This window comes from Sorangium sp. So ce321, assembly GCF_051530195.1.
GTDB lineage: Bacteria > Myxococcota_A > Polyangia > Polyangiales > Polyangiaceae > Sorangium.
The window spans coordinates 12,044,861-12,092,500 of the sequence record NZ_CP150329.1 but is presented as its reverse complement, the minus strand read 5'-3'; the positions used below and the strand labels follow the sequence as shown (position 1 = coordinate 12,092,500).

Sequence of the window (47,640 nt, the reverse complement as noted above, 5' to 3'; positions counted from 1 at the left end):
ACGGCGGCTGTGCTCGTCGCGGCAGCGGCCTGTCCCGCCATCCTCCTGCTGATCGTGGCCGCCGGCTCGGCGCCGTAGCGCTCGGGGGCGCGCAGTGCCGGCTCGGACATCGAGGGCCCGCGCGGCAGGGATGCGCGGCTTCCGGAGCAAGGGCTTCAGCGATTCAGTGCGGGCGCTCGACGGCGCGCCGGGGGCCGTAGCTGCGAAGAAGAATGAGCCCGACAAGGACGACCAGGGCTGCAATCCGGAGCTCAGCCGGGATCTGCTGTACCCACTCCTCCTCGTCGATCCCAACCATGGCGAGCACCAGGCCGAGCAGGCCACCCACGGCCTCGCCCGCTCGGCTGACGGACGTCGCCGGGCCGCTCGCGACAGCCTCGTGCGAGAGCGCGTGCAAGAGGAGGCCCGCCACCGCGGAGAGAACCCACGGCTCGATGGCCTCGAAGCGCTCCGCATCGACGAGGCGCGTCGCGAAGGCGCCGGTCACCGTGGCGAGCGCGATCCCCGCGAGCGCAGCGCTCATGGCGCGCTTGTCGTTCGCCCCCGCCCTCACCTCGAGGACCTGGATCGCCACCACCATCGCCAGCGGGACCGTGTGCGCCGCGAGCGCGAGCACGATGGGTAGCGTGAGCTGCCCGACCCGCGAGAGCGACGCGACCGCCGCGCCCTCGCCGAACTGGTGCGCGAGCACCGCGGCATACCCCATCGCGAGCGCCGTCGTGGGCGTCCGGTGAGCGCCCGCCTCCCCAAGCACGAGGCGCTCCAGCGCCGCCGGCGCCAGGAAGCCAGTCGCCGCAGCGAGCAACCCTAGCCAGCCAATCTCGCCGAGCGCCTCCGGCAGCAGATGGAGCAGCGCGATCGACGCCGCACCGACGAGGGCGAACGTCCGTATCGCGGACATCGCGCCCTCGCTCCGACGACGGAACAACGCCGCAAGGCCGCCCAGCATGACGGCCAGCGCGAGGAGCGAGACGCCGAACGCCAGCGACACAGGCGCCCTCCTAGCACGGATTCACAAGAATCGGCGCTGTGCCGAACGGCTTGTGTGGAACACTACGAATGGGGGAGGTCTCCCCGCCCCGCGCGGAGGATCAGGTCGCTCACGAGGGCGGTCCAGCCGGTCTGGTGGGAGGCGCCGAGCCCAGCGCCGGTGTCGCCGTGGAAGTACTCGAAGAAGAACAGGCGATCGCGGAAGCGGGGATCGCGCTGGAAGAGGGCGTGCTCGCCGTACACAGGGCGGCGCCCCTCGCGGTCACGCTCGAAAATCGCGATCAGCCGGCGCGCGAGCTCGTGCGCCCCGTCGCGGAGCGTGCGCGGGCCATGGGCGCCGAGCGCAGGGATCGCGAGCTCGTCGCCGAAGCCGTGGTCGAGCCGGAGCAGCGAGCGGTAGAGGAGATACCCGAGCGGGAACCAGATCGGACCGCGCCAGTTGGAGTTGCCGCCCTTCATGCGCGTGATCGACTCGCCTGGCTCGTAGCCGACGTTGTAGTGCGCAGGGCAGGGATCCAGCCCGAGCGAGACGGGCGCGGCCGCGTGCTCCTTGGAGAGCGAGCGCGGGCCGAAGGGCGAGAGGAACTTTTCCTCGTCGAAGAGGTGCGCGAGCACCCGCTCGAGGCGGCCAGGCGTCACCGCCGAGAGCACCTGCCGCCCGTCCGGACGCACCGTGATGGCCTCGGCCAGCGCCGGGTTCTTGCCGAGGAACCACTCGGTCCGACGACGGAAGTTCGCGAGCTTGCCGTAGATCTCCGGCGTGATCACGTGCACGGCGCAGAGCGGGATGAGGCCCACGGCCGACCGGATCTTCACGTGCCGCGGCCTGCCGCCGGCGGTGAGGATGTCGAAGTAGAAGCCGTCCTCCTCCGACCAGAGCGGCAGCCGTCCGTCGGTCGTGTGGTGGAGCGCGTGCGCGATCCGCAGGAAGTGCTCGAAGAACTTGCTGGCGAGATCCTCGTACGCGGAGTTGTCGAGCGCGAGCTCCAGCGCGATGCGCATGAGGTCCAGGCAGTACATCGCCATCCACGCGGTGGCGTCCGCCTGCTCCAGGCGCATCCCGGGCGCGAGCCGCTCGCTGCGATCGAAGAGGGAGATGTTGTCGAGGCCGAGGAACCCGCCCTCGAAGACGTTGTACCCCTCGGCGTCGCGCTTGTTGACCCACCAGGCGAAGTTGATGAGCAGCTTGTGGAACACCCGCTCCAGGAAGACCCGGTCGCCCTGGCCCCGTTGCTTCCGCTCGATCTTGTAGATCTGGTACGTCGCCCACGCATGCACCGGAGGGTTCAGGTCCGAGAACTCCCACTCGTAGGCCGGCAGCTGCCCGTTCGGGTGCTGGTACCACTCCTTGACCATCATCTTGAGCTGGGCCTTCGCGAGATCGATGTCGAGCGAGGCGAGCGCGAGCGCGTGGAACGCGAGATCCCACGCCGCAAACCAGGGGTACTCCCACTTGTCTGGCATCGAGATGACGTCAGCGACCGAGACGTGCCGCCAGTGGTTGTTGCGGCCCTGGAGCCGCTCGGGCGGCGGCGCCTGCTCGTCGCCGCGGAGCCAGATGTCCACGTCGTAGTGGTAGAACTGCATCGTCCAGAACAACCCCGCCGCCGCCTGCCGCTGGATGGCGCGTCGATCGTCGGAGAGCCGTGGGCCCTGGACGGCGAGGTAGTACTCGTCCGCTTCCTTGCGCCGCGCCTCGAGGAGCTCGCCCGCACGTTCAAAGGGCCGCTCCACCGGCTCCGGAGCGAGCCGGAGCAGGATCCGCCTGCTCTCGCCGGCTGGCACGTCGAGGCGATGCCAGCTCGCGGCCTTGGTGCCGCGCAGCTCGGCGTTCACCCGCTCCCTGTCGCCATGGATGACCCGGTGATGGAACGCGTCCTTGACGTACGGCGTCCGCGAGGGGGCGCCATAGAGCCGCTCGCGGTTCGTCTCGTTGTTGGTGAAGAGCAGCTCCGGACTGCCCTCGATATACAGGTGATGCGCGCCGTCCTCGGGGTGCGCGGCGCGCAGCATCACGTGGCCGGGGCCGGCCTCCATCGCGCGGATCTCCGGGATCGGACCGGGCGGCTCGCTCCACGACCAGGTGTTGCGGAACCAGAGGTGCGGCAGGACATGGATCGGCGCAGCCTCCGGGCCGCGGTTCACCACGGTGATGACCATCAGGATGTCGTTCGGGCTCCGCTTCGCGTACTCGACGACGACATCGAAGTAACGATCCTCATCGAAGGCGCCGAGATCAGGGAGATCTACCTCGCTCTCGGAGAGGCCGCGCCCGCGCCCGGCGGCGACGAGCGCATCGTAAGGGAACGGACGCTGCGGGTACCGGTAGAGGTAACGCAGGTAGCTGGAGGTCGGCGTCGCGTCCTCGTAGTAGTAGATCTCCTTGACGTCCTCGCCGTGGTTGCCCTCTGGCCCGGTCAGACCGAAGGCGCGCTCCTTCAGGATCGGGTCCCGCTCGTTCCAGACGGCGACGGCGAGACACAGGATCTGGTGACGGTCGCAGATGCCGCCGAGGCCGTCCTCGTTCCATCGATAGGCGCGGCTCCGGGCGTGGTCGTGCGGGAAATGCGCCCAGGCATCCCCGTTCGCGCTGTAGTCCTCGCGCACCGTCCCCCAGGCCCGCTCCGAGAGGTAAGGGCCCCAGTGCTTCCAGCGGAGGACACGCTCGCGCTCCTCTTCGAGGCGGCGGTGCTCGGCGGTCAGCGCGGCGCGGGCGGTCCTCGTCATGGGCGCACGCTAGGCGACTCCCGCCGACGCGTCGAGCCCGCGGCCTGCGCGCGGCCGGACGCGGCGGGGCGCGGGCTCGACGCGTCGGCGCTACTCGGTGCGCTTGATGATGTGGAACCCGAACGGCGTCTCGACGATCTCGCTGACCTCGCCGACCTTCAGGGCAAAGGCGACGTCGGAGAAGCCCTTGACCATCACGCCGCGCTCGAACACGCCGAGGTCCCCGCCGCGCTCGCCCGCGCCCGGCTCGTCGCTGTACTCGGTGACCGCCTGCTCGAAGCTCTGACCACCGCGGATCTTGAGGAGCGCCTCCTGGGCCCGCGCGCGCGCCTCGTCGCGCGTGCGGCGGACGCCCTCGGGCTTGCTCTTCGAGCCCTCGTGCATGACGAGGATGTGTCGCGCGCCGATCTGCTTCGGCTGGCTTGCCACGAGCGCTTGCTCCCGCTGGAGCGCCGCGTCCTCCTCGGCCGCGCGGATGGGCGCGGCGACGGCGAGGCCGCCGCCGACCCAGGACGGCGAGGTGGCCAGCGTCCCGCAGGCGGTCACGCAGAGGAGCGCGAGGGGAGAGCACGCCGAGAGCGCGTGGACCAGCACGGCGCGGACGTCAGGGCTTCGCATCGGCGCGGAGACTGCCGCGGGAGGACAGCGCCCGCAACCCTTCCCGTCCGCCTCGGCGACGCTCAGCGGAGCACCATCATCGGGACGAAGGCCCACCCGCCGGCGGCCACGCTCACCCGCGCGCGCCGCACCTCGCCCCGGGCGCCCACGACGACGTCGTGCGTGCCCGCGCGGACGCGGGTGCGCGCGATGGCGATGCGCGCGGGGAGCGTCGACCAGCCGCGCGTGTCCGGCGTGTCGAGCACGGTCAGCGTCGCGCTCGTGAGCAGGCCGACGAGCAAGCCCAGCGGCCCCGAGTCCTCCGCGGCGGCCTCCGTCGCGCCCTGCGCGGCCTCGCCTGCCGCGATGCGGGCCACGGTCCTCGTGATGGCCGACAGGATGATGGTCCCCTCGCTCTTCTTCCAGGCCGCGCGCACCTGCGCCTCGACGTCGAGGGCCTGTTCCATCGGCCGGGAGCGCCCGTCGATGCGGAGGGTCGGGATCGTGTAGCCGCCCTTGCCGCGGCCGAGCGTCGGGTAGTTGACCCACGTCACGAGCCCCTTCGCCGCCAGCTCGTCGGCCCGCGCGCGATCCGTCGGGCTGATGTCGTCGGCCACGAGGGTGAGCGCGAGCCCGATCGGCAGGCGCTGCGGCACCTTCTGCGGCACGCGCCCGAACCCGACGACGACGACGAGCTCCGCCTCGCCGGCCTCGGCGAGCGGCGGCGGTGGCTCCACGCCCTCGATCTGGGCGGCGATGCGGGGCGACCTCGGCTCGCCGCGCGTGAGCGCGCGGAGCGGGCCGCGGAGCGACGGATACGGCCCGTGGCGGAGCGCGTCGTCGTAGTGGAGGAGCGCCTCGTCGGGCTGGCCGCTCTTCTCGAAGGCGAAGCCGGCGAGGTAGCTCCCGAGGCCGAGGAGCGCCGTCTCGCCCTCGTGATCGCGCAGGTACTTCTGCATGACCACGAGGCGGCGGGCCTCGACCCTGGCCCCGCTGAGGTCGCGCTGGGCCAGGTAGTTCATCATGTTGAGGGTGTTGATGAGCAGCTTCTCGTGGGCAGGAGCCCTGTACGGGCCAGCGTCGTCCGAGAAGATGTATTTCCCGAGCTCGTCGGCGGCCCCGCGGGACATGTCGAGCAGGTCGATCGACTTGTCCGCGGTCCCGAGATCGCGGGCGGACTGCTTGTAGCGGTCCATGCTGAGCAGGACGTTGCCGCGGTCGAGCAGGAGGAGCGCGTTGTCGCCCTGGAGCGCCGGGAGATCGTCCGCGGTGTCGACCTCCATCTCCTCGTTCAGCGCGGCGACCGCCTCGGCCCGGGCCCCGCGGTCGAGCGCGTCGAGCGCGGTGCGCACGCGATCCTCATGGCCGCTGCAGGCCGCCTGTCCGAGGCCGAGGAGCAGCGCGAGCGGAGCCAGGACCGCGCGCCTGAGTCCCCGGAGGCTCGCGCGCCGCGAGAGCATCACTCCTGGATGAGCGCCTTGGTGAAGGCTGCCCGGTTCTGCCAGGCAACCGCGCTCGTGGCGACCTCGATGAGCTGCATGAACATGAAGTACTGCACGCGGCGCTCATCCTCGGTGCGCTCGTCGGAGGTGAAGACCTTGCCGGTGATGTAGTACTTCGCGCCGAGCTGGCGGTTGTACTCGGCGATGTGGTCCGGGTCGAACCCGCCGCCGTGCTGCTTCTCGACCTCCGCGATCATCTGCTGCTGGCGCTCGACGCTCACCACGGTGACGAGCTCCGTCTTGACCATGTACGTCTCGATGTCGGACAGGAGCGCCTGCAGCTGGCTGTCGATGTGCTCGCTCGTCTGGTTTGACAGCGGGTAGATGGCGAGCGTGGGACGCGAGCCGTCGTTCGCCCACGCCTTAGCCACGGAGGAGGCCATCAGCGACTTCAGGTTCTCGTGGAGAAGCTGCTCGATGTCGCGCTTGTCGATTCCCGTGCTCATCGCCGCGTCGTCGAGCCCCTCGACCTGATTGCCACGGACGTAAGTCGGTCCGCAGCCGATGGGCATCGACGCGAGCGCGAGCGCCGCGAGCAGCGCGGCCGGACAGAGGCTGGACGAACTGGGCATGGACACTCCGCAGGGCAGGACGGGCGCATCCTAGCAGGCGAGGTGTGCGCTGGAGCGGTGATCAGGCGGAAATCGTGCTCCGCCGCGCGGTGCGCACCGGCGGAGCGGCCCTTCTGGCCCGCTGCAATGCGAGCAGCGCGAGCAGCGCGAGCAGCGCGGACGCGGGCCCGCCGCCGCCGGCGCCGACGTCCACGGCGCCTTGCGCGCACGAGAGCCAGCGCTCATCGAGAGGTCGACGCGACGGCAGCCGCTCTGCCGCGCCGGACGCCGTGACCCACCAGGGCGCGGCGTAATCGCCTGCTTCAGCGGCGCGCCTCGCCTCCGTGGCGAGCCAGCTGCGATGGGCGATCAGCCCGCCGTAGATGGGGTCGGAGCAGCCGGCCGGCCCGCGCGAGGTCACGCCGATGATCCGCCCCGCGACGTCGAGCGCCGGCCCGCCCGAGTCGCCGCTGCAGATGCCGCTCTCCCCGCGCCACTCGCTCCCCGTGACGCGCTCCTGCGTTCCACACCCGTACCCGACGCACTCGACCCGGAGCCCATCGCGGCGCCTGCGGTCTCCGCCGTCGCGCGCTCTGCCCTCCGTGTCGCCGAAGCCCACCGCCGAGTAGACCTCGCCGTCCTCCGGCGGCCGGTCGAGGCGGGGGGCGAGGGGCGTGACCTCGCTGGCCCGGATCGGCGAGGAGAGCACGACGAGCGCGAGATCGCGCCCGCACACCGCGTTCCCGTCAGGCGGGCTGAGCACCGCGCGCGCGGCGATCCACGGGTCGTCAGCCGCCCACAGGGCGCTGCCGAGGGTGGCAAAGACCTGCGAGGCATCGACCGGCTCACCGAACGTCGCCGTCTTGCAGGCGATGAGCTTCGGGGCCTCCGCGATGCAGTGCTGCGCCGTGAGCACAAGGTTCGGCGCGATCAGCGTGCTCGAGCAGGTCCGCGCGACTCGCCCTCTCCGATCCGTGATGAGGAGGCCGGCGACCGCGCGGTCTCCAGCGTCAGGGTACCCTCCCTTGATTTCCAGCGCGCTCTCTGCCGTGTCCTCGTCGTCCAGGCCAGGCTCCTCCGCGTCACCCGCGCAGCCGGCCAGCGCGACGGCGGCGAGGAGGCCGCCTGCCCGGATGCGCCACGCGGCGGTGTTGTTCCGGCACACGGCCATCCGCCGTTGCACGGCACCTGCCAGCCTGGGCTGTGCGTGCCGTGTTCCGCGAGCGAGGAGAGGACTGCTTCCGCGGAAGCGCGCGCGCTCACGGAGCAACGCCGCCGCGCTGTGGTGGGGTATGCGGGCAGCGCGCCGATCGGGACAAGGGCACGGCGAGCGCCCGACCTCGGCGTCGATGCGGAGCGAGGCGCTCCTCGATGAGCAGGCGGTGCGAGGCGCGCGTTCGCCGTGCTCCTGGAGGAACGCCCTCCCGCCGCCCGCCCGAGCGTCCGCTCGGGACGTCGCCGCGGCGCGACCGCTGCGCGAGGGCTGGATGCTGGCCGGGCGGCGCCGGAGCGTCAGCCGACCACGATGTTCACGATCTTTCCCGCTACGTAGATGAACTTCTTGATCTGCTTGCCTGCGGCGAAGGTGGCCACGGACTCCAGGCCGAGCGCGGCGGCGCGGGCCTCTTCCTCGGGCGCCGCCTTCGCCAGCATCACCCGGCCGCGGACCTTCCCGTTCACCTGCACGGGGATCTCCAGGATGTCATCGACGCAGAGCGCCTCGTCGTACGTGGGCCATGGCTCGTAGCTGAGCGAGCGCTCGTGCCCCGTGAGCCGCCACAGCTCCTCCGCGAGGTGCGGCGCGAAGGGCGACACGAGGAGGATCAGCCGGAGGACCGCCTCGCGCGGCGGCGAGGGCAGCGAGCTCAGGTGGTTGACGAAGACCATCATCGCGGAGATCGCGGTGTTGAACGCCATCGCCTCGATGTCGCCGGTCACCTTCTTGATGGTCCTGTGGAGCTGCCGGCTCGTCGCGTCGTCCATCGCGTCCGAGAGCGGCCGCGTGCACGTCGCGAAGACGCGATCGCGGAACCGGACCACCCCCTGGATCTGCCCTGATTGCCAGGGCTTCACCGCCTCGAGCGGGCCCATGAACATCTCGTAGAGCCGCAGCACGTCGGCGCCGTAGGAGCGCACGATGTCGTCGGGGTTGATCACGTTGCCCCGCGATTTCGACATCTTCTCGTTGTCCTCGCCGAGGATCATCCCCTGGTGGACGAGCTTCATGAACGGCTCGGGGTGCTTCACGCGGCCGAGGTCGTAGAGCACCTTGTGCCAGAAGCGCGCGTAGAGGAGGTGCAGCACGCCGTGCTCCGCGCCGCCGACGTAGAGGTCGACGGGCATCCACGCGTCGTAGGAGGCCTCCGAGAACGGCTCGGCGTCGTTCTGCGGATCGAGGAAGCGCAGGTAGTACCAGCACGAGCCCGCCCACTGAGGCATCGTGTTCGTCTCGCGCGCGTACCACTTGCCGTCCCGCTGGAAGAAGCGCCAGTCCGCCGCGCGCGCCAGCGGGCCCGCCGGGTCGTCGCCAGGGCGGAAGTCGGCGAGCGGCGGCAGCTCGAGCGGCAGGCTGGCGTCGTCCACCGCGATCGGCTGGTCGTAGCGGATCGTGTGCGCGGCGCCCTTCCTTGGATCGCCGTGCGGATCGGCGAGATCGACGGGGAAGTAGATGGGGATCGGCTCGCCCCAGTAGCGCTGGCGCGAGAAGACCCAGTCGCGCAGCTTGTAGTTCACCTCGCGCCTGCCGCGGCCGAGCGCCTCGAGGCGGGCGATGACCGCGCGCTTGCACTCCTCGGTCTTGAGGCCGTCGAACTCGCCGCTCCGGACCGCGACGCCCGCGTCGACGTAGGCGGCCTCGAGCTGGTCGTGCAGGGCGCCGTCGGGGCTCACGACCTCGACGATCGGCAGCGCGTAGGCCCGGGCGAAGGAGAAATCGCGCTCGTCGTGCCCGGGCACCGCCATCACGGCGCCGGTGCCGTAGCTGCCGAGCACGTAGTCCGCGACCCAGATCGGCACCTCCGCGCCCGTGATCGGGTGGACGGCGACGAGGCCCGTGTCGACGCCGGTCTTCTCCTTCGCGGCCGCGGAGAGCCGCTCGCGATCGCTCTTGCTCGCCGCGGCGGTGACGTACGCGCGCACCGCCTCGCGGCGCTGCTCGGACGCGCCGCCCTCCGCGCTCATCAGCCAGGCCGTGAGCGGGTGCTCGGGCGCGAGCACGACGTAGGTGACGCCCATCAGCGTGTCGGGCCGGGTCGTGAACACGCTCAGCGAGCCCTCGCGCCACCCCTTGACCGCGAACGTGATGAGCGCCCCCTCCGAGCGGCCGATCCAGGCGCGCTGCATCGCCACGGTGCCGTCGGGCCAGTCGAGGAGGCGGAGATCATCGGCCAGGCGATCGGCGTAGGCGGTGATGCGGAGCATCCATTGCCTGAGCGGCGTCCTGTAGACCGGGTGCGAGCCGCGCTCGCTCTTGCCGTCGATCACCTCCTCGTTCGCGAGGACGGTGCCGAGCGCCGGGCACCAGTTGACGCTCACCTCGTCCTGGTACGCGAGGCCCTTCTTGAAGAGCTGGAGGAAGATCCACTGCGTCCAGCGCACGTAGCGCGCATCGGTCGTGGAGAGCTCGCGCGACCAGTCGTAGCTGAAGCCCAGCATCTTGAGCTGGCGCTTGAAGGTCGCGATGTTCCGCGCCGTCGTCTCGGCCGGGTGCGTGCCGGTCTCGATGGCGTGCTGCTCCGCCGGCAGGCCGAAGGCGTCCCAGCCCATGACGTGCAGCACGTCGATCCCGCGCATGCGGAAGTAGCGGGACATGATGTCGGTCGCCGTGTACCCCTCCGGGTGCCCGACGTGCAGCCCCGCCCCGGAGGGGTAGGGGAACATGTCGAGCACGTAACGCTTCTCGCGGGCGGCGTCGGCGCTGCGGACGGCGCGGAACGTCTCGCCCTCCTCCCACGCGCGCTGCCAGCGCGGCTCGACCTCGGCATGGTCGTAGCGCGCGGGCTCGCGCGGCTCGTTGGAGGAAGGTTCGTTGGAGGTGCGGGGGCCCATCGTCTCGGCGGCCATATCGCGACGAGCCATAGCACTGTGCTGCCGCGGTCGACAGCCGCCCGCGGCGACGGAGGCCCGCGTCCCCGGCGGGAGCGCCGTCGCCCGTCCGCGGCGCGCGCCCTCGTCAACGTCGAGAGTTCCGGGCAAGCGTGGACAGCGCCGCGGTGCGGGCTCTGCCGTCCGATGCTCCCGCGCTTGCGAGGTGCGACAGAGCGCGCGCGCCGTCTCGTGCTCTCGGGGCAGGCGCGTGCGTCGTCCGTGCTCCCCGCGCGCCGCCGGCGGCCGCGCGAGCGCGCCTCGGCGGCGGGGCGAGCTCGCCGTGCAGCGGCCGCGCCCGAGGCGTTGGCTTCGCTGCCGCTTCGTCCGCGACGGGCGGCGCTGGGCATGGCGCTGCGCGAGGCGTGTCCTGGTACTGCGGAGCCGCGCGCGCGGGGCGACGCGTCAGAAGGATGGCCGGACACCGAGAGTTGGGGGTAGATTGAAATCGCTGTTCCGCTTCAGTGTGAGGCGGAGGGGCCGCGTGGGCGGTTCCTCCGGGGCGCGCGGATGACCGACAAACACGTTCCATGGGGATCCCCGGAGAGTGAGATGGCGGCGCAGCCAGGCCGACCGATCCCGTCTGCGCATGGAGCGGGGATCCCTTTCCGGCCGCTGCCCGTGGCGCCGTTGATGGCCCCCGGAGCCCTGCGCCCGCTCTCCGCGCAGTACGCGCTGAGCCCTCACGTTCAGCAGCAAAGCTCGCCCGCGGTCGCCGGCCCGGCTCCCTCGGCGCCCGGCTTCGCTGGGCTGGCCCCGACCGGTACGCCGTATCCAGGGCCGACGCCGCCGGCGCCGGCGTACTCGGGAGCGCCGTCCGCGCCGGCGTACTCGGGAGCGCCGTCCGCGCCGGCGTTCCCCGGAGCGCCGTCGGCGCCTGCGTACTCGGGAGCGGCGCCGTCCGCGCCCGCATTCTCGGCCTCTGCTCCAGCTGGGCCAGCGTTCCCCGCGCAAACCCAGCCGCCCAGGGCGAACGTCTCGGCGCGCGGAGGGACCCTTCCGCCCGGCCTCGTCTCGCAGCAGGACGTGCTGTCGGCCAGCGGCGTCTTTTCTCCGAGCGCGCTGCCGTTCGTCCCGGCGGCGCCGCAGTCGGAGCCTGTGCCCCCGAGCCAGATGTCCTTCCTTCCGGCGCCGACAACGGAACGGATGGGAACGAACGCTGCGCAGCCGCCCCCTCCAGCCGCGCCGCCGGGGTTCGGCGCTCCGGGCTTCGGCCCCGCCGGCGGGCCCCCTGGCTTCGGCCCCGCCGGCGGGCCCCCTGGCTTCGGCCCCGCCGGCGGGCCCCCTGTGTCCGAGCCGGCGCGCTCGCCCATGCCGTCGTCGCTGCACGCCGGCGTGCCGGCGCAGGCCGGGCCGCCGTCCGCCGCGGCGCCTGCGTCCACCGTCGGCGCAGCTCCCAGCGCGGCGGCGCCCGGTGCGCCCCAGGGAGCCGGCGGATGGGACGGCGCAGCGGCGCCCGCCGCGCCCCAGGGAGCCGGCGGATGGGACGGCGCAGCGGCGCCCGCCGCGCCCCAGGGAGCCGGCGGATGGGACGGCGCAGCGGCGCCCGCCGCGCCGCCAGCGGCCGGCGGGTGGGACGGCGCAGCGGCGCCCGCCGAGAGCCCGTGGGCGACGACGTCGGCGCGGCTGGAGATGCCCGTGCTCCCGTCGACCTTCGTGCAGGAGCGCGCGGAGCCGCAGAAGCCCACCGCCGTCACCCCGCCGCGGCGGGAGGGCGGCAGGACCCTGATCATCGTGCTCAGCATCATCCTGGCGATCGCCCTCCTGGCGCTCGTCGGGATCACGCTCTGGCAGAGCATGCGCGGGGGAGGGCCCATCTCGATCGACTACACAGAGCCGCCTCGGACGACCGCCGAGACCGCATCAGCGCCTGCCGCGAGCGCGCCGGAGGCCCCCAGCGCGACCGCCGTGCCCCGCCCGGTCGCGCGCCCGCGGCCGAAGAGCGAGGACATCTACGACGAGGTCGAGAAGGAAAAGCCCCGGCGCTGAGGCGGCGCGGCGCCGCGCCGACGGCGCGCGCGGCAGGCGATTCGTTGGCCCTGCGCCCCGTTCCATGCTGGTGATCGGCCGCCATGGCGACGCCCATCCCACAGAACCTCGCCACCTTCTCCCTTGACGAGCTGGCGCGTGCGACCGGCGGACGCGTGCTGAGGACCGGGCCGGCCGCGCGGGGCATCTCGACCGACAGCCGCACGATCGCGCCCGGCGCGGCGTTCGTCGCGCTCACCGGCGAGAGCTTCGACGGCCACCGGTTCCTCGACGCGGCCGCGCAGCGCGGGGCGGCCGCGTTCGTCGTGTCCCGCGAGGTGGCCCTGCCGCCCGCAGGCGGCGTGGTGCTCGTGGAGGACGGTCTCGCGGCGCTCGGGGCGCTGGCGCGGGCGCACCGCGATCGATGGCGAAGGGGCGCCCACCCCAAGGGACCGCGCGCGCTCGTCGCGGTCGGAGGCTCCGCCGGCAAGACGACGACGACGCGGACCACCGCGGCGCTGCTCGCGGGCGCGGGCCGCGGCGACGTGCACGCGACCGCGGGCAACCTCAACAACGCCATCGGCCTGCCGATGACGCTGCTCGGGCTCGAGGAGCGCCATCGCTTCGCCGTCGTCGAGATCGGCACGAACCAGCGCGGCGAGGTCGCGGCCCTCGCGCGGATCGCCGGGCCCGACCTCGCCGTGCTGACCTCCATCGGCATCGAGCACACCGAGGGGCTCGGCACGCTGGACGACGTCGCCGCGGAGGAAGGCGACCTGCTCGCCGCCCTGCCGGCCGAGGGGGTCGCCCTCGGCAACGGGGACGACGCGAAGGTGGTCGAGCAGCTCGCCCGCGCCGGCTCCGCGCGGCGGATCACCTACGGCTTCGGCGAGCGCGCGCAGATCCGGATCGCGGGGCGCCGGCCGGTCGGGGTCCGCGGCACGTCGGTGCGGCTCGACCGGGGAGGCGAGGCGCTGGAGCTCGTCGTCCCGCTGCTCGGAGAGGCGGGCGCGCTGGCCGCGGCGGCCGCGGTCGCCGTGGTGGAAGAGGCGCTCGGCGAGCGGCTCTCGACGGAGCGGGCGGCCGAGGCCGCCGCGGGGCTCGCGCCGCCGGGGGACGGACGCCTGTCCGTCCGCGAGCTGTCGGACGGCACCGTGGTGATCGACGACAGCTACAACGCCAACCCGCTGTCCATGCGGTCGTCGATCAAGACGGCCGCCGAGCTGGCCGGCGCGCTCGGGAAGCGGCTGGTCCTGCTGCTCGGCGAGATGCGCGAGCTCGGCGCGCTCGCCGCGGCGGAGCACGACGCCCTCGGCGCGGAGGTCGGCAGCATGCGCCCCGCCGCGCTGATCGCCGTCGGCGGCGAGGCGTCGCGGATCGCGCGCGCCGCCGAGGCGGCCGGCGTGCGGGCGTGGTTCGCCGGCGACGCGAGCGCCGCCGCGGATCGCGCGCTGGAGACCGTCGAGCGCGGCGATCTGGTGCTCGTGAAGGGCTCGCGCGGGATCAGGATGGAGCGGATCGTGGAAGCGCTCGCCGGGCGCGGCGCGGGCGCCGGCAGCTCGCCCGCCCGGTGAGCGCGCGCCGGCGTCACGCGCCGAGCGCGGCCCGCACCTCCGCGACGGACTGGCTGAGCAGCAGCTTCGCCTCCTCGTTGCTGCACAAGGAGCGCGAGATCATGCGATCGACGTAGAGCGTGCCGCGGAGGTGATCGACCTCGTGCTGGAGGATCCGGGCGGGCCAGCCGGTCGCCTCCCAGCGGACCTCCCTGCCGTCCTCGTCCACGCCGCTCACCTCGACCGAGAGATCGCGCTCGACCAGCGCCATGTAGCCCGGGACACTGAGGCAGCCCTCGAAGAACGTCGCGCGCCCGGCCCCGGCCACGCTCGAGAGCGGCGGCGCGAGGACCTTCAGCGTCGGGTTGATGATCACCCTGAGCGGAAAGGGCACGCGACCGCGCTCGGCGCGCTGGCCCGGTGTGAGGCGGGACATCAGCTCCTCGCTGTCCTCGAGCACGATGACCTGCTGGCCGACGCCGATCTGCGGCGCCGCGAGCCCCACGCCGGGCGCCTTGCGCATCACGGAGACCATCGTCGAGACGAGCTGCTTGAGCTGCTTGGTCCCGATCTCCTCGGGCGGGACGGGCGCGGCGGGCTTCCGCAGGACGGCTCGGCCTGCGAGGACGATCGGGGGGAGATCCATGCCGCCGGGATGAATCGGCGCGGTGGCGGGCGCAAGGGCTGTCGGCCCTGGATCGCGGTCCGCGTGGATGTCCTCGCGGCGAGGCGGGGGTGAGGGTAGAGGAGCGGCGCCGAGCTCCGTCCGGCCCCGCCATGGCAGCGCCCCCTCCGTCATCGCCGGCTCGCGCGCGCCCCCCGCGCCGGCCGCTCCGCCTCGCCGTCGCGATCGCCCTCGCGGCGCTGACGCTCGCCGCCTTCGCCGCCGTGACGCTGCGGCTGCAGCTCGAGCCGAACGTCGCCTCGCTCCTGCCCGAGCGCGGGGACGCCGCGGCGCTGCGCCGGTACGTGCGCGGGTTCGGCGGCGGCGACCTCGGCGTCGTGATGGTCAAGGGGGACGACCCCGACGAGAACGCCGCCGTCGCCGCGGAGATCGCGCGGGCCCTGTCGGCGCGCCCGACCGTGCAGCGCGCCGCCGACCGCATCGAGGTCGCGCGCGCGCTCGACCCGTGGCTCGCCTTCCGGCACGCGGACGCGCGTGTACGAGAGCGGCTCGCCGCCGCCCTCACACCCGAGGGCATGCGGGAGCGCCTCGCGGAGACGCGCGCCATGCTGCTCGCGCCGGGCGGCGGCGCCGCGGCCGAGGCGATCGCGGCCGACCCGCTGCGGCTCTCGCAGCTCGTCTTCGAGTCCGCGGACATCGGATCCGGGGTGCGCACGCAGGCGGACGGCGCCTTCGCCACGGACGACGGCAAGGTGCACCTCGTCCTCGTGCAGCCGGCCGGGCAGGCGCTCCGCGGCGCCGACGCGCGCGCCTTCGTCGCCGACGCGAACGCCGTGCTCGGCGCCGTCCGCGCGGCGCACCCGAAGATCGCGCTCGGGCTCACCGGCGGGCACGCCATCGCCGCGGCCACCGAGGAGATGCTCACGCGCGACCTCGCCGTCTCGGGGTCGCTCTCGATGCTGCTCGCCTCCGCCGTGTTCGCGCTGCTCTTCCGCCGCCTGCGCGCGCTCGCCGCGGTGATGCCGCCGCTCGTGCTCGGCACGGTCTGGACCGCGGGGCTCGCGACGGCGCTCCCGGGCGGCCTCAGCGCGATCGCGGTCGCCTTCATGTCGGTGGTCGTCGGCGTCGGCGTCGACACCGGCGTCCATGTCTACGCCGCGCTGCTCGAGGCGCGGCGCGAGGGCCTCGATCCCGAGGCGGCGGGGCGCGCCGCGAGGGCGCGGACGTCGCGCGCGGTGCTCGTCGCCGCGGTCACCGCGGCGGCGGCCTTCGGGGCCCTCGCGCTGTCGGACATCAACGCGCTCCGGCAGCTCGGTCTCCTGTGCGCCGCGGGCGAGGTGCTCACGGCGATCGCGATCGTCGTCGTGACGCCCGCCGTCGGTGCGTGGCTCGAGCGCGGGACCCCGCCGCCCGAGGCGCCGGCGCGCTGGCCCGAGGGCCTCTACCGGCTCACCCGCACCCGGGGCCGCGCGCTCGCCGTCGCCGCGCTCGCGGCGCTCCCCGTCGCGGCGGTCGCCTTCGGCGCGGCGCCGCCGCTCGCCGAGGCCATCGTCGCGATCAGGCCCGCCGAGCTCGAGCCCCTCAAGGTGCAGCAGGCGATCTTCGACGCTTTCGGCGGGCGGCGCGGGCAGTGGGTGGTGCTCCTCGCGGACGGCGAGCAGGAGCGCGCCCGCGCGCGCGCCGACCGGATCGCGGAGCGCCTCGCCGCGATGAAGGCCGACGTGGAGGCCGTCGACGCGCTCACCGCGCTCGCGCCCGCCGCCTCGACCCAGGCCGAGCGGTTCGCCGCGCGCGACGCGCTCGACCTGCCGGGCAAGGCCGACGAGCTCGCGCGGGCGCTCCGCGACACGGGCTTCGCCCCCGAGCGCTTCTCGGCGGTGCTCGACGGGATGCGCGCCCCGCCGCGGCAAGAGGTGGCGCTGTCCGATCTCGAGCGCGGCCCCGCGTCCATCCTGCTCTCGCGCTACCTCGGGGCGGAAGGCGGCGACGCGCTCGTCGCGCTGTACGTGCGGCCCCGCGAGGCCGGCTCGGTCGAGCGGATCGAGCGCGCGATCCGGGAGGAGGATCCGCGGGCCATGCTCACCGGCTACACCCGGCTCGAGGCGTCGCTCCGCGAGACGCTCGCGCATGACATGCCGCGGATCGGGCTCGTCGCGGGCGCGCTCGTGCTGCTGGCGCTCTCGGCCTCGCTCCGCAGCGCGCGCGACATCGCGCTGGCCGCGCTCGTCGTCGCCTCCGAGATCTCCCTCGTCCTCCTGCTGATCCGGGCGCTCGGCATCCCCTTGCACGCGTACGACGCGCTCGTCATCCCGGTGCTGCTCGGGATCACCGTGGACGAGGGAATGTTCTTGCTCCATCGCGCCCGGAGCATCGAGGCCGCGGGGGGTGGCGACGCGGTGATCCGCGAGACGCTGCGCCACGAGGGGCCGGCCATCGCGGCGACCGCGCTGACCACGGCCGCGGGCTTCTCCGCGCTCGCGTTCTGCAGGTTCGACGGCCTCCGCGATCTCGGCCGCGTCGGGGCGCTCGGCAGCGCCGTGGGCCTCGTCGTCGCGCTCCTCGTGGTGCCGGCGGGGCTGCGGCTCTGGCCCCGGGCCCACCGACGCGCGTAACATCACCGCGTTGTCGCCCCGGCGTCTCCTCCTGCTCGCTCTCCTCGCGCTCGCGCGCCCTGCCGCAGCGCAGCCGTCGCCTCCGCCCGCGGCCGCTCCGCCGCGCCCGGCTGCGCCGGCTCCGCGGCCGCCACGCCCGGCTGTCGCCCGCGCCGTCGACGCGCTCGCGCGCTCGCTCGAGCCCGTGACCGGCCGCGCGCTCGTCGCCGCCGCGCCGCTGGTCTCCGACGCGCCGGCGCCGCGCGGCGCGCAGCTCGCGGCCGCGCTCGCGGCCCAGCTCGCCGGCAAGCTCGGCGCCTCCGCGCGCGCTCAGAAGGACCCGATCCCGCTGCCGCTCGCGCGCGAGGCCGCGCGCGACGACGGGGCGCTCGTCCACCTCGCCGTCGAGATCGCGGCGGGGCGCCTGCGCGTCACCGCCGACGTGTACCCGGTGCCCCGCACCGTCTGGGCGCGCATCCGCGATCCCGAGCCGGGGCCCATCGCCCACGCCTACGCCGAGGTGCCCATCGACGCGGAGATCCGCAGCTTCCTCGCGCCCATCCCGCTCGTCGCCGCCCGGGTCGATCGCGCGAAGAACTTCGAGGGTGACGTGGTCGCGCTCGCGTGCGGTGATCTCGACGCCGACGGCTCGCTCGAGATCCTCAGCGTGAGCCGCCGCCGCGTGACGACGCTCCGCCTGCGCGCCGGCCGGGTCGTGCCGCTCTCGTCGCGCTCCTGGCCGGACGTCGTCGGGGTGCACCCGTCGCCGCTCCGCGAGCCGCTCGCGTTCGCGACGCTCGTCGAGCGCGAGCGGGACGGCGAGCCCTTGCCGCCGTACGCCGACGTGGGGCTCAGCGATCGCGCGCGCAGCATCCGCTTCGACGGCAAGCTCCAGGCTCTCGCGGAGCTCCCCGGGCTCGCGGTCCCGGACGCGGGCGGCTCCGCGTGCGCGACGACGTGGGGGCCGCTGCTCACCGGCCCGCTCGGGCCGTGCGCCTCGGCGGATCCGCCGCCGGCGACCCCGGCGCTGGCCGGCCGGTACGACGCGCTCGCGTCGGCGCGGCTCCTGTCCGCGCGGGGTGAGCCGTTCACGGTCTGGGCGACGCGCGAGCGCGGCGCCGTCGAGCTCCGGGACAGCGCGGGACGACGCAGGCCGGTGGGCAGCGCCGGGGCGCAGCTCGCGATCGGCGATCTCGATCAGGATGGACAGCCCGAGCTGCTCGCCAGCCTCGACGTGCTGGATCCGCTCGAGGACGCGGTCGTGGTCTGGTCGTGGCGGCGCCGCGAGGGCGCCCCCGACCGCGCGGCGCTCGAGGAGGTCCTGCGCCTGCCGGCGCCGGCGGGGGTGCGCGCCCTCGCGGTCTGTCCGCCCGACGGGGCAGGGCGTGCCCCCTTCGCGGTCGCGACGGCCGACGAGATCTGGGTGGTGCGGTGAGCCGGGCGCTCGCGCGCCGCGCCTTCCTCGGCGGCGCCGGCGCGCTGCTCGGCGCCGCCGCCCTCCCCCGCCGCGCCAGCGCCATGGGGCGCACGCCGCTCGGCGGTCGCGTCTCGATGCACCTCCCGTGGCCGACGAGCTCGCTCGATCCGCACGACCTGAGCGACCCGGCCGCGGCCCTGTTCGCGCCGGCGATCGCCGACAGCCTCTACGGGACCGACGCGTCCGGGAACCCGTACCCGACGCTGGCGTCCGCGCTGCCGTCCCGCGACGGCGACGCCGCGGTCGTGCGCCTGCGCGAGGGGCTGCGCACCGCGCGCCTCGTCAAGCTCGACGGCCGCGACATCGTGAGCTCGGTCGAGCGCGCCCGCGCCCGCGGCGCGGCCGCCGCCCTCGCCGAGGTCCCGAGGCCCGAGCGCCACCCGAAGGATCCGCTCGCCGCCGTGTTCCCGCGCGCGGACCCGGGCCGCGTCGCCCGCGCGCTCGCGTCGCCCCTGGTCGCGCTCCTGCCGCGCAGCTTCGATCCTGCGGCGCCGGACGGCACCGGCGCGTTCCGGGCCGACCTCGGCCCGCGGCAGATCACGCTGACGCGCAACGACGTCGCCGCGCGCGGCGCCGCCTTCCTCGACGCGATCGACGTGATCCGCTCCGAGGACCTGACGACCTCGCTCCGCGCGTTCGAGACCGAGCGCGACGACCTCGGCTGGCTCGGCGCCGGGCTGCACACGAACCGCCGCGGCGCCGTCCGGTTCGATCTGGGCGTCGCCGGGTGGATCGTGCTCACCACGAGCCCCGACGCCGGCCTCTTCGGCCAGCCCGGGGTCGCGCAGCGGCTCGTCGATGCGCTGCCCCCCGAGCGCCTCGCGCACCTCGGCCTGGTCGGCCTCCCCAAGGCGCACGGCGATCCCGCGTGGGGCGGCCCCCCGGCGGAGCTGCTCGTGGATGAGTCTGCCGCGCACCTCGTCGAGGTCGCCGAGGCGGTCGCGCCGATCCTCTCGCGGCCCGGGCACGAGGTCACGGCAGAGCCCGTACCTCGGGCGGAGCTCGGGCGCCGCCGCGCCCGCGGCACGGCGACCCTCGCGATCGAGCTCGTGCGCCCGCTCGGCCCGGGGCCCCTCAACGCGCTGCTCGCGCTCGCGACCGCCGACAGCCGCAGCCGTGCCCTCGACCTCGCCCGTCACCCGCCGCGGCTCGCGCCCACCGCCGCGCCGCGCTCGCTCACCGCGACGCTCCGCCTCGGTGTGATCGCCGAGGTCCGGATCGCGGGCGGCGTGATGCCGGACATCGCGCTCGCCCGCGCCGCGACCGGCGAGGGGTGGGATCTCGGCGCCACGTTCCGCCGTTCGGCCAGGCGCTGACGCGGCCCGGCGCAGCGCGAGGCGGGGCCGGCGCGGAGCCCCGCGGAGGCAGGCGCGACCGTGGGGCAGGCGTTCGGGACGTCCCGGCGGCCGGCGCGACGATGGAGGCTGCTTCGAGCGCTTGCGCCGAGGGGACATTTGGTTACTATCGGCTGGTCACGAACGTCACTGGCACTCGACACGACGCTTCTCTTCTCGGGGATCGCGGATTGATCGCGGACTGGACGACGCAACGTGTGGCGCATCGGGGGCTCCTCCCCAGCGCCGCCCTCCCTCGATCCCCCACGGCTCCATCGGGACGGCAGGGCATTGTTCGGCACCGAAGCTGACATCTCGCAGAGCCGTGAAGTGAATCAGTGTCATGGGTACTCGCCTCTACGTTGGTAATCTCCCCTTCTCCGCCACCAAGGCCTCCGTGCAGGCTGCATTTGCCGCGACTGGCGGCGAGGTGACGGACGTGCATATCGTGACCGACCGCGAGAGCGGGCAGTCGCGAGGTTTCGGGTTCGTCACGATGGGCACGCCTGAGCAGGCCCAGCAGGCGATCGAGCAGATGAACGGCGCCATGATGGACGGCCGTCCGCTTCGCGTGAACGAGGCGGAGGAGCGGGTCCAGCGCGGCGGTGGTGGCGGCGGCAGTTACGGCGGCGGCGGCGGCGGCGGTTACGGCGGCGGCGGCGGCGGCGGTGGTCGCGGCGGCGGCGGCGGCGGTTACGGCGGCGGCGGCGGCGGCGGTGGTCGCGGCGGCGGCGGTGGTGGTCGCGGCGGCCGTGGTGGTCGCGGCGGCGGCGACCGGTACTAGGCCGAGCCAGGTCGACGTTGGGTGCGGCGGCGCCTCTTTCCGGGGGCGCCGCCGTTTTCGTTTGTGCGCCGCCGCTCGGCGGCGGCCAGTCCCCTCAGCTCTGGGCGCCGCGGTAGCTGGTACTCGGTCGAGGCCTCCGCCTCGTCGACCGTCACCTCGGCACCGGCCGCCGCGCCGTCGCGGAGCACCACCTTCGCGACCGCCATCGCGATCAGGCCCAGGCAGCTTGCCCCTGCGTCGCGCGAGCGTCAGAGACCGTCACGCTGGGCGCCCCTCGCGCTCCGGGCGCAGCAGCACGCCGCCGATGCCACCTGTCCTTCCTTTGCAGCTCAAACCATCTCCCCGGGCGATATCGCTCTACTACTTCGGCATCTTCGCCGTCCTCGGCGTGTACCTGCCGCTCTTCCCGAGCTGGCTACAGGCGCGCGAGGTCCGCGGCCTCGCGATGGGGGCGATCGCGGCGACGCTCCCGGCGATGGGCCTCGTCGCTCCCCCGGTGTTCGGCTTCCTCGCCGACGCGCTCGGCGTGCGGGTGTGGCTGATCCGCGCGGCCTGCGCCGGCGCCCTCGCCGTGTTCGCGCTGCTCGCGCTCTCGTCGGCGCTGGGCGTCGCGCTCGGCTTCGGCGGTCTCTTCTTCGCGGCGCTCGCGTTCGCGTTCTTCCGCGCGCCGATGTTCATGATGGCCGACGTCGTCGCGATGGACGCGTCGATGAGCTCCGGCATCGCGTACGGCAGGCTCAGGCTGTGGGGATCGATCAGCTTCGCGCTGATGGCGATCGCCGGCGGGGCGCTCATCGATCCGGCGCGGCCGGAGGCGTTCCCCGCCGTGATGACCGCCGCGCTGCTGGCCGCGTTCATCGTCTCGTGGCTGCTGCCGGCGCGCGGCGAGGTGCCCTTCCGGCGGCCCGGCCAGCAGCGCGGCGAGGCCGCTGCGCAGGCGCCCGACGCCGGGAGCTCGGTGCGGCAGCGCGCTCGTGCCCTCCTCCAGAGCCGCGACTTCCGCCTGTTCCTCGCGGCGTCGTTCCTGGCCCAGAGCGCGAACTCTTCGTACGACCTCTGCTACACGCTGCACCTCCGCGACACCGGCTTCCCCGAGTCGCTGGTGGGGGTCGCGTGGGCCGTCGGGGTCGCTGCCGAGATCGCGCTCATGGCGTTCTCTGGCCCCCTGCTCCAGCGGTTCGCGCCGCCCACGCTGCTCGCCTTCGCCTTCGCCGGCGCCGCGCTCCGGTGGGCGCTGCTCTCCAGCGTGCGCTGGTGGCCCGCCTTGCTCGCCATCCAGCCGCTCCACGCCGTCTCGTTCGGGATGATGTGGGTCGCGTCGATCGCTTACACGCGAGATCGCGCCCCGCCTCAGGTCCTCGCCACCGCGCAGGGGCTCTTCTCGGCCAGCGCCGGGGCGGGATCCGTCATCGGAATGCTCGCCTGGGGCGAGCTCTACAAGCGCGGGGGCGGCTCCCTCACGTTCGGCGTCGCCGCGATCACGGCATCGATAGCATTCGTCCTGGCTGTGACCTTCGCGCGGTCGACGCGGCGTCCAGTGCCAGGGAGCTCAGTTTTTTCTGCCAGCTCTCAGTACCAGGAGTAACGTTAACTTTTCCGCGGCACGCGTAGGCGCGCGCGGGCATTACCTGAACGAGGCGAGCATGTGCGGGATCGTCGGATACGTTGGGTCAAAGAAGGCGGCGCCGATCATCGTCGAAGGGCTGCGCAAGCTGGAGTATCGGGGCTACGACTCGGCCGGCATTGCCATTCATGACGGCAAGGGCATCGAGATCGTCCGGACGCTTGGCAAGCTGGTCAAGCTCAGCGAGGCGCTCGAGAAGAGGACCCTCGACGGCACCACCGGCATCGGCCACACGCGCTGGGCGACGCACGGCCGCCCGAGCGAGGTGAACGCCCACCCGCACTCCGCCGGTCCGGTGGCCGTCGTTCACAACGGCATCATCGAGAACCACGTCTCCATCCGCCAGCAGCTGGAGAGCCAGGGCGTCAAGTTCCTCTCCGACACGGACACCGAGATCGTCGCTCACCTCGTTCACCGCGAGCTCCAGAAGGGCGCGAAGTCGCTCTTCGAGGCGGTGCGCGGGTCGCTCCGCCAGGTCCACGGCGCCTACGCGATCGCGGTCGTCTCGCGCGATGAGCCCGGCGTCATCGTCGCCGCCCGGTACGGCTCGCCGCTCGTCGTCGGCACCGGCGAGAACGAGATGCTGTGCGGCAGCGACATCCCCGCGCTGCTCTCGCACACCCGCGACATGATCTTCCTCGAGGACGGCGACATCGTCGAGCTGCGCGCGACCGGCGTCCGCATCGAGACCGTGGCCAGCAGCGACAAGGTCGAGCGGCGCGTGAAGCGCATCGACTGGAGCCCCGTCCAGGCGGAGCGCGGCGGCTACAAGCACTTCATGCTGAAGGAGATCCACGAGCAGCCCGACGTCGTCGAGGCGACGCTGCGCGGCAGGATCGATCTCGCCGCCGGCGACGTGCACGCGACCGAGATGGGCGTCACGCCCGAGTTCGCGAAGGAGCTGCGCCGCGTCTACATCGTCGCGTGCGGCACGAGCCACCACGCCGGGATCGCGGGGCGCTACTGGATCGAGCAGCTCGCCCGCGTCCCCACGGTGGTCGAGCTCGCGAGCGAGGTCCGCTACCGCGAGCCGATCTTCTTCCCCGACGACCTCGTGATCGCCATCAGCCAGTCGGGCGAGACCGCCGACACGATCGCGGCCCTCAAGGCCGCGAAGGCGCAGGGCGCCAAGGTGCTGGCGCTCTGCAACGTGCTCGACAGCGCGATCCCGCGCCTCTCCGACGGCGCGCTCTACACGCACGCGGGCCCCGAGATTGGCGTCGCCTCGACCAAGGCGTTCACCACGCAGCTCGCCGCGCTGCTCCTGTTCGCGGTCTACCTCGGCCGCCGCCGCGACTCGCTGTCGGCGGATCGCGGGCGCGAGATCCTCCAGGCCCTCTGGGAGATCCCGAGCCACATGCGCGAGGTGCTCGGCGACGCCGACTACGTGCACGCGATCGCGAAGCGCCTCGTCCACGCCAAGGACGTCCTCTTCCTCGGGCGCGGCCTCGGCTTCCCCATCGCGCTCGAGGGCGCGCTCAAGCTCAAGGAGATCTCGTACGCCCACGCGGAGGGCTACGCGGCCGGCGAGATGAAGCACGGGCCGATCGCCCTCATCGACGAGGATCTCCCCGTGATCGTCGTCTGCCCGCGCGACGCGCACTACGACAAGACCTTCTCCAACCTGCAGGAGGTCCGGGCGCGCGAGGGGCAGGTCTTCGCGATCGCGACGAAGGGCGACGAGGCGATCCTGGAGATCGCCCAGCACCACGTCTGGATCCCCAAGGTGCCGGACGAGGTGGGGCCGCTCCTCACGGTGCTCCCGCTCCAGCTCATCGCCTATTACGTCGCCAACCTGAAGGGCAACGACGTCGACCAGCCGCGCAACCTCGCGAAGACCGTCACGGTCGAGTAGCGGCTCCTCTCGCCAGGAGGGCTGCTCCGACACGGCGAGCGGGCCTCCTCACCGCACGGGCGCGGCCTCACCGCACGGGCGCGACCTTCGCGGGCGGCCCGCGCCCAGGCCAGCGCGCCCGATCCGGGCCGCGGCTATGCTGCGCGCATGCGCATCCCCGGCAGAACGGAGCGGCGGGTCGTCGCGGCCATCCTCGTGACCGCGCTGATCCCGCTGGTCGCGAGCATCGTCGTCGCCAGGACGGTGATCGCGCGGGTGTCGGCGACGGCGTTCCAGCCCGAGTTCGGCGTCCACCTGGACAGGGCGCTCGGCGTGTACGCCGAGCTGGCCGCCGCCATCAAGCAGGGCATGCGCTTCGAGGCCGAGGCGATCGCCGCGGCGGACCCGCTGCGCCAGCGCGCCTTCGCCGGCGACGAGCCGCGCCTCGGGGCCGAGCTCGCGCGCCTCGTCGCGGCCCACCCGGCGCTGGTCTCCCTCCGCGTCGAGCGGTGCGGGGGCGAGCTCGTCGGCGCGCGGGAGCGCGGCCGCCCGGTCGACCCGGCGCGCGAGAAGACGCTCACCGTGCGCAGGCCGATCGAGCGCGCCGCGGGCTCGCCCGGCGAGCCCGCGCTCGAGGACGCCGCGTGCGACGGCGACGCGAGGGCGCTCGTCGCGACGTTCGCCGCGCCGAGCGCCCGCTTCGACGAGCTCCAGGAGGCGCAGGCGTTCGCGCAGGCGTACCGCGCGATCGAGCGGGAGCACCGGAAGGAGTACCTCGACGAGAGCTACGGCGACGCCTTCGCCGCGCTGCTCGGCGCGACGATCGTCCTCGCCGTCCTCGCCGGCGTGCTCGTGGCGCGCCCGGTGGTCGACCGCATCGCGCGCCTGGCCGCCGCGACGCGGCCCGTCGCGGAGGGCGATCTCTCGGTGCGCGTGGCGCTCCAGGGCAACGACGAGGTCGCCGATCTCGGCCGCGCCTTCGATCGGATGCTCGAGGAGCTCGAGGGCAGCCGCGCGCGGATCGAGTTCCTGAAGCGCATGGGCGAGTGGCAGAAGATGGCGCGGCACCTCGCGCACGAGATCAAGAACCCGCTGACCCCCATCCAGCTCGCGGTCGAGGAGTGCCACCGCCGGTATGCGGGCAGCGACCCGGCCTACCAGCGCCTGCTCCAGACGACGCTGGAGGTCGTCGAGGAGGAGGTCGGCACGCTGCGCCGGCTCGTCGGCGAGTTCTCGAGCTTCGCGCGGCTGCCGCAGGCCGAGCTCGAGCCCTCGGACCTCGCGGAGTTCCTGCGGGAGCAGGGCGAGCGCTTCGCGGCGGTCGAGGAGGCGGGGCGAGAGCACGCCTCGGACGAGGCGCTGTTCGGGCGCGTCGATCTCGAGTTTCACGTGCCGGACGCCCCGATGCCGGCCGCGCTCGATCGGGAGATGCTCCGCCGCGCGCTCGGCAACATCGTGCGCAACGCGGCGCAGGCGCTGCGCGACGCGCAGCGGGCGGCGCCCGGCGGCCGAGCAGCAGAGCGCCCTGGCGCCGCCGTCTGGGGCAAGGTCCGCGTCTCGGCGCGGACCGAGGGGCAGAGCTACCTCATCGCGGTCGACGACGACGGCCCCGGCATCGATCCCGCCGTGCGCGACTCGGTGTTCGATCCCTACGTCACGACGCGGTACGACGGCACCGGGCTCGGCCTGAGCATCGTGAAGAAGATCGTCGTCGACCACGGCGGCACCATCGATGTGCTCGAGTCGCCGCTCGGCGGCGCGCGCTTCGTCATCCGGCTCCCGCGCGCGGGCACGCCGGCGGCGCGCGCCGCGCTCAGGGCCGAGCGCGAGGGCGAACCGCGCGCGTCGGGTGAGCCGGGCAGCCCGGCGACCCGCGGGCGCGAGCTCTTCTCCGAGGGCGATCGCGAGGCGACCCCGGAGGGCGCCGGCCTGCCGGCGAAGGGCTCCGGCAGCGAAAGCGCGCCTCCGGATCGCCGATGGTCAGGAGATGCTTGACCGACCGGCCTCACTTTGCCATGTTCGCCCGCGGAGAGGTGACCGAGAGGCCGAAGGTGCCTGATTCGAAATCAGGTGTACCCGCAAGGGTACCGCGGGTTCGAATCCCGCTCTCTCCGCTACGCTTGGCTGCTTGCCCCAGTTGAACCAGGTGGGCTCCGACCGCCCGCTCCCTCGCGAGCGGCGTAGGTACGGCAGAAGCGAGGCGCGCGTCGAAGAAGTATCGGGAGAGGTGACCGAGTGGTCGAAGGTGCACGACTGGAAATCGTGTGTACGGAAACGTACCGCGGGTTCGAATCCCGCCCTCTCCGCTGGACCGAGCAGTCGGTCGATTCCTGGTCGTGAGCTTCTCGAGAAGGAGCCCGCAGGACTTCCTCTCCTGACGAGGCCGCCGGGCAGCGGCCTCCAACGGAAGTCGAGCTTCCGCCTCCTCGGCCGAGGCTGAGGGCGCCCCGAACGGCGGGAGATCCTGCCGGCGGTGACACCGCGCAGGGCGCGGGGGTGCACCGGGGGGATCGCGCTCTGCCTTGCAAGGCCCGATGACCGGATGAAGAGCGGGCAAACACGGCCAGCAAGCGCAGAAGAAGCCTCAGCGGGCCGGGCTCACCAGGCGGACAGAGCGGCGCAGAACGAGCAGCAGGTAGAACGAGCAGAACGAAACAACGGCCAGGTCGCGGACCGGCATGCTTGACCACCCCCCTCGGGGAGACGATGGTCCATCAGAAACCAGAGACGCTTGACAGGCGGAGGGCCGCCTTGTAGAAGTTGCGCCCCTTTTTGGCAGGCGCCCTTCCGGAGTTTTTCGCCCAATGAATCCTCAGCCCAAGTCCTTTTCCGCCAAGCCTGCGGAGGCCCGCAACGAGCGTACGTGGTGGGTGATCGACGCGGAAGGCAAGCCCCTCGGCCGCCTTGCCAGCCGCATCGCCATGGTGCTGCGCGGCAAGACGAAGCCCACGTTCACGCCGCACGTCGACACCGGCGACTTCGTGATCGTCGTGAACGCCAAGAAGGTCCTTCTGACGGGTCGCAAGCTCCAGCAGAAGAACTACGTGCGGCACAGCGGCGAGCCGGGCGGCTTCCGTTCCGAGCCGTACGGTCACCTGCTCGAGCGCAAGCCGGAGCTCCCCATCCAGAAGGCCGTGAAGGGCATGCTCCCGAAGAACGTGCTCGGGCGAGAGCTCCTCACCAAGCTCAAGGTCTACGCCGGTCCCGATCACCCCCACGCGGCGCAGAAGCCGCAGCCCCTTAGCTACAGCTGAGCAAAGCCATGACGGAAACGAGAACGTACGCCACTGGTAAGCGTAAGACCGCGGTCGCGCGCGTCTTCCTCTCGCCGGGCACCGGCACCATCAAGGTGAACAAGCGTCCCGCCGACGAGTACTTCGTCCGCGAGACCTCGCGCATGGTGATGCGGCAGTCGCTGGAGCTGCTGGAGCTGCTCGAGCAGTTCGACGTCAACGCGACGGTGGTCGGTGGCGGCCACAGCGCCCAGGCCGAGGCGATGCGGCACGGCATCGCGCGCGCCCTCTGCGAGCTCGATCCGGAGCGCAGGTCGTCGCTGAAGCGCGCTGGCTTCCTCACGCGCGACGCGCGCAAGAAGGAGCGCAAGAAGTACGGCCAGCCCGGCGCCCGCAAGCGTTTCCAGTACTCGAAGCGCTAGCAGGTCGCGGCTTCTGCCCTCGGGGCGGACGCCATGGCAAGGACACCGAGGACGCGAGGGCAGAATCCCTCGGCGTCCTTGGTGCTTTTTGTCGTTGGTCGTCCTCGACGAGCCCGACGACGCAAGGGCGTATCGCCCGGCGTCCTCGATGTTCTCTTCATCGGCCGTTCGCGACGACGCTGGCGGACGCGAGGGGGCAGCCCCCGGGCTTTCGCGCGCCCGCGGTCCCATCGAGCGGACCGCCCGGCCGGCTCGGTGTCTTCGAGCGGACCGCCCGGCCGGCTCGGTGTCTTCGAGCGGACCGCCCGGCCGGCTCGATGTCTTCGAGCGGACCGCCCGGCCCGCTCGATGTCACATCGTTTCTGATGGATTCTTGAGGTCGGCGCCCTCGATGAGCTCGCCCTCATCATCCCCGGCGCCCTGCGGCGGCTGCGCTTCAGGCTCGGTCGGTCCGCTCGGACCGACCTCGGGCGCCGCCGGGACCGCCGTGTCGCTGCCGGCAGCTGCGGGCGGCGCAGCGGTGGGCTCCGCGACCGCCTCTGGCTTCACCGGCTCGGGCGGCGGCTCGGGCAGCGGGATGGCGTCGAGCCGTCTGTCGAGGGCCTCCTTCGCCGCGGCGAACGCCGCGCGATCGATGCCGGGCATCACGCGCTCTCCGTCGAGCTGGAGCGTCTCGGCGTCGAAGTACTTGCCGTCCTTCTTGGCGCTGAAGTGGAGGTGCGGGCCCGTCGAGCGGCCGGTCGACCCCACGTAGCCGACGAGCTGATGGGTCCCGACCTTCATGCCGGTCTTGATGCCGGGGGCATACCTCGACAGGTGGGCGTAGCCGGTGCTGATGCCGTTCGCGTGCGCGATGGTGACGAGGTTCCCGCTCGGACCCGCAGGGCCGACCCACTCGACCACGCCGCGGTAAGCCGAGTACACCGGCGTTCCCATGGGCGCGCCGAGGTCCGTGCCGTTGTGGGGCATCCTCTTCTTCAGCACCGGATGCATCCGGTTCGGGTTGAACTTCGAGGTCACCGGCGCGCCAGGGACCGGCGAGCGCCAGCCGCCGGCGTGCGGCTGGCGGCCGCGCTCATCGAAGTAGCCGCGGGCCTCCTGCCCCTTAAAGTCGTAGATGCGCAGCGGCTTCTCGGCGGGATCTGCCGGCCGGTACTCGAGCGCGACGATCTTCTTGTACCGGGAGAACATCCCGAGCGCCGTCTCCTCCATGGCGATCAGCCGGACGGTGCTCCCTTCCTCGAAGCTCTCGGTCGACATGCGCCCGCTGAGCGCCTCGTCGATCACGTCGAGCACGCCTGTTTCGAGGCCCCCCGACTGGTACGCGCTGGCGAGGTCCTTCCCGACATAGAAGGCGGCGACGACCTCCTCCTCGGCGATCTTCATGTCGAGCGTGGTGCCCGAGAGCAGCCCGGCCGCGTCCTCCCTCGCCTGGTAGATCTCGCTCGACGAGACCTCGTACTCGAAGGCGCGGACGCGGCGCGTGGAGCGGTCCATCGCGACGGTGAACCGGTCCTTGCGGCCGCACTTGTCGAACTTCCGCAGGCCGTCGAAGGCCTTCATGATCCGGTAGACCTGCGCCTTCGGGACGCCCTTGTCGGCGAGGGCCGTGATGAACGACCGGCGGTCCATCACGTCGCTCGCCATGAGCACGGACGGATCCTTCGCGAGCTCGGAGGCCCGCCACGGGCCAGGCAGCGGGCTGCGCTTCTTGGCCTTCAGCTCGGGCGCCGCGGAGGGCTTCGCGCCCTCCTCCGTGCCCCCGGCCGAGCTCGTCGGGCTCGCCGCGACCAGCGCGCGCTCGTCGCGCACCGGGACGCCCTGGATCAGCAGGGCGATGAGCGAGGTGAGCGTGGCGAGACCGAAGATGCCGCCGAAGACCGCGGTCATGCGCGGCGAGAGGTGCGGCCCGGCCGGGGGCCGGCCGAGGCCAGGTGGCAGGCGCGGGCCGTCCACCGAGCCGGAGCCCGCGTAGGGCCCCTCGACGAGCGACGGCGTCCGCGGGGTCTGTCCGCGCGGCTCGCTGCCGCGCGACCAGGGCGCTGCCCCGCGCCCGCGAGAAGAAGGAGGAGGCAGCTGCGCCCACGTCGGCGCGGTGCGCGCGCGCGGATCGCCGCTGCGCGACCAGGGCGCGGCCGGGGCGCTCTCGCCGCGGCGATGGCTCGGCAGCGGCGCGGCCAGCTGCGGCGCGGCAGGCCTGCCGGACGCGTCGAGCGCGTCGTCCGTCACGTCCTCGGCGGCGCTGCTGCGCTCGATGTCCGCGCGGTCCGCGCGCGGCGTGTCCTGCGAGGCGGCGGCGCCGGGCTCCGCCGCGCTCCCGTCGGCTCCGTTCGCTCCGTCCCGCTCCTCGGAGCGGTCCGCGGCGTCCGGTGCCCCGGATGCCTCGAGCGGGTTCTGGGGTACTGCACTCGGCACGCCGACGTGCGTACCAAGGCATCGCCGGGGTTGCAACCGCGCGGGCTCCCGGCCCGCCGCGGGGGGCGCGCGGAAGACGCGACCGCATCGTACGCCGGTCGCGTAAGCTGGCGGGCCTCATGGACGACCGGCTGAAGCAGCTTCTGGTTCTCGGCAGGGAGCACTACGAACGGCGCGAGTATGATCTCGCCGAGCACGCTCTGCGGCAGATCCTCGAGAAGACCGACCGCTTCGCGGACGTGTTCAACATGCTTGGTGTCATCCTCCACGAGCGAGGAGACTTCCTCGCGGCCGAGGCCCACTTCGAGCGCGCGGTGCAGCTGAACGAGCACTACACGGAAGCGCTGCTGAACCTCGCCGTCACCTACAACGACCTCGGCAAATACGAAGCGGCGCGACAGGTCTACTCGCGCATCCGCCGCGGCGATGGCGAGGGCGGCCTCCTCGATCCGTTCGCGCGCGGCAAGCTCGCCAACATGCACGCGAACATCGCGAGGGCCTATGCCGAGGTCGGGTGCATGCAGGAGGCGATCGCCGAGCTCAAGCGGGCCGTGGCGCTGTGCCCGACGTTCGCGGATCTCCAGCTGCGCCTCGGGACGATGTACCGCGAGGCTGGCAATATGGGGCTCGCTCGCGAGCACTACGCGGCGGCGCGCGACGCGAACCCGAAGTACGCGCCTGCGCGCGTGCTGCTCGGGATCGCGCTGCTCTCCCTCGGCGCGTCCGATCAGGCGATCGCCGAGTGGCGCGAGGCGCTCGCGATCGATCCCGACAACATGACGGCCAAGATGTACCTTCGCATGGTCGAGGCGCAGCGGAACCCGCGCACCAAGGATGGCGCGCCACGCGAGTCGACGCCGCCGTCCACCGTGAGAAACGCGACCTGGGACGTGCTCGACGAGGCGACCCCCACGGAGGTGACCGACCTCCTGTCCACGGCGACATCCGATGCAGCGGAGGACCCAGATCACGCTGCACGGGAAGGCGACTCCTGAACGTTGGCGAAATACTCTCCGCTCCGCGAGGAGGTGCGCCGCGCGTGGCGTGAGCTCCGCGGCAGCGAGCTGTCCGCCGGGCGCACGGCTGTGGCGGTGGCGATCGGCCTGTTCATCGGCTCGCAGCCGATCTTCGGTTGCCACACGCCGCTCGTCCTCCTCCTCTGCCTGTGGTTCCGCCTCGACGCGGCGATTGCCTGGGTCGCCGCGAACATCTCCAACCCCTTGTTCGCGCCAGCGCTGCTCACCGCCGAGGTCCAGGTCGGGGCGTACCTCCGCACGGGCAGCTGGCTGCGGCTCCATGAGAAGATGAGCTGGGCGCAAGCGCTGTCCGAGTTCCCCGAGTACATGTTCCTCGGCGCGCCCGTGGTCGGGATCGCGCTCGCCGCCGTCGGCGGCGGCCTGATCTTCGCCATGGTCGCGCTGAAGCGGCGCCGAGCCCCGTCGCTGCAGAGCAGCAAGATCGAGCCGTATCGGCTCCCCGAGAGCGCGCCGCCGTGGGTCCACGCGGTCGAGCGGGTCGCGGCGAGGTACAGCCCGCCTGAGGGCGCCACGCCGGCGCAGCGCACGCGCTTTCACTATGTTCGCTTCAAGCTCCTCGGCGATCCCGTCGCGCGGCTGATTGCTGACATCGCCGGCGACCGCCCGGCCGCGCTGGGGGAGGTCCTCGATATAGGGACCGGGGCTGGCCAGCTGCCGATTCTCCTGCTCGAGCTCGGGAGGGCCGCGCGCGTGCGCGGGTTCGACTGGGATCGAGCCAAGATCGACGACGCGCTCCGCGCGAGCAGCGGGGGATCCGGCGCGGCGCTGCCGCTGTCGTCCGGGTCGCCCGGTCGGTCCGACGGGCCGCGTGTCGCCTCCGCGCTGCCCGCGGAGTTCTGGTGTGCCGACGCGCGCGAGGCGGAGCTGGGAGAGGCGGACACCGTGCTGCTCATCGACCTGCTCCACTACTTCCGCGTCGAGGAGCAGGACGCGATCCTGCGGCGGGCGGCGGTCGCGGTCCGCCCAGGAGGGCGCCTGCTCGTCCGCGAGGCGGACACCGAGCGCGGCTTGAGGAGCTCGGTCACGCTCCTCGAGGAGCGCATCTTCACCGCGCTCCGGTTCAACCGGGGCGAGCGTGTGCGCTTCCGCCCTGCCCGGGAGATCGTGGCGCTCCTCGAGCAGCTCGGCTTCTCCTGCGAGACGAGGCCAGCCTGGGGGAAAACGCCGTTCTCGAATGTCCTCATCGTCGGGACCCGAGCCCGGAGCTGAGCCCAAGTCGCGCCTCTCTCGGCAATCCCCCCTCATGCGCCTTCGGCGCGGCGCCCTCAGCGACCGTCGCTGGGAGGTCGGATCCAGCGTGCGGGCTCTGCCGGGTGTGTATCGAATCGGTCCACCACCATGGATGGTCAGAACCTGTCCAGCGCGGTGACGTCTGGTCTCGTGGAGCCCCTTCACTCCATGAGCCGTCGTGTCCCGTCGAGCGACCTTTGATGGCATAGACCATGCTTGAGGCGGGCGACGCTGGCGACGGCTCTGGCTGCCCGCGCACCCTTCTCGAACAACGATGGCCGAGAGCTCGAGGTGCCATCCGGAAAGCTCTCAAGCCTTCGGCGGGGGGCGCTAGCGGGCCGTATCGGGAGAGCGCTCACGCGCCTGGGCGAGAGGCGTTCGGGGGACTGCGCTGAGCAAATGCCGGGCTCGCCAGCACTGTAAGGCAGCAATATCCGCCTGGGGCGTCCTGTTCAGACGTCCGTGCAGGTAGGTTGGCTTCCAGGATCGCGCCAGCGCGCGGCGTTGCTCCAGGGCGCGCTCGCTCAGGGAAGGTTGGCGATGGGCGCGGGGCGCGCCAAGCGCTCACGGAAGCCACGCACGCTCGCAGCGCCGATCGTGCTCTGCCCGGTTGGCACTCTCGACCACGCTACAGCGCCAGGTAGCTAGATATGGTGGTCCCTCGATGTCGGCCCACGACATGTTGGGGGCTGGGCTGCATGGGACCCTCCGTCTCCCTGCAGCCATCCAAGGACGACAGGAGCACGGCGGGCGTGACATCGGGGTAAGGCAGCGTCCTGGGCACCGGAGCGGACCGTGCGCCCAAAGACCGCCGAGAGCAGCCGACGTCGTATCGCCGGGTCGGGCTGCTCACCAGCGGTCGGGCAAGGACCGATAGATAGCGCGAGCTGATGTCTCCACCGTGCTACGTGGAGGAGACATTGCTGGGGAAGTCTGCCTGAGGGGTGTCCTGAGGCGTGTACGGCAGCGGAGCTTGCTCCGCTCCGATGTGCGACGTGTCCACGCCTGCCTGGAGAGATCCCGGCTCGCCGCGATCTCCCCAGCTGGGCTTGGAGGCAGGCTGGACGTCGACCTCGGCTGGCGCGGGTGGACCCGCCTGGCGGAGGCTGGCGCCGGCTTTAGCGGGAAAAGTACTTGGTAGCCCGCTTCTCTCCTTTCGACGTGATCTTCTTCTCGACGAGCAGCTTCCGAATCGGCAGGGTCAGCTCCTTCGTCGTGGTGCCCAGATCCTTGGCGATCTGCTCCACGCCGTGGCCGCTGTTGGCCCGGATGTGCTCCAGGACCTTCTGCGTCATCGCGGCGAGCTCTTCCTTCGAGCGCTTCTCGCCCTTCTTGCGGGTGGGTTTCGCTGCGCGGGCAGGGCGCCCTGCCGCCTTCTTGACCTCCGCGGGCTGCTGAGGAGCGGCCTTGGCCCGACCTGCCTTGCGCGGCGCGGCGGCGGCAGCGACCGGCTGGCCCTCCCCCCGAAGCGCGTCGGCGACCGCTTCGAGAGCCGCTTTGCGGACAAGTCCGCTCAGCTGGGAGACAAATGCATCAACGTGGCTTCTGATTTCTTGTTCGACGTTGCTCATTGGATCTCGCGTCCCATGAATAGCTAGAGTTGTCAACTGCTGATCAGCGTCTTGCTTGAAAATAATTCGAGAGGTGTCTTCTCAACATGGGTCGGGAACCCGAGCTGGCGAGGTCCCCGTCCGGTCATGACGTGCTGGGGCGACCGGTCGAGCCGGACTCCAGCCACCGCTCCTCCCTGTGACGTCGGGGAGCGACGCTGCTCCTCTGGCGTCGCGCGTCGCGGAGCGGCGCCAGGCCCGATGGCCCTGCGCGGGGCAGCCAAGCTCGGTGGCCAGACCCGGCGCAGCCAGGCCAGGTGGCGTCGCTCCGCGAAGCCAGGCTCTGCCCAAACCGAGCAAGGGTGCGATGGACAGCGCCGTGCTCTTCTCTGCGCCGCTCCGCGGGCTCCCTGGGCCAGCCCCGTAACCGAGGGGAGCCAGCGACATTCCCACGAAGATTTGCTTTCCTGTGCTCCGGACACAAGCGACCCACCGCGCCGCGGCCGCGTCGCGCGCCCGACCCGAGGGCGCGTGGAGGAGCCTGGCCCCCCCGGCGAGTCGACCTCGATGAGAAAAAGTGTCATGGCCGAGGTCGCCGCTCCAGTCCATCCCCGGTGGGCTGGAACGGAGGCTAGAACCTTTCACTTCTGCATTCCGCCCCGCCCCGGCGGCGTATCCGTATGCCCGAGCTTTCGTCTCGTGGCCGCGCTGTTCTCCGGGATCGACCGCAACGTGTCGGCCGCCGAGCCGCCCTGCGGCGCTGTTGGCTTCATGAGGGCTGCCGCTCCCACCTGCCAGGACATCCCCCTGGCGGATCGAGGCGACGTCCCGAGCCGTACGCGACCACCCAGCCCACTCGGCCCACTCGGCCCACCGAGACTGCACCCCCCAGGCCACGTCGCCTTGTGCCTGGCTGCATCTTTTTGCGGCTGTGCTGGAGCTGCCCAGCCTGCGACCGTGTCGCCCAAACCCCTGGTCGCGTCCGAGCTCCGGCGGCCGCCCTGGCAAGCCGGAAGTCCGCCCGCGGGAGGTCACGAGGCCGCCGCTCCTGCTCAGCCGCCGATCCTGACTCGCCGGGTGACACTCGCGCTGGGCACCAGGGTGACGCTCGTCCGCGGTTCGCCCCTGCGACTGCGGGCGAAGCTCGCCGCCGCCGCCGGAGGCGACATCGAACCCCAGGGCGGGGCGGTGGTGGTGGACGCTGCTGGACAGTTCGTCACTCCTCGGATGCTCGACGCGCACTCCAACCTCGGGGTCTACCCGACACCAGGCGCGGTGGCCCACCTGGACGGCAGCGAACGGGAACCAGATACGAGGCCGGTGGTGCCGCAGGCTCAGTCCGCCGATGCCTTCTGGCCACAGGACCCGGGTATCGAACGGGCAGTCGCTGGTGGTGTTACGACCATACAAGTCCTTTCGGGTTCAGGCAACCTGATTAGAGGGTGCGCGGTAACGATGGAGCTCCGGCCGGTCCGCTCTCCCAGCCAGATGCCCGTCACCGTGGCGCCCGGCGGGCTGAAAGTGGCTAGCGGGGAGAACCCGAAGCGCAGCTACGGCAAGGACAAGCGGACAGCGGGTGGCCGGTATGGGCAACCTCGCTCTCCAGCGGGCGGCCTTTCTCAAGGCCAAGAAGCTCCAGACGGACTGGGCGCGATGGCGCGACGACGAGTCGCGCCGGATTGCGACCGAGGCGAAGAGGCGATCGCCCACGAGGCGGGAACGCCCGACACCCCACGCCTCCTCCTGCGAAGACCCTGCCGTGCCCACTCCCCGATCGAGGACCACCGCGCGGCGCGTTGATCGCGGTGAGCCATCTCCGCAGTCGTCTCCGCCGCCCACCGGACGGCCGATGGCGAGACACGCGAGGGCGACACCTGCGTGATCAGGATGGCCTCACCGCACGCGCAGGCAACGGCGCCGCGCCGCTGGCCGCCGTGAGCGTGCCCCGGTGAGGCCGCGCGCTCATCGCGCCGAGCCGCTCGGGCGCGCTCACGCCGGTGGAGCTCGACGAGCTCCGCGGCGCGCCTGTCGTGTCGGCCACAGTCCCTCCGCCGTTCGCGCCACACCTCGGTGTCGCGGCGAGCGCTGGTCATGAGAGCAGCGCGCCCGCATGCGCCGCGCGCTGCGAAGCGTTTGGCGATGCGCGTATGTTCGCGCCGGCGGCGCGCGTGCGCGCAGGGCCAGAGCCGCCGTCGTCTCGCCCCCAGGGCGTCGACCCGAGGCGCAGCGACCGGTCATGCCAGCAAGCCGCGTGTCACCTTTCTTCGCGTCGACCTCGCGTCCGCGCCGCCCTGCTCTCCATGGAGGAAGGAGCCCACCCTGCGATCCGGTGATCGCCTCGGACGCCGAGACAGCGAGCGAGCTCGCCAGCGGTGACTCCGGGGGGACGTCGCGGTCGGGCCGGGCGACCCGCTCGAGATCTCGACCTGGGCGTTCCGCCTCTGCTTCGGTGGCGAGCAGCGCCGCGCGCGTCCCATGAGGGCGCTTTCGAGACGTGAAAGAGAGCCGGCGCGGGCCGCGGCGGCCTCTCTGCGGGAGGCGCCGTGATCGGGGCGCTTGCTGCCGGCGCGCGCGACTTCTAGATCGTTCCGGCCGTGGTCAACCCGAGCGCCAAGCAGGATCCCGAAGCCCTCGTCGCAGCCAAGCTCGCGTCGCTCCCGACCAAGCCGGGCTGCTACCTCTTCATCGACAAGACCGGCGCCGTCGTCTACGTCGGCAAGGCGAAGAGCCTGCGCTCGCGCGTCCGGAGCTACTTTCAGGAGAGCGGGAGCGACGCCCGCTACTTCATCCCGATACTCCGGAAAATCGTGGCCGATCTGGAGACGGTGGTGACGGCCACCGAGAAGGAAGCGGCCGTACTCGAGAACGAGCTCGTCAAGCAGCACAAGCCGCGGTTCAACGTCAAGCTGCGCGACGACAAGGACTTCCTCTGCCTCAAGCTCGACACGCAGAAGGAGTGGCCGATGCTCGAGACGGTCCGCCGTCCCGCCCCGGACAAGGCCCGGTATTTCGGCCCCTACCACTCGGCGACGAGCGCGCGGCGGACGCTCCACCTGGTCAACAAGCACTTCCAGCTCCGCACCTGCTCCGATGCCGAGATGGCGTCGCGCCGCCGCCCTTGCCTGCAGTACCAGATCAAGCGTTGCCTCGCGCCCTGCGTGATGGATGTGGACCGGGAGCTCTATTCGGAGATGGTCCGCTCGGTCGCGCTCTTCCTCGAAGGGCGCCACGACGAGCTCACGGGCGAGCTCACCGCGCGAATGCGGGACGCGTCGCGGGAGCTCGAGTTCGAGCGCGCCGCCATCTACCGCGATCAGCTCCGGGCGGTCGAGACGGTGCGGGAGGCCCAGCGCGTCGTCTATGTGAAAGACGTCGATCAAGACGTGGTGGGCATCTACCGCGAGGGGACGCTCGTGGAGGTCGAGGTGATCCTGGTGCGCCAGGGGCGCGTGACAGACACGCTGTCCTTCTCGCTCCGCAACATGGAGCTGCCGGACGACGAGGTGCTCGGCGGCTTCCTGAACGAGTACTATGGCGTCGCGTCCACGACGATCCCCGATGAGGTCCTCGTGCCGGTGTTGCCCGACGGCGCAGAGGGCGTGGCGGAGTGGCTCGGCGATCGGCGCGGCCGCAAGGTGGCGCTCTTCGTTCCTCAGCGCGGTCCTCGCGTGGATCTGCTCAAGATGGCGAGCGAGAACGCAGCTCACGCGTTCCGGGAAAAGCAGAGGAGCTCCGACGATCTCGAGGCCCGGCTCGAGGAGCTCAGGGAGCGCCTCCGCCTCCCGACGCTCCCGCGTCGCATCGAGTGCTGCGACATCTCGCATCTCGGCGGCGGCGACACCGTGGGCTCGATCGTGGCGCTCCTCGATGGCCAGCCGGACAAGAAGCGCTACCGCAGCTTCAACGTGAAGAGCGTGGCCGACGGGGACGACTACGCTGCCATGTACGAGGTGCTCGCGCGCCGTTTTCGTCGCGGCAAGGCCGCCCGGCCGGCGAGCCCGCAGCCCGTCGCGGACAGCGAGGCCGCTGCCCTCGGCATCTCCGAGGCGACCGCGAGCGACATGACAGAGAGCGACGCGGTAGAGGGCGAGCTGGCAGAGAGCGACGTGACAGAGGGCGACGCGCTGGAGAGCGACGCGGTAGAGGGCGAGCTGGCAGAGAGCGACGTGACAGAGGGCGACGCGCTGGAGAGCGACGCGCTGGAGAGCGACGCGGTAGAGGACGACGCGGTAGAGGACGACGCAGTAGAGGACGACGCGCCCGAGATCGACGCGCCCGGGGGCGACGTGGTTGAGGAGGAAGCGGGCCTGGCGACAGCGAGCGATGCTCCGCCGGAGGCGGCGACTGCAGAGGTGACCGCGACGGCCGCGCGGGAGGCTGCCGGCCCAGCGCAGGAGGCGCCGAAGAGCGCGCAGTCCGGTGGAGCCGAGTGGGATCTGCCGGATCTGCTCGTGGTCGACGGCGGCCGCGGCCAGCTTCAGGTCGCGCTGTCCGCGGCGCGCGATCTCGGGCTGCACGACCTCCCGATCGTGGGCCTCGCGAAGGAACGGGAGACGCAGACCGGCGAGAAGCTCGTCGACCGCGTCTACCTTCCTGGCCAGAAGAACGGTATCCCGCTCCGCTCGACGAGCTCCGCCCTCTTCTTCCTGGCGCGTGCGCGCGACGAGGCGCACCGCTTCGCCAACCACGCGCGCAAGCGGCTCGGCAAGGCGCGGCGCCTCCGCTCGGAGATCGAGGACATCCCGGGGCTCGGCAGCGCGGTAAGGACGGCGCTCCTCCGGGAGCTCGGCTCCCTGGAGGGAGTGCGTCGCGCGACCGACGCTCAGATCCTGGCGGTGACAGGCGTCACCAAGCGCCATCTGTCCGCGCTGCGTAAGGTCATCCCGTCTCCCGAGCCCTCGCAGGTCGACGCGCCGGCCGAGGGCAGTGGCGAGCCCTCCGGGCCTCGGGGCTCACGCGGCGGACGCGAGCGTGCCCGCCGATCCGGCGCGGACCGGTGAAAGATCACGCTGTGACTGAATAGCGTTCCGGGTTGAGCGCCAAGGCGTTCTCTGCGACGATCCGAACATCGGGCGCCCGGCCGCGATCCGGGCGCCCGATGTCGATCTTCGATCAAGAGCTACACCTCATACACCGAGCGCAATTTGCTGACCCGTCCTCATGAGGCCGCGCTCGGAAGGCTCGATTCCCGGTGGGGATTGCCTCCCTCGCCGGGGCTACGCGGCACGTGAGCACCATGGGAGAAGTACGCGCTGGCCATACGCTCGGTCGCTATGAGCTCCTCGTCCCTATTGCGCTCGGGGGCATGGCCTCGGTGTGGGCCGCTCGAACGAGCGGCCAGCTCCCGAGGATCGTCGCCGTCAAGCTGCTGCGCGCCGAGCTGAGCGACGACCCCGACTTCGAGGCGATGTTCCTGGACGAGGCCACCCTGGTCTCGCAGATCCACCACCCGAACGTCGCCGAGACCATCGATGTGGGCGAGGAGGACGGCGTCCTCTATCAGGTGATGGAGCTCATCGACGGTGAGCCGCTCAACCTCGTTCTCCGCGAGAGCAAGGCGCGCGGCGGCGTGCCGCTCCCCATCGCGCTCCGCATCGTGGCCGAGGCGGCCCTCGGCCTGCATGCGGCGCACGAGCTGCGCGGCCGCGACGGCAAGCTCGTCGGCCTCGTTCACCGCGACGTCTCGCCGCAAAACATCCTGGTCGGCTACGACGGGGCGGTGAAGATCCTCGACTTCGGCGTGGCCAAGGCCGCCTCGAACCTGCAGCGCACCCAGGTCGGGCAGGTGAAGGGCAAGTACGCGTACATGTCGCCGGAGCAGGCGGGCAGCGAGCCGATCGATCGGCGCACCGACGTCTTCACGCTCGGGATCGTCTTCTACCAGCTCGTGACGGGCAAGCACCCGTTCCTCGCCGAGAACGAGCCGGCGACGGTGCGCCGCATCTGCGACAAGGCCGCGGTCGAGCCGGCGCGGACCCTCGCCCCCTCGCTGCCGGAGAGCGTCGATCGCATCCTCATGAGGGCGCTCGCGAAGTCGAGGGATGAGCGCTTCGCCACGATGGCCGAGCTGCGCCGCGCGATCGAGCAGCTGGCGCCGACGGCGCCGCTCGCCACGCCCGATGAGCTCGCTGCGCTGATGCAGCAGATGCTCGGCCCGCGCGGCGAGCGGCGGCGCGTCGCGATCCAGGAGGCCATGCAGATCGCGCGCGAGCGCTCGGCCGACCACGACTATCCGCCCCCCCGGCCGAGCTCGCCTCAGGCCGTCGCCCGTCCCGGGCGCGCGATCGTGGAGCGCGAAGCGAGCGCGCCGCGCAGCGTCCCTCCGCCTGCTCAGCCGCCGCGGCGCTGGCTCGTCCCCGTCGCGGCCGTCTGTCTCGCGGTGCTCGCGGCGCTCGCGGGCGCGTACCTCCTCGGCTCCGCGCTGCGCCGAGGCGCGCCGCGCGAGCGGGGCTCGCTGCTCGTTTCCCGGGCGGGCTCCATCGAGGAGCCGCTCCTCAGGGCCGCGCGCGCCGCCTCGAAGGCCCCGCGCCGCTCCCGGAGCGCTGACCCGTAGGCTGGCGCCGCCGCGGCGTTTGCTTGACGGCTCGGGGAAGGCTTTTCAAGATGCCCGCCCTCGCATGGATCTTCGCCGCTCGCCGGAGCTCTGGCGGTTCGCCGCGCTGGTGGCGATCTTCGTCACGAGCGGCCTGGTCATCACCTACCTCGTGCTGCCGCCGCCGCCGGACGACGGCCCGAAGCCGCCGCCGGTCCTCCGCGTCGCGGAGGTGCCGGTGCCGGCGGGCGGCGACGTCGTGGCGAACGCGCTCGATCTCGTGCGCCGCTACGCCACCGGGGAGATCCGGATCGTGCTCCCTGACGGCTCCGCGCGCGCGCTCCGCCGCAACGATCTCGGCGTCGAGATCAACCGGGTCCGCCTCGCCGAGTTCGTCCGCGAGGCGCTCCGCCCGGAGAGCGCGCTCCGCCGCGCGCACGAGCGGAAGGACGAGGATGCGCCGCTCGACATCCCGATCCCGCTCCTCCTCGACTCCGAGCGGGCGATCAGCAAGCTGCTCGACCTGAAGGTCGAGCTCGACGCGCCCGCGGTCGACGCCTACGTCGACCTCGAGGCGAGGCAGCTCAAGCCCGAGAAGATCGGCTATCGGCTGGACGTCTACGGCACCCTCGCGCGGATCGACGCTGCCCTGCGGGCGGGCGAGGACACGGCGCTGGCCAGCGTCGAGACGATCGCGCCGAAGCTCGTCGCGGAGCAGCTCGGCAACGTCAAGTTCGATCAGGTGCTCGGCTACTTCGAGACGCGCTACGCGACCGGGGCGAGGTCCAGGGAGCGGACGTACAACCTCAGGCTGGCCGCATCGAAGCTCGACGGCGTGGTCGTCATGCCGGGCGAGATCTTCGACTTCAACGGGACGGTCGGCCCGCGCGACGAGGCGCACGGCTACCGCGTCGCCCCGGTCATCGCCCAGGGAGAGCTCGTCGACGGGCTCGGCGGCGGGACCTGCCAGATCTCGGGCACGCTCCACGGCGCCGCGTTCTTCGCGGGGCTCGAGATCGTCGAGCGCTACCCGCACTCCCGCCCGAGCTACTACATCAAGCTCGGCCTCGACGCGACCGTCGTCTACCCGACCATCAACTACCGTTTCAGGAACCCGTTCGACTTCCCGATCGTGCTCCACGAGACGGTGGCCGGCGGCGTCGTCCGCGCCGAGATCCTCGGGCCCTCGCGCAAGCTCACGGTCACGTACTTCCGTCGCATCGACGAGGTCATCCCGTTCGAGGAGCTGGAGCGCCCGACGCCGAAGCTGCCCGAGGGGAAGCGTGCGCTCGCCCAGCGCGGCATCCCCGGCTTCAGGACGACGAGCTCGCGGGTCGTCCGCGACGGCGCCTATGCGGTGCGCGAGAAGTGGAGCGACAGCTACCCGCCGACCACGCAGATCATCCACGTCGGGAGCGGCCCGCGCGATCTGGAGATCAAGGCGGCCGACGACAACCACCCCGAGTACGCGGCCGACGAGTACCTCGTCGTCACGCAGGGCCCGGACGTCCGCACGCCCGGCGTGACCGGGCCCGAGCCGGGCGGCGGCACCGTCGAGAGCCGCGAGCCGGGGCTCACTGGCGAGCGTGGCTGGACCGAGCGCGCGGGGTTCGGCACCTTCCGCGCGAAGGGGGACGAGCGCGCCGAAGCGGAGAAGGAGGGCGCCCGCGCGCGGGGCGAGGACGCCGCGCCCGCAGAGGGCGCCGACATCGTGCAGCGCGCGAGCGAGCCTGCGGCCGAGAGCAAGGCGCGACGAGAGTCCCGCAGCCAGAAGGACCCCGCGGCCGACGAGACGAAGGACGGCACGAACAAGAAGCGGCGCCGGAAGAAGGCCGAGGACGACGGCTGATCGGGCGACGCTGGCGGGCGGCCTCTCCAGCGCTGCCGCGCCGCGCGACCGGCGCTAGCTCTTCGCCCGCAGCGCCGCCCCGCGCGGCGCGCGGTAGGGGTTACCTACCCTCGGCGCGGTCGCTTCAGGCGCCCAGAAGGTGTCGCACTTGCGGCAGTGCCAGCGCTTCTTCATCACGAGCAGCGGCAACCCGAGCAGCGCGATGATGACGAGGACCTGACTCAGCGCCCACTCGCGGTAAGCGTAGCGCGCCCCGCACGCCGGGCACTTGGGCCCGTCGAGCTCGTCTGCGTCGTCCTCTTCCTCGATCTCTCGATCGTCGTCGATGGCCGGCGGCTTCAGGATCTCGGCCGCTCGCTCCAGATCTGAGCGCGGCACCTGGAGTCGGATTCCGAGGGACCTGCCGATGTAGTGGGGGGTCAGCGTCGCCACGTGCTCATCGGCGATGAAGGCGCGGATGCCGTGAGCGGACAGGGCCGAGCGTCCCATCTGCGCCTCGACGGACTCGCTGTAGGTCGCCACCGTGATGAGCTGCTCGGAGCCCGCCGGGACGCGGCCCCGGGGCCGATCGAAAGAGCGCACCTCACGAGGCTAGCATCCGCCCACGGCGCAGCGTGTACGACCGCCCGTTTTCATGCCACGGTGGGGCGTCGGGGACCGCGGAAGCGGATCCCCGACCAGTTCGTAAGGGACCGCGGAAGCGGATCCCCGACCAGTTCGCAAGGGACCGCGGAGCGGATCCCCGACCCACGTTGGCTCCTGCGCCATGTCCGGCCGAACTCCGTCACCTCCCGCGCCTCGCCCGAGCGCCCCCGCGCCACCCGCTGCCGGCTCCACCTCGGCCGGCGCGCGGCCGACCGTCGCGCTCGCCGTCTCTGGCAGCATCGCCGCCTACAAGGCCGCCGAGGTCGCTCGTCTCCTGATCCAGGGCGGCGCGCGCGTGCTGCCGATCATGACGCGCGCGGCGCAGCAGTTCCTGGGGCCCATGACGCTCAGCGGGCTCTGCGGCGAGCCGGTGCGCGACACGATGTGGGACCCGGCCTTCGCGGGCGAGCTGCACATCGCGCTCGCCGCCGAGGCGGACCTCGTGCTCCTCGTCCCCGCGACCGCCGACCTGCTCGCCCGGCTCGCCGCGGGGCGCGCCGACGACCTCGTGGCGGCGCTCGCCCTGTGCGCGAAGGGGCCGGTGCTCGCCGCGCCCGCGATGCACCCGCGCATGTGGGCTCACCCCGCGACGGCGCGGAACGTCGCCACGCTCGAGGCCGATGGGCGCGTGCAGCTCGTCGGCCCGGTCTTCGGCGAGGTCGCCTCGGGCGAGCGCGGCCTCGGGCGCATGGCCGAGCCCGCGGCGATCGCGGCCGCGGCCTTCTCGCGGCTCGCCCCGCGCGATCTCGCCGGGCTCCGCGTCGTCGTCACCGCGGGGCCCACGCTCGAGGACCTCGATCCCGTGCGCTTCCTCGGCAACCGGTCGACCGGCAAGATGGGCTTCGCCATCGCCGATCGGGCCGCGCTTCGTGGCGCGGAGGTCACGCTCATCGCCGGGCCCGTGTCGCTCGCCACGCCGCCCGGCGCGCGGCGCGTGGACGTGCGCGGCGCGCTCTCGATGCGCGCCGCGCTCTGGCAGGCGCTCGGCGAGGATCTGCGCGGCGCGGACGCGTTGATCATGACGGCCGCCGTCTCCGACTACCGCCCGGCCGAGCAGCACGCGACCAAGCTGAAGCGCACCCCCGATCTCGCCACGCTGCCGCTCGTCCCGAACCCCGACCTGCTCGCCGAGGTAGGCGCCGCGCGCGCCGGCCTCGCCGGGGAGGCGCGCGCTGACGGCTCGCGGCCGCCGGCGCTCGTCGGGTTCGCCGTCGAGACCGCCACCGACGAGGGGGTGATCGCCTATGCCCGGCACAAGCTCGCGAGCAAGCGCGTCGACATGATCGTCGCCAACCACGCGGCGGACTCGTTCGGCAGGGACGACAACCGCGCGACGCTCGTGACCCGCGACGCGGCCGACGCGCTCGGCGTCTTGCCCAAGCCCGTGCTCGCGGACCGCATCCTCGACAGGGTCCTGCAGCTGTGCGCGCGATGATCCCGGGCGACGTCGGCGCGGACGCCGTGCCCCCGCCGTCCGTGGCCCCTCCGGCTGCCCCGGCCTCATCGGGCGACTCGCGGTCGACCGATCCGCGCGAGCCGCCGCGGGCCTCGCGCCGCGAGGCCGCGCTCATCGCCGCGGCGGTCACCGCCGGCGTCGCGCTCGCCGTCTCGCTCGCGTTCGACCCCGAGCGCGCGGGCGCGCTCGGCATGCTCGCGCCCGTCGGCGCCCTCTACGTCCTCCTCGCGGTGGCCGCTGGGGTGTGGCTCCGCCGGCGCGGCGAGCTCCGCGCCGCGCTCCGCCCCCTGTCGGGCGACCTCGCGCGCGGCGCGCTCGTCGCCGTGGCGCTCTACGGCGCCGCCATGGCGGTGCAGATGGCGGTCGCCCCGCGCGGCTCGCCGCGCGAGGCGTGGCTCCTTCGCCTGTACCTCCAGCTCGGCGACCCTTCGGCCGACGCGCGCGTGTTCGCCGGCGCGATGGTGTTCGTGGTGGCGGCGCTGGAGGAGCTCGTCTGGCGCGGGCTCGTGATGCGCGCGCTCGAGGGGCCGCTCGGCCAGGGGGCTGCCTGGCTGCTCTCGAGCGCGCTGTTCGCGGCCGCGCACCTCCCCACGCTGTTCCTGCTCGGCGATCCGGCCGCCGGGCCGAACCCGCTGCTCGTCGCGGCGGGCTTCGGCTGCTCGATCGTGTGGGGGCGCGTGGTGCACCGGACCGGGCGCCTGCCACCGGCGCTCTTCGCCCACGCGTTCTTCTCGTGGGCGATCGTGAGCTTCCCGATCTGGCGCCCGTGACGGGCGCTGTCATCTCCGCGGCGCCGGGGATCAGCCCTCGAGCTTCGCGAGCTCCTCGTCGGGCACGTCGAAGTCGGCGTACACGTTCTGCACGTCGTCGTGATCGTCGAGCGTGTCGACGAGGTTGAGACAGACCTCGGCGTCGCGGCCCGCGACCTCTTTCTTGTTCTTGGGGACGTAGCCGGCGGTGTTCGACTTCACCGCGATCTTCGCGTCCTCGAGCGCCTTCATGACGGTCTCCATCATGTCGACGCTGGAGAGCACCTGCCACTCCTCGCCCTGGTCGCTGTAGTCGTCGGCGCCTGCGCCCACGGCGATGTCCATGAGCTGATCTTCGGTCGCCGCGTCCTTCGCGATGAGGATGATCCCCTTGCGCTCGAAGGCCCACTGCGCGGAGCCGCCGGCGCCGAGCTGCCCGTTGTTCTTCTCGAAGATCTTCCGGATCTCGGCGACGGTGCGGTTCCGGTTGTCGGTCATCGCCTCGCAGAGGAAGAGCGTGCCGCCGGGGCCCGTGCCTTCGTAGAGGATCTCCTCGTAGTTCGCGCCCTCGATCTCGCCGGTGCCGCGCTGGATGGCGCGCTTGATCGTGTCGGCGGGCATCGCCTGGCCCTTGGCGTCGTTGACCGCCTTGCGGAGGCGCGGGTTGCCGTTCGGGTCTCCGCCGCCCATGCGCGACGCGACGGTGATCTCCTTGATGAGCTTCGTGAAGAGCTTGCCGCGCTTCGCGTCGAGCGCGCCCTTCTTCCGCTTGATGGTGGCCCACTTGGAATGGCCGCTCATGCCTGTCTGCTCCGTGATGACGGGGCGCTCGCTCGCGGCGCGCGCCCAGGGGAAAGGTTCGGCGCAAGCTGGAGCACCGATCGGTTCGAAGGGAGAAACGCCAGGACGCCGAGAGCGCCAAGAGATCTTCGACGTCTCCTGGCGCTCTTCGCGCCCTGGCGGTTCGAACCGTCTGTCGCTCTAGCGGTGCGCCCGGGTGGAGGCAACCACGACGGCGCCCCGGCGGCGCGTACCTTTCCTTACCAGGAGAGCGAGCGCGGCCGGAGCCCTGGACGATCTGGGGGTCTGTGGTTGCCTCGCCGTGGAACTACAGCGCGTAGCCGGTCTCGCCGTGCTCGGTGGCGTCGAGGCCCTCGCGCTCGTCGCTCTCGGCCACGCGCAGGCCGATCACCTTGTCGACCAGCTTGAGGAGCACGAAGGTCACGATCCCGGCGTACAGCCCCACGGCCACGATGCCGGCGAGCTGCGGGACCATCTGACCCGGGTTGCCGGCGATCACGCCGTCGCGGCCGGCCTCGTTCAGGGCCTTCTCGGCGAAGACGCCGGTGAGGATCGCGCCGAGCAGGCCGCCCACGCCGTGCACGCCGAACGCGTCGAGCGAGTCGTCGTAGCGGAGGCGCTCCTTCGAGACGACCGCGAAGTAGCAGACCGTGCCCGCGAGCAGGCCGATCACGACCGCGGCCCAGGGCGCGACGAACCCGGCCGCGGGCGTGATGCCGACGAGCCCGGCCACGATGCCGGAGGCGATGCCGAGGGCGGTCGGCTTGCCCCGCTGCGCCCACTCGACGAAGAGCCACGCGGCGCCGCCCGCCGCCGCGGCGACGTGCGTGTCGAGCAGCGCGAGCGAGGCGAGCCCGCCCGAGGTGAGCGCGCTGCCCGCGTTGAAGCCGAACCAGCCGAACCAGAGGATGCCCGTGCCCGTCAGGGTCATCGTCAGGTTGTGCGGCACGTGCCGCTCGTGCGGGTACCCGGAGCGCCGGCCCAGCACGAGCGCGCACACGAGCGCCGAGATGCCCGCGGCGAGGTGCACCACGGTGCCGCCCGCGAAATCGAGCGCGCCCATCTCGTAGAGCCAGCCCTTCTCCGCCCACACCCAGTGGGCGACCGGATCATAGACGAGCGTGGACCAGAGCAGGATGAAGACCAGATACGCCGGGAACCGCATGCGCTCGGCGAACGCCCCCGCGATGAGCGCGGGCGTGATCACCGCGAACATCATCTGGAACGCCACGAACGCGAGGTGCGGCACCGTGCCGCGCTCCACGGACGCGAGCCCCTGCAGCCCGACATACTCGAACCCGCCGATGAGCCCCCCGTGCGACGCGCCGAACGAGAGCGAGTACCCGAGGGCCACCCACTGCACCGAGATCACCGCCAGCGCGGCGAACGAGTGCATGAGCGTCGCCAGCACGTTCTTGCGGCGCACCATGCCGCCGTAGAACAGGGCGAGGCCCGGCGTCATGAAAAGGACGAGGGCTGTC

The 47,640-nt window shown here is 72.6% G+C and carries 33 protein-coding genes and 2 tRNA genes (2 of these 35 only partly in view); 21 read left to right on the top strand and 14 right to left on the bottom strand.

All coding sequences use genetic code 11. The features are described 5' to 3' along the window. Positions 1 to 78: the final stretch of a hypothetical protein gene (locus WME89_RS44885; RefSeq protein WP_438005695.1), read on the top strand. Its footprint begins 132 nt before the window's first position; only the last 78 of its 210 coding nucleotides appear in the window; the start codon falls outside the window, past its left edge; the stop codon is at positions 76 to 78. 85 nt (positions 79 to 163) lie between these two features. On the opposite strand, the gene WME89_RS44880 is transcribed toward WME89_RS44885, so the two are convergent. From WME89_RS44880 to WME89_RS44845, 8 genes are all read right to left on the bottom strand, one after another. Continuing rightward, the gene (locus WME89_RS44880; RefSeq protein WP_438005694.1) at positions 164 to 991 is read right to left on the bottom strand and encodes a hypothetical protein; all 828 of its coding nucleotides are present in this window, start codon (positions 989 to 991) and stop codon (positions 164 to 166) included. Positions 992 to 1,053: 62 nt separating this feature from the next. Continuing rightward, positions 1,054 to 3,717 (bottom strand): MGH1-like glycoside hydrolase domain-containing protein, encoded by a 2,664-nt coding sequence (locus tag WME89_RS44875; RefSeq protein ID WP_438005693.1) that lies wholly within the window; start codon positions 3,715 to 3,717, stop codon positions 1,054 to 1,056. 90 nt (positions 3,718 to 3,807) lie between these two features. Continuing rightward, a complete protein-coding gene (locus tag WME89_RS44870) occupies positions 3,808 to 4,335 on the bottom strand; it encodes a peptidylprolyl isomerase (RefSeq protein WP_437657942.1) in 528 nt (175 codons plus the stop codon). A 62-nt stretch (positions 4,336 to 4,397) separates the two neighbouring features. Next, the gene (locus WME89_RS44865) at positions 4,398 to 5,666 is read right to left on the bottom strand and encodes a hypothetical protein (protein ID WP_438005692.1); all 1,269 of its coding nucleotides are present in this window, start codon (positions 5,664 to 5,666) and stop codon (positions 4,398 to 4,400) included. Between the two features lie 107 nt (positions 5,667 to 5,773). Then, positions 5,774 to 6,388 carry a penicillin-binding protein activator LpoB gene (locus WME89_RS44860; protein ID WP_438005691.1) on the bottom strand — a complete coding sequence of 205 codons (615 nt, stop codon included), beginning with the start codon at positions 6,386 to 6,388 and terminating at the stop codon, positions 5,774 to 5,776. A 61-nt stretch (positions 6,389 to 6,449) separates the two neighbouring features. Further along, on the bottom strand, positions 6,450 to 7,538 hold the full coding sequence (locus tag WME89_RS44855) for a trypsin-like serine protease (RefSeq protein WP_438005690.1): 1,089 nt from the start codon (positions 7,536 to 7,538) through the stop codon (positions 6,450 to 6,452). Between the two features lie 341 nt (positions 7,539 to 7,879). Beyond that, a complete protein-coding gene (gene leuS, locus WME89_RS44850) occupies positions 7,880 to 10,444 on the bottom strand; it encodes a leucine--tRNA ligase (RefSeq protein WP_438005689.1) in 2,565 nt (854 codons plus the stop codon). A 695-nt stretch (positions 10,445 to 11,139) separates the two neighbouring features. Next, a complete protein-coding gene (locus WME89_RS44845; protein WP_438005688.1) occupies positions 11,140 to 12,183 on the bottom strand; it encodes a hypothetical protein in 1,044 nt (347 codons plus the stop codon). A 1-nt stretch (position 12,184) separates the two neighbouring features. Between WME89_RS44845 and WME89_RS44840 the strand changes: the two genes are divergently transcribed. Further along, positions 12,185 to 12,439: a hypothetical protein gene (locus tag WME89_RS44840; protein WP_438005687.1), complete on the top strand. Its 255-nt coding sequence runs from the start codon at positions 12,185 to 12,187 to the stop codon at positions 12,437 to 12,439. An 83-nt stretch (positions 12,440 to 12,522) separates the two neighbouring features. After that, the gene (locus WME89_RS44835) at positions 12,523 to 13,992 is read left to right on the top strand and encodes a UDP-N-acetylmuramoyl-tripeptide--D-alanyl-D-alanine ligase (protein ID WP_438005686.1); all 1,470 of its coding nucleotides are present in this window, start codon (positions 12,523 to 12,525) and stop codon (positions 13,990 to 13,992) included. Between the two features lie 13 nt (positions 13,993 to 14,005). On the opposite strand, the gene WME89_RS44830 is transcribed toward WME89_RS44835, so the two are convergent. Beyond that, complete coding sequence (locus WME89_RS44830; RefSeq protein WP_438005685.1) at positions 14,006 to 14,617, bottom strand: peptide deformylase; 612 nt, start codon at positions 14,615 to 14,617, stop codon at positions 14,006 to 14,008. Between the two features lie 131 nt (positions 14,618 to 14,748). Here WME89_RS44830 and WME89_RS44825 point away from each other — a divergent pair, with 131 nt between their 5' ends. From WME89_RS44825 to rpsI, 11 genes are all read left to right on the top strand, one after another. Beyond that, positions 14,749 to 17,208 carry an MMPL family transporter gene (locus WME89_RS44825; RefSeq protein ID WP_438005684.1) on the top strand — a complete coding sequence of 820 codons (2,460 nt, stop codon included), beginning with the start codon at positions 14,749 to 14,751 and terminating at the stop codon, positions 17,206 to 17,208. A 10-nt stretch (positions 17,209 to 17,218) separates the two neighbouring features. Further along, complete coding sequence (locus tag WME89_RS44820) at positions 17,219 to 18,622, top strand: hypothetical protein (RefSeq protein ID WP_438005683.1); 1,404 nt, start codon at positions 17,219 to 17,221, stop codon at positions 18,620 to 18,622. Beyond that, the gene (locus WME89_RS44815) at positions 18,619 to 19,980 is read left to right on the top strand and encodes a hypothetical protein (RefSeq protein WP_438005682.1); all 1,362 of its coding nucleotides are present in this window, start codon (positions 18,619 to 18,621) and stop codon (positions 19,978 to 19,980) included. Before WME89_RS44820 ends, WME89_RS44815 begins: the two co-directional genes overlap by 4 nt. A gap of 361 nt (positions 19,981 to 20,341) precedes the next feature. Continuing rightward, positions 20,342 to 20,782, top strand: coding sequence for an RNA recognition motif domain-containing protein (locus WME89_RS44810; protein WP_437657965.1), 441 nt, complete (start codon positions 20,342 to 20,344; stop codon positions 20,780 to 20,782). Positions 20,783 to 21,086: 304 nt separating this feature from the next. Next, positions 21,087 to 22,367, top strand: a complete 1,281-nt coding sequence (locus WME89_RS44805; RefSeq protein WP_438005681.1) for an MFS transporter — start codon at positions 21,087 to 21,089, stop codon at positions 22,365 to 22,367. Positions 22,368 to 22,425: 58 nt separating this feature from the next. Next, positions 22,426 to 24,261 carry a glutamine--fructose-6-phosphate transaminase (isomerizing) gene (glmS, locus tag WME89_RS44800; RefSeq protein ID WP_438005680.1) on the top strand — a complete coding sequence of 612 codons (1,836 nt, stop codon included), beginning with the start codon at positions 22,426 to 22,428 and terminating at the stop codon, positions 24,259 to 24,261. A gap of 147 nt (positions 24,262 to 24,408) precedes the next feature. After that, positions 24,409 to 26,235, top strand: coding sequence for a sensor histidine kinase (locus WME89_RS44795; RefSeq protein WP_438005679.1), 1,827 nt, complete (start codon positions 24,409 to 24,411; stop codon positions 26,233 to 26,235). A 32-nt stretch (positions 26,236 to 26,267) separates the two neighbouring features. After that, a tRNA-Ser gene (locus WME89_RS44790) sits at positions 26,268 to 26,354 on the top strand. A gap of 107 nt (positions 26,355 to 26,461) precedes the next feature. Next, positions 26,462 to 26,546 (top strand) — tRNA-Ser (locus WME89_RS44785). 498 nt (positions 26,547 to 27,044) lie between these two features. Continuing rightward, positions 27,045 to 27,494, top strand: coding sequence for a 50S ribosomal protein L13 (rplM, locus tag WME89_RS44780; protein WP_436620473.1), 450 nt, complete (start codon positions 27,045 to 27,047; stop codon positions 27,492 to 27,494). 8 nt (positions 27,495 to 27,502) lie between these two features. After that, positions 27,503 to 27,895, top strand: coding sequence for a 30S ribosomal protein S9 (gene rpsI / locus WME89_RS44775; protein WP_436620474.1), 393 nt, complete (start codon positions 27,503 to 27,505; stop codon positions 27,893 to 27,895). A gap of 351 nt (positions 27,896 to 28,246) precedes the next feature. Here rpsI and WME89_RS44770 read toward each other — a convergent pair whose 3' ends face one another. Further along, on the bottom strand, positions 28,247 to 30,310 hold the full coding sequence (locus WME89_RS44770; RefSeq protein WP_438005678.1) for a peptidoglycan DD-metalloendopeptidase family protein: 2,064 nt from the start codon (positions 30,308 to 30,310) through the stop codon (positions 28,247 to 28,249). Between the two features lie 119 nt (positions 30,311 to 30,429). On the opposite strand from WME89_RS44770, the gene WME89_RS44765 reads away from it, so the two are divergent. Both WME89_RS44765 and WME89_RS44760 read left to right on the top strand, forming a co-directional pair. Next, positions 30,430 to 31,305, top strand: coding sequence for a tetratricopeptide repeat protein (locus tag WME89_RS44765; RefSeq protein WP_438005677.1), 876 nt, complete (start codon positions 30,430 to 30,432; stop codon positions 31,303 to 31,305). Between the two features lie 3 nt (positions 31,306 to 31,308). Next, positions 31,309 to 32,556, top strand: a complete 1,248-nt coding sequence (locus WME89_RS44760) for a DUF2062 domain-containing protein (RefSeq protein WP_438005676.1) — start codon at positions 31,309 to 31,311, stop codon at positions 32,554 to 32,556. 1,139 nt (positions 32,557 to 33,695) lie between these two features. On the opposite strand, the gene WME89_RS44755 is transcribed toward WME89_RS44760, so the two are convergent. Further along, on the bottom strand, positions 33,696 to 34,148 hold the full coding sequence (locus WME89_RS44755; RefSeq protein WP_437620945.1) for a DNA-binding protein: 453 nt from the start codon (positions 34,146 to 34,148) through the stop codon (positions 33,696 to 33,698). A gap of 2,573 nt (positions 34,149 to 36,721) precedes the next feature. Between WME89_RS44755 and uvrC the strand changes: the two genes are divergently transcribed. The 3 genes from uvrC (at position 36,722) to WME89_RS44740 (ending at position 42,508) form a co-directional block, all read left to right on the top strand. Continuing rightward, positions 36,722 to 39,127, top strand: coding sequence for an excinuclease ABC subunit UvrC (gene uvrC, locus WME89_RS44750; RefSeq protein WP_438005675.1), 2,406 nt, complete (start codon positions 36,722 to 36,724; stop codon positions 39,125 to 39,127). Between the two features lie 236 nt (positions 39,128 to 39,363). Next, positions 39,364 to 40,680, top strand: a complete 1,317-nt coding sequence (locus WME89_RS44745) for a protein kinase domain-containing protein (RefSeq protein ID WP_438005674.1) — start codon at positions 39,364 to 39,366, stop codon at positions 40,678 to 40,680. Positions 40,681 to 40,744: 64 nt separating this feature from the next. Further along, the gene (locus WME89_RS44740; RefSeq protein ID WP_438005673.1) at positions 40,745 to 42,508 is read left to right on the top strand and encodes a VanW family protein; all 1,764 of its coding nucleotides are present in this window, start codon (positions 40,745 to 40,747) and stop codon (positions 42,506 to 42,508) included. A gap of 54 nt (positions 42,509 to 42,562) precedes the next feature. On the opposite strand, the gene WME89_RS44735 is transcribed toward WME89_RS44740, so the two are convergent. Beyond that, positions 42,563 to 43,090 (bottom strand): putative signal transducing protein, encoded by a 528-nt coding sequence (locus WME89_RS44735; RefSeq protein WP_438005672.1) that lies wholly within the window; start codon positions 43,088 to 43,090, stop codon positions 42,563 to 42,565. 184 nt (positions 43,091 to 43,274) lie between these two features. On the opposite strand from WME89_RS44735, the gene coaBC reads away from it, so the two are divergent. Next, on the top strand, positions 43,275 to 44,588 hold the full coding sequence (gene coaBC, locus WME89_RS44730) for a bifunctional phosphopantothenoylcysteine decarboxylase/phosphopantothenate--cysteine ligase CoaBC (protein WP_438005671.1): 1,314 nt from the start codon (positions 43,275 to 43,277) through the stop codon (positions 44,586 to 44,588). Next, entirely contained in the window at positions 44,585 to 45,379 is a 795-nt protein-coding gene (locus tag WME89_RS44725; RefSeq protein ID WP_438005670.1) for a CPBP family intramembrane glutamic endopeptidase, read from the top strand. The genes coaBC and WME89_RS44725 overlap by 4 nt, the downstream gene beginning before the upstream one ends. Positions 45,380 to 45,409: 30 nt before the next feature. Here the strand turns inward: WME89_RS44725 and WME89_RS44720 are convergent, their stop codons facing one another. Then, positions 45,410 to 46,159: a YebC/PmpR family DNA-binding transcriptional regulator gene (locus tag WME89_RS44720; RefSeq protein WP_437925976.1), complete on the bottom strand. Its 750-nt coding sequence runs from the start codon at positions 46,157 to 46,159 to the stop codon at positions 45,410 to 45,412. Positions 46,160 to 46,466: 307 nt separating this feature from the next. Further along, positions 46,467 to 47,640: the 3' portion of an ammonium transporter gene (locus WME89_RS44715; protein WP_438005669.1), read on the bottom strand. Its footprint extends 41 nt past the window's final position; the window shows 1,174 of its 1,215 coding nt (coding positions 42-1,215); its start codon lies off the right edge, out of view; it ends in the stop codon at positions 46,467 to 46,469.

Bases quoted from the DNA above. Each gene is read 5' to 3' on its own strand.
- WME89_RS44875 (WP_438005693.1), bottom strand. From the start codon at position 3,717: ATGACGAGGACCGCCCGCGCCGCGCTGACCGCCGAGCACCGCCGCCTC.
- WME89_RS44870 (WP_437657942.1), bottom strand. From the start codon at position 4,335: ATGCGAAGCCCTGACGTCCGCGCCGTGCTGGTCCACGCGCTCTCGGCG.
- WME89_RS44860 (WP_438005691.1), bottom strand. From the start codon at position 6,388: ATGCCCAGTTCGTCCAGCCTCTGTCCGGCCGCGCTGCTCGCGGCGCTC.
- WME89_RS44855 (WP_438005690.1), bottom strand. From the start codon at position 7,538: ATGGCCGTGTGCCGGAACAACACCGCCGCGTGGCGCATCCGGGCAGGC.
- leuS (WP_438005689.1), bottom strand. From the start codon at position 10,444: ATGGCTCGTCGCGATATGGCCGCCGAGACGATGGGCCCCCGCACCTCC.
- WME89_RS44845 (WP_438005688.1), bottom strand. From the start codon at position 12,183: ATGATCAGGGTCCTGCCGCCCTCCCGCCGCGGCGGGGTGACGGCGGTG.
- WME89_RS44835 (WP_438005686.1), top strand. From the start codon at position 12,523: ATGGCGACGCCCATCCCACAGAACCTCGCCACCTTCTCCCTTGACGAG.
- WME89_RS44830 (WP_438005685.1), bottom strand. From the start codon at position 14,617: ATGGATCTCCCCCCGATCGTCCTCGCAGGCCGAGCCGTCCTGCGGAAG.
- WME89_RS44825 (WP_438005684.1), top strand. From the start codon at position 14,749: ATGGCAGCGCCCCCTCCGTCATCGCCGGCTCGCGCGCGCCCCCCGCGC.
- WME89_RS44810 (WP_437657965.1), top strand. From the start codon at position 20,342: ATGGGTACTCGCCTCTACGTTGGTAATCTCCCCTTCTCCGCCACCAAG.
- WME89_RS44805 (WP_438005681.1), top strand. From the start codon at position 21,087: ATGCCACCTGTCCTTCCTTTGCAGCTCAAACCATCTCCCCGGGCGATA.
- glmS (WP_438005680.1), top strand. From the start codon at position 22,426: ATGTGCGGGATCGTCGGATACGTTGGGTCAAAGAAGGCGGCGCCGATC.
- WME89_RS44795 (WP_438005679.1), top strand. From the start codon at position 24,409: ATGCGCATCCCCGGCAGAACGGAGCGGCGGGTCGTCGCGGCCATCCTC.
- rplM (WP_436620473.1), top strand. From the start codon at position 27,045: ATGAATCCTCAGCCCAAGTCCTTTTCCGCCAAGCCTGCGGAGGCCCGC.
- rpsI (WP_436620474.1), top strand. From the start codon at position 27,503: ATGACGGAAACGAGAACGTACGCCACTGGTAAGCGTAAGACCGCGGTC.
- WME89_RS44765 (WP_438005677.1), top strand. From the start codon at position 30,430: ATGGACGACCGGCTGAAGCAGCTTCTGGTTCTCGGCAGGGAGCACTAC.
- WME89_RS44755 (WP_437620945.1), bottom strand. From the start codon at position 34,148: ATGAGCAACGTCGAACAAGAAATCAGAAGCCACGTTGATGCATTTGTC.
- WME89_RS44745 (WP_438005674.1), top strand. From the start codon at position 39,364: ATGGGAGAAGTACGCGCTGGCCATACGCTCGGTCGCTATGAGCTCCTC.
- WME89_RS44740 (WP_438005673.1), top strand. From the start codon at position 40,745: ATGGATCTTCGCCGCTCGCCGGAGCTCTGGCGGTTCGCCGCGCTGGTG.
- coaBC (WP_438005671.1), top strand. From the start codon at position 43,275: ATGTCCGGCCGAACTCCGTCACCTCCCGCGCCTCGCCCGAGCGCCCCC.
- WME89_RS44725 (WP_438005670.1), top strand. From the start codon at position 44,585: ATGATCCCGGGCGACGTCGGCGCGGACGCCGTGCCCCCGCCGTCCGTG.
- WME89_RS44720 (WP_437925976.1), bottom strand. From the start codon at position 46,159: ATGAGCGGCCATTCCAAGTGGGCCACCATCAAGCGGAAGAAGGGCGCG.